Below are 57,465 nucleotides of genomic sequence, written 5' to 3'. Positions count from 1 at the left end.
GTAGCGCTGCGCGGTGAAATGCGCCTCGCCCTCGCGGGCCTTGATGGTCACGGGCCGCTCCTCCTGGCCGTCGATCAGCGCCCGGTCCACGCTCGCGAGGAAGTCCTGCGTCTTCGCGATGCGCGCCACCAGGTCGTCCCAGGTATTTTCCTCATCGGGAAAGCTCGGCGCGGTGATGCCCGTGATACGGGCCGTACCCAGCTTCGACGCGTCGCTCGCGCGCTGGATCTGGCCGGCCAGCGTGAGCATGTCGGGCGCGAGGCGCGCCTCGACCAGCGTGGCCGGATCGATGCCGTTGGCCTTGGCATGCACCAGGCTCTTGTCGAGAAAATGGGTGAGTTGTCCGAGTCCGCGGATGAAGACGGGCACGGACAGATCGTACATCGAGAGCGCCATGGTGTTCGAGGCCTTGTGGTTGGAATCGGCGGCGATTGTCACGCCGCCCGAGCCTCAGGATCCGGCCGCGCGAATAAACCCTTCGATCAGCTCCAGTTGTTCCGGCACGTTGAGCGCGGGCGCGTGGCCGCACCCCTGGATTTCGACGACCTTCAGCAACCCGGCGGCGCCCGGCCCTCGCTGCTGCATCTGCTGCGTCACCTCGGGCAGTACGAGGTCCGACTCCGCGCCACGCAGGCACAGCACCGGCACCTCGATGGTGTCGTAGTGCGGCCAGATCAGGTAGTCGTTGTCGTGCGCACTGAACTGGCGGACCATGGCCGGGTCGTAGTGCGGCGTGACGCGGCCGTCGGCCAGCCGGCGCGTGGAGCTTTCGGTCAGGCGCCTCCATTGCGCATCGCTGAGCCAGCCGTAGGGCTTGTAGACCGTGCGGAAGAAGGCCTCCAGCTCGGCCACCGTATCGAACGACGGCGGCTCGCCCGCATAGGCGCGGATGCGCTCGATGGCCGGCTGCGCCAGTTCGGGCGCGTTGTCGTTGAGCACCAGGCTCGCGATGCGTGCCTTCATGCGCGGCTCGAACAGGCCCGACGCGCAGACCGTACCGATGGCGCCGCCCATCGAGGTGCCGACCCAATGCACACGCCCGAGCTGCAGTTCGTCGCACAGCGCATTGGCGATGCGCGCATAGAACGAGAGTTTGTACTCCTCGTCGGGCAGTGGGCTCCACTGGCTCAGGCCGCGGCCGATGGTGTCAGGACAGATCACACGGAAGCCGCGCGAGGCGAAGTGCTGCGCCAGTTCGTCCATGTCGCGGCAGGTGCGCGCCAGGCCGTGCCATGCGATGACCACCGGCGCCTCTGGCGCGCCCCAGTCGAGCCAGTGGATTTCGCGGCCCGCGAGCTGCGCGTAGCGGGAAAGTGGCAAGTTCATTTCTGTGAGTCCCTTTCAGGCGTGCCGCGGAACCGGCTTTGCCGGGCCGCTGGCACGGCCCCCTGCAAGGGGGTGGGAGTAGCGACACGAAGTAGTGCACGAAGCCTGGGGGTGAGCTTCATTTGGCCGCCCTCGCACGCAGTTTTCCGACGATGCCGGTGGGGAAGTAATAGACGGACAGCACGAACAGCACGCCCAGCCACAGAAGCCAGCGGTCGGGCGACAGCAGCGCGGCCAGCCAGGGCAAGCCACTCGCCGCCTCGCTGCCCATGCGCAGCAGGTCCTGCAGGTAGCTCTGCGCCACCACGAACAGCACCGCGCCGATGGCCGCGCCGTAGATGGTGCCCATGCCGCCGATCACCACGATCAGCAGCACGTCGATCATGATTTCAAAACTCAGCGAGGTGTCGGGCCCGTTGTAGCGCAGCCAGACCGCGAGCATCGCGCCAGCCAGCGTGGCGAACAACGCCGACAGCACGGCGGCCGTGGTGCGGTACACCACCACGCGGTAGCCGATGGCCTCTGCGCGGAACTCGTTCTCGCGGATGGCCTGCAGCACGCGGCCGAAGGGCGAGTTGACGATGCGCAGCAGCGCGAGTACCAGCACCACCGCGGCCACGAACAACAGGTAGTAGCACAGCAGCCGGCCGTCGAGCGAGACGCCGAGGAAGGGCTCTTCCGAGAACTCGAAGCTCGGCGAGATCAGCTCGGGCAGCTTGAAGGTCAGGCCGTCCTCGCCGCCGGTGAAGTCCGAGAGCTGCGAAGCCAGCGTCTGGAAGGCCGAGGCCACGGCCAGCGTGATCATCGCGAAGAAGATCGCGCGCACCCGCAGCGAGAACAGGCCGATGGCGAACGAGAGCACCAGCGAGATCGCGAGCGATGCACCCAGCCCCACCAGCACCGCACCCCAGTTGGGCCCGAGCCGCGTCGCCGAGATCGCGATGCCGTACGCCCCGATGCCGAAGAACATCGTGTGCGCGAAGCTCACGATGCCGGTGTAGCCCAGCAGCAGGTCGAAGCTCGCGACCAGCACCACGAACACCAGGATCTTGGCCGCGACGCTGAGCGCCTTCACGCCCGGAAAGATGAACGGCGCGAACGCGAGCGCGATGAACAACGCGACCAGCAGCAGCGCGAGCAAGCGGCTGCGCGGCATGTCGTTGGAGAGAAGTCGTTTCAGGAACATGACGTCTTCTTCCTCAGCGGTTTGCCACGGGATACACGCCCTGCGGACGCCACAGCAGCACCGCGACCATCAGGAAGATGCTCGCGAACTGCGTGAGCGTGGGCAACAGGAAGCCGATGTAGTTGGTCATGAGCCCCACCAGCAGCGCGCCGATCAGCGCACCGCCGGTCGAGCCGAGCCCGCCGATGATGATCACGATGAAGATCAGCACGTTGACCTGCGCGCCCATCTGCGGCACGAGGTTCTGCTGGAACAGGCCCCACATCACACCGCCCAGCCCGGCCAGCGCACTGCCCACCACGAACACGCCGACGAAGAGGCGCCCGATGCGATAGCCGAGCGACTCGACCATCTCGCGGTCCTGCACGCCGGCACGGATCAGCAGGCCGATCTTGGTGCGGCCCAGCGTCCACGCGAGCAGGCCGAACACGACCACGCCCACGGCCACCGCAAGCAGCCGGTACTTGCTGATGGCCGCGTCGCCGACCAGCAGCGAGCCGCGCAGCGCGTCGGGCAAGGGCAGCGGCACCTGCCCCGGCCCCCAGATCACCTTGATGAGCTCTTCGCCGATGATCATGCCGCCCATGGTGATGAGGATCTGCTTCAGGTGCTGGCCGTACACCGGCCGCACGATGAAGCGCTCGAAGGCAAGGCCCACCGCGCCGGCAACAGCCATCGCGACCAGCATCGCGGGGAACACGGCCACGAGGTTTCGCCACAGCTCGCCCGAGCCGGTCCAGTCGCCCATCAGGCCGAGCACGCTGCTGGCCACGAAGGCGCCCAGCGCGATGAACACGCCGTGGCCGAAGTTCAGCACATCCATCAGGCCGAACACGAGCGTGAGGCCCGAGGCGATGATGAAGACGATCATGCCCATCGCCAGACCCGCGACGGTGAGCGTGAGCCAGGTGGAGAAGGAGCCGGTGAGGGGCAGCGCAGCCAGCGCGAGGACCGGCGCGAGCAGCAGAGGTTTCCAGTCGAAGTCGATCTTCGTCATGCGCGCGCTCCTTCTTTCTCCTTCCCCCTCTGGGGGAAGGCTGGGATGGGGGCTGGCGGCGCTTGCAAGGCGGCGCTGTATCGAAGGCCGCGAGCCCCCACCCCACCCCTCCCCCAGAGGGGGAGGGAGAAATACATCGAATACTTCATAGAGCCAGTCCAAGCAGCGATTGCTGCAGTTGTGCGTCCTCGGAGAACGCCGCCATCGAGCCGCTATGCACCACGCGGCCGTTGTCCATCACCGCAACGGTGTCGCCCAGGCGCTGGGCGAAGTTGATGTTCTGCTCCACCAGCAGGATGGTCACGCCGCTGCGCTTCAGCTCGTCGAAGGCATCGATCAAGTTGTTGATCATCACGGGCGCAAGACCCTTGCTGGGCTCGTCGATGATGAGCAGCTCGCGCGGCTCCACGATGGCACGCGACACGGCCAGCATCTGCTTCTGCCCGCCCGACAGCTTGCCCGCCGGGTGGTTCCAGAACTTCTCGACCGCGGGGAAGAGCTTGAAGATCCACTTCAGCCGCGTGTCGTCGATCTGCTGCGCGTTCTTGGCGCCGCGCGCGGCCAGCAGCATGTTCTCCTTCACCGTGAGGTCGGAGAAGATGCCCATGTTCTCGGGCACGTAGGCAATACCCAGGCCGGCGATCTGCGGCGTGTGCTGCGCGGTGATCTCCTTGTCCCCGAAGCGCACCCTGCCCTGCGACGCGTGCCACAGGCCCATGATGGTCCGCAGCGTGGTCGTCTTGCCCGCGCCGTTGCGGCCCAGCAGCATCGTGAGCTGGCCCTTCGGCACGGCGAGATCGACGCCGTGCAGGATGTGGTACGCCCCGATGTGCGTGTGCACGCCTTCGAGGGTCAGCAGGTTCTGGGTCATCGGTCTTGCTCCTTCCCCTTCCGGGGGAAGGCTGGGATGGGGGCAAGCGGCGCTGGCGAGGCCGCGGTGATGTGAAGGCCGCGAGCCCCCACCCCTGCCCTCCCCCAGCGGGGGAGGGAGAAATTCATCAACGCCTTCATGCAGCAGCCTCCTTCGCGATGCCCAGGTACGCCTCCTGCACCACCGGCGAGGCGATCACCTCCGCCGGTTCGCCGTCGGCCACCAGCGTGCCGTTGTGCAGCACGATGATGCGGTCCGCGAGTTCGCGCACCACGTCCATCTTGTGTTCGACCAGCAGGATGGTCTTGCTCTTGTCCTGCTTGAGCTTGCGGATCAGGTCGAGGATGACCGGCGCCTCGGCCGCGTTCATGCCTGCGGTCGGCTCGTCGAACATGAAGACTTTCGGCTCCAGCGCCATCAGCAACGCCACTTCGAGCTTGCGCTGGTCGCCGTGCGGCAGGCTCGCCACGGTCGCATGCTCGCGCGATTTCAACGCCACGTCCGCGAGGATCTGGTCCGCGCGCTCGGTCAGCGCCTTGTGGTCGCTCCAGATGCTCCACAGGTTGAGCCCGCGCCGGTGCGCGCCCTCGCGCGTGGCCTGCACCGCGAGGCGCACGTTCTCCAGCACCGTGAGGTTCGGGAACAGGTTGGTCAGCTGGAAGGCCCGCCCCAGCCCCGCATGCGTGCGCGCCGACGGCGACAGGCCCGACAGCGAGTGCCCGTCGAGCGAGACCGTGCCGGCGCTCGCCTTGAGCTGGCCCGAGATCAGGTTGAAGTAAGTGGTCTTGCCCGCCCCATTGGGGCCGACGATGGCCGTCAGCGTGCCCGGCGCGAAGGCGCAGCTCACACCGTTGACGGCCACGTGCCCACCGAAGCGGATGGTCAGGTCCCGGGTCTCAAGCATCGTTGGTCATTGCGAATTGAAAAGAGAAATGAAGACGGACCTCAACAGGTGCCGATCACGTAGTAGTTGGGGCCGGTCTGCTTCAGCGTGGTGGTGACGTAGATGTTCCACAGACCCATCGACTGCCCCGAGCCGTAGGCATAGGTGAGGCCCCACAGTGCATAGGCTCGCCCGGCCACGGTGTGCGTGTAGTTGCTCGCGGTGAAGCACGTTTCGCCGCCGCCGGAGCCCGCGGTGGTGGCGCCCGTGGCTGCGGCCGACATGGCACCTTCCACGTTGCTCGCGTCCAGCGCGGCCACGGTCCAGCTGTACGTGGTCGATGCGGCCAGACCGGTGTCGGTGTAGCTGGTGGCGGCGACGGGAGAGGCGTTGACCTTGCTGCCGCCGCGGTACACGTTGTAGCCGCTGGCGCCCGTGACGCCAGCCCAGCCGATCACCATGCTGCTGCTGGTCGCGCCCGAGGTGCCCACGCCGGTGGGCGCCGGCAGTCCGCTGCCGCCCGCCGAGCCGGTGACGCGGTCGATCATGGCCTTCATCGCCGCCATCTGCGGTCCGGATTTCTTGGAATAGTTGACGCTGTCGTAGCCCCACCAGTCCCAGCAGCTGTTGGTGGCGGCCGTGCTGGTCTGCGGGTAGATCAGCACGATGTTGTTGGTGTCGGCCCAGCGGTTGTAGCCGGTCTTGCGTACGTACTGGTCGCCTACGTCGGTGTAGTTCTGCTTGCAGCCGTGCAGCACCAGGTGCACGCGGCACGAGGTGGTGGTGCAGGCCTGCGGCACGTAGATCCAGCCGGTGGCGGCCATGCCGTGGCCGGTGATGAACTCCGACTGGTTGAACTCGGTGAAGGTGCCGCCCAGCGTGCCGTTGTTGCGTGGGTTCAGCGGCCCGTAGAGCTGCGAGAGGATCTCGCCCGCGAGGTCGAAGCCGCAGTTGTTGATGTAGGGTGCGGCGGTGGTGCTGCAGGCGCCGCCGTAATCGTCGGTGACCATCGCGTGGCCCGCGCCGATGTTGTTCTTGTAGACCGTGTTGGCGGTGGGCACGAAGCTCTGGTAGTAGGTCTTCAGGTCGTCCATCACCGCCTGCTTGACGGTGTTGTCCGAGGTGCCCGAGAACAGGTACACCTTGGAGCCGCTGAGGTTCGACACCGGGTCGATCGCGCCGCTGGCGGACCAGCTGTTGGTGGTGCTCACGAGCGACGACACCGGAATGCTGGTGCTGTGCGTCATGCAGCGCCCGGTGGCGTTGGTCACCGAGCCTTCGGCGCAATAGAACGGCCCGCCCGCCACCACGCCGGCGCCGCGCTTGAAGGTGGCCGAGTAGGCCACGTGCAGTTGCACCGACATGAAGCCGCCCGCCGACAGGCCGGACACGCTCACTTCCACCGGGTTGGCGCCGAGCGCCGGCAGCGGCACCGCCGCCGTGGCGGCATGCGCCGCCACCGCCAATGCCGCGGCCGCGGCGAATCCCTTCCAGTTCATCGATCGCATCGCTGTCTCCTTGTGTTGTCGGTATCGAACGCTTGCTTGCTGACGAATCGGCCGTGGATCACGCTGGCTGCGCAGACGCAGGCTGGCGCTTCGCCCGGCGGCCATCCGGGGCGAAATAGAGAACATTCGAAGAACACCGCGAAACCGGCTTTGCCGGGCCGCGGGTGTTGCCCCCGGTAGGGGGAAGGCGTAGCGACACGAAGTGCGCGCAGCCTGGGGGCGAGCCCTTACCTCTTGTTCTTGATCGGGATGTCCATCTCTTCAGGCTTGATCTCGTGCACCAGCTCCGGCACACCCCAGGCAAACGCCGGGTCGACCTTGATCTTGAAGTGGTACATCGACTGCATCGCCTGGTGGTCTTCCTTGCGGAAGGTCATCTTGCCCTTGGGCGTGTCGAAGCTCATGCCCTCCATGGTGCTGATGAGCTTGTTGGTGTTGGTGTCGCCGTTGGTCTTCTTCAGCGCCGTGACCACCGCCATCGCGGCCGAGAAGCCGCCGGCCGTGAAGAAGTCCGGCGGCGTCTTGAACTGCTTGTAGTGCGCCGACACCATCGCCTCGTTCACCGGGTTCTTCGGAATGCCGAAGTAGTAGTACGCCGCGCCTTCCATGCCCGGCAGGTTCTTGTAGGCCGCCATCGCGGGCAGGATGTTGCCGCCGGTGGCGATCTCGATGCCGTAGCGCTTCAAGTCGAGGTCGACGATCTTGAACGGGTTGCCCGCGCCGGCCCAGACGATCCAGATGACCTTGCGGCCCGGCTGGTCCTTGAGCTTGTCGATCAGGCGCTGCGCGCCGGCCGTGAAGTCGGTGGTGGTGGGCGGCAGGTACTCCTCATGGACCAGCTTGGCCTTCTTGAGCGCTGCGCCGAAGGCCTTCACGCCGTCGCGGCCGAAGGCGTTGTCCTGCGCCAGCGTGGCGACGGTGACGCCCGGCTTGTCGACGGCCACCGCGTTGGAGATGGCGTCCTGGCTCGAATTGCGGCCGGTGCGGAAGATGTACTTGTTCCACTTGTCGCCGGTGATCGAGTCGGCGACCGCCGGCTCCACGATCAGGATCTTCTTGTACTCCTCGGCCACCGGCAGCATCGCCAGCGCCACGCCCGAAGCGGTCGGGCCGACGGCCAGCGCGGCCTTGTCGTCGGAGTACGCAGCCGCCAGCAGCGACTTGCCGAGATCGGGCTTGCCCTGGTCGTCCTTCTCGATGACCACGAGCTTCTTGCCGTTGACCGTCATCGTGCCGCCGGTGGCGTAGTCCAGGCCCATCATGAAACCGGTCTGGGTCTGCTTGCCGTAGGCTTCCAGCGCGCCCGTCTTGCTGTAGATGTGGGCGATGCGGATTTCGTTGGACTGGGCCCAGGCGGGTGCGGCGGCTGCGCAGGTGGCGAGCGCGGCCAGGGCGACGAGGTGGCGACGGTTCATTCTTTGTCTCCTGATGATGGTGACTGAATATTGCACAGTTCGTGCCATTCTCTAAGCCGTTGATAACAAACGCTTCTTTATTCGAGCAGAGCGCCGTTCGGCTGAATTCAGAACACTGTCGATGTCTTTTTTTTAGACATTTGTCTTTTTATTGTTCAGGGTTTTCGCGGAGGCCTGGCGCTGCGCGATCCATGCCTTGAACTGGCGCTCGGCCTGCATGCGGAATTCGTTGCGCGCGTGGTTGCAGGCCGCGTGCGCGAGCCGCCGGTGCTTGGGCAAACGCATGCCGCCGAAGGTCGAGTCGACGAGGTGCTCGATGGTGGCGGACTCTGGCCGCCCCGCGGGCTCCTCGAAATCCATAGGCAGCCCGCACCAATGGCAGTTGGGCCCGAAGGTGGAGCGCAGTGCCTTGATGCTCACAGGTTCGCGTACTCCAGGATCTCCTGGCCCATCAGCGTGCAGTCGTTGCCGGACACGAAATAGATAAGCCGCATGCGGTACTCGCCCTTGTAGATGCTGCCCCAGACTTCGAGCACCTTGAACTGCTGCTTCTTGTTGGCAGGGTTGCGGATCGGCGGCAGCTCCTTCACGTCGGGGCTGATGCGGATGCGGTCGTCCTCGCCGAAGTGGAAGGTCAGCAGCTTCTTGGCACGGGCGACGGCCTCGCCGGAACACTGAGGCGCGGCGTTTGCCAGGCTGGCGGCGGCGCAGAGGGCAAGGCAGGCAGCGGAGCGGGCAAGAGCCTTCTTCATCGGATGTGGCGTCGGAGTTGTGGGCTGGAGCGGGAGTATCGCTCTCGGCAACCCTGCAGACAGCGGATTCACGTTGGCTGTTCGTGACTCGTCATCCGCTCATACAAGGTCGCCCGCGAAATCCCGAGCAGCCGCGAGGTCGCCAGCTTGTTCCCGCCCGTCGACGCCAGCGCCGCCGCGATCGCCTTGCGCTCCAGCTCGGCCACCTGCTGCGCCAGCGGCCGCAGCAACGCCGCTTCTTCATCCGCATCGTGCGCGCTCTGCAAGGTGGCAGGCAACTCGATCTGCTCCAGCCCCGCCTCGCGCAGGATGCGTTCGAGCTGCGCGGAATCGATGCGCTGCGAGTCGCTGCGCATGGTCACCTGCTCCAGCACGTTGCGCAGTTCGCGGATGTTGCCGCGCCAGTGCTGGCCCGCGAGCAGCGCGAGCGCATCGGGCGTGAGTTCGGGTGGCGCCTCGCCGCTGCGCAGCGCCATGTCTTCCCCCAGCGCCTCGACCAGCGCGGGAATGTCCGAGCGCCGCTCGCGCAGCGGCGGCACGCGCAGCGGCAGCACGTTGAGGCGGTAGTAGAGGTCTTCGCGGAACAGCCCGCGCCGCACCAGCTCAGGCAGGTCGCGCGAGGTGGCTGCGATCACGCGGGCGTCGAAGGGCACGAGCTTGTTGGAGCCCAGCGGCTCGATCTCGCCCTCCTGCAGCGCGCGCAGCAGCTTGGCCTGCAGGCCGAGCGGCATGTCGCCGATCTCGTCGAGGAACAGGCTGCCGCCGTCGGCCAGCTTGAACTTGCCTTCGCGGCCCTTGCGGTCGGCGCCGGTGAAGGCGCCGGGTGCGAAGCCGAAGAACTCGGCTTCGAGCAGCGTGTCCGGCACGGCCGCGATGTTGACACTGACGAACTGGCCCTTCGCCCGCGCCGACGAGGCATGGATCGCGTGCGCCAGCAGTTCCTTGCCCGTACCGGTTTCGCCCAGCAGCAGCACCGGGCTGGCCGACTGGGCCGCGCGGCGCGCATGCCGCTTCACCTCCACCGCCGCCGGGCTGCTTCCGATGAAGCTCGCGAAGGTGTACTTGGAGCGGCGCTGGCCATCGGGCGCATGCTGGTAGAGCGGGTTGTTGCGCTGGCTCGCGAGTTCGCGCCGCGCGTCGTCGAGGTCGCGCTGCAGCAGCGCGAACTTGCTGATGAGCGGCTGCAGAGTGGTCTCGGGCTGGTCGAACAGCACGATGCCAATGGCGCCGATCACCTCGCCCGCCCCGCCCTCGCGCTCCTGGCGCAACGGGAGGCGGCTGACCACGAAGGTGCCGGCCTTGTTGGTCAGCAGGTCGACCAGTATCGGCTCGCCGGTCTCGAGCACGCGCCGCATCTGGGTGTTGGGAATCACGTCTTCCACCATGTGCCCCAGGAACTGGTCGATGGACGAAAAGCCCAGCGCCGGCAGGAAGCGCCGGTAGCCCTCGTTCACCCACACGATGCGCCCGCTGCTGTCCACCAGGAACATGCCCTGGCTGATGCTTGAAAACAAATGAAACATCGAGCGCGCGGCCAGCGCGAGGATGCCCTCGGCGTCGAGGGGCAGTGTGGGCGGTGCGGTGGGAGCGACAGGCATGGCGGGATCGTAGCGCGCATCAATCGGCAACAAATCCGGCATCAAAGGCCGCGGGGAAATGCCCAGAATCGAAGTTGCAGACGAAAGCCTTCAGCAGCCCTTAAGTAAATCAATCGTTTGATTTCATGCATGGTTTAATGCGGGGCATGAATGCGAGAGACCCGATCACCCAGGCCCCGCGCCGCGCACCGCGCAGCGACGGCGCCGAGGCACGCCACCGGCTGCTCCACACCGCGCTGCGGCTGTTCGCGCAGAAGGGGTTCTCCAAGACCTCCACGCGCGAGATCGCCCGCGAGGCCGGGGTCAACATCTCGGCCATCAGCTACTACTTCGGCGACAAGGAGGGGCTGTACGCGGCCACCTTCAGCGAACCGATGGGCGGCGACTCCAGCGACCTCGTCGCCGCCTGCAACGTGCCCGGCCAGTCGCTCGAGGACACGCTGCGCATCTGCATGGTGTCGATGGTCGATCCGCTCAAGCAGGGCGAGATCGTGCGGCAGTGCATCCAGCTGCACATGCGCGAGATGCTGGAGCCGACGAGCCGCTGGGCCGAGGAGCTGGAGCGCGACATCAAGGGTCCGCACCGCGCCATCGCCGACCTGCTGTGCCGCCACCTGGAGGTGGAGCGCGCCGACGACGACATCCACCGCCTGACCTTCGCGATCACCGGGCTGTCGATGCAGCTCTACGTGAGCCAGGATTTCATCGAGGCCATCCGTCCTTCGCTGCTGCGCACACCGCGCGCCATCGACACCTGGGCCGACCGCCTCACGGGCTATGCGCTGGCGCTGGTCGAGGCCGAAGCGGTCCGCCGGAATGCCGAGAGGAAGCTGAAGAAATGAGAAGACTCCAACTGAAACTGATGACGGCCCTCTGCCTGGGCATCGGCCTGGCGGGCTGTTCGCTGACGCGCCCGCCCGCGCAGGTCGAGGCGCCGTTCCCTGCGCAATGGCACGCCCCGCTGCCCCACGGCGGCTCGCTGGCTTCGCTGGCCGACTGGTGGCGCCAGCTCGACGATCCGCTGCTGGTCGAGCTGATCGCTGCTGCCGAAGCGGCGAGCCCGAACATTGCCAGCGCGGCGGCGCGCGTGGCCGAGGCGCGCTCCACGCGCGTGCAGGCCGGCGCCGCGCTGCTGCCGAGCCTGGATGGCACGGCTTCGGCCAGCCGCGGCACCTCGGGCTTTGCTTCCAGCGGCGGCGGCAGCAACAGCAGCAGCAACCTCTCCGCCAGCACGCCGATCACCACGCTGCAGGCGGGCCTGCAGTCGAAATGGGAAATCGACCTGTTCGGCCGCCTGCGCGCCGACCGCGATGCGGCCGAGGCCAAGCAGAACAGCGCCAACGCCAAGTGGCACGATGCCCGCGTGGCAGTGGCGGCCGAGACGGCCAACGCCTATTTCGCCGAGCGCGCCTGCCAGCAGCAGCTGCGGGTATCCGAATCGGACGCGCGTTCGCGCTCGGAGACGGCGCGGCTCAACGACCTCTCCGCGAAGGCCGGCTTCACCGCACCGGCCGATGCCGCACTGGCCCGCGCCAGCGCCTCCGACGCCTCGGGCCGTCTCACCCAGCAGCGCGCCCAGTGCGCGGTGCAGCGCAAGGCGCTGGTGGCGCTCAGCGGCATCGACGAAACCACGCTCGAACAGAAGCTCGCCGCCGCGCCAGCACAGCGTGCACTGCCAGCCGTGGGCAGCATCGCCAGCGTGCCGGCCGAGGCGATCTCGCAGCGGCCCGACGTGTACGCGGCCGAGCTCGGCGTAGCCTCGGCCAGCGCCGACGTAGGCTCGGCCGAAGCCGAGCGCTACCCCAAGCTCACGCTGTCGGGTTCGATCGGACGCACGCAATACCGCGTCAGCGGCGTGCACCAGTCGCTCGAGACCTGGACCGTGGGTCCGCTGTCGCTGACCGTGCCGCTGCTCGACGGCGGCGCGCGCAGGGCCAACACCGACGCCGCCAAGGCGCGCTACGCCGAAGCCGTGTCGCTCTACCGCGCCAACGTGCGGCAGGCCGTGCGCGAGGTCGAGGAGGCGCTGGTCAACCTCGACGCCACCGACGCCCGCACCACCGACGCCGACGCCGCGGTGAAGAACTACCAGGCCTCCTTCGACGCCACGCAGGCCCGCTACAGCAGCGGCCTCGCGAGCCTGTTCGAGCTGGAGGATTCGCGCCGCACGCTGTTCTCCGCGCAGACAGCGCGCGTCTCGCTGCAGCGCGAGCGCACCGAGGCATGGGTTGCGCTGTACCGCTCGATGGGCGGCGGCTGGAGCCGCTCCGCGCCCTCTTCCGAATCGTCCTCAATGACCACCACCCCGGCCACCCAGGTCGCGACGTCGCCATGAAAACAATGAAGCGTTCCACTCTCGTCATCGCGCTGCTCGCGCTGGTCGTCGTCATCGCGGCGATCTTCTTCGTGGCGCGCGGCAAGCCCTCGGACAAGGCAGCCGAGTCCGCCGCCGCCAAGGCAAAGGACGGCGCCTCCGCGCCCAGGCCCGCGCTGACCGTCACCGTCGCCAGGCCGGAGGCCACCGAGCTGATGCTCACGCTCGCGGCCAACGGCAACGTGGCCGCCTGGCAGGAGGCCGTGGTCGGCTCCGAATCCAACGGCCTGAAGCTGGCCGAGGTGCGCGTGAACGTGGGCGACGTCGTCAGGAAGGGCCAGGTGCTGGCCGTGTTCTCGCCCGAGACGGTGCAGGCCGACATCGCGCAGTCGCGAGCCTCGCTGGCCGAGGCCCGCGCCACCGCGGCCGACGCTGCCGGCAATGCCGCGCGCGCCCGCACGCTGCAGGCCACCGGCGCGCTGAGCCAGCAGCAGATCAACCAGTACCAGACGACCGAGCAGACCGCCAAGGCGCGCGTGGAGGCGGCCGAGGCGGTGCTGGCCGCACAGCAGGTGCGCGGGCGCAACACACAGGTTCTGGCACCCGACGACGGCGTGATCTCGGCGCGCACCGCCACCGTCGGCAGCGTGGTCTCGGCCGGCACCGAGCTGTTCCGCCTGATCCGCCAGGGCCGGCTCGAATGGCGCGCCGAGGTCACCTCGGCGGAGCTGAGCCGCATCGCGGTCGGCACCACCGCCTTCGTGGTCAGCGCCAGCGGCGCGCAAGTGCGGGGCAAAGTACGCAGCATCGCGCCCACGGTCGATCCGCAGACGCGCGCGGCGCTGGTGTACGTCGACCTGCCCAACGTGCAGCAGAACACCGGCATCAAGGCGGGCATGTTCGCGCGCGGTGACTTCGAGCTGGGCCGCAGCTCGGCGCCGACGGTGCCGCAAAGCGCCATCGTGCCGCGCGACGGCTTCAACAACGTCTTCCTGCTGAAGCCCGACAACAAGGTGGCGCAGATGAAGGTGCAGATCGGCCGGCGCCTGAACGACCGCATCGAAATCACCAGCGCGCTGCCCGACGGCGCCCAGGTGGTGGTGCAGGGTGCGGGCTTCCTGAACGACGGCGACCTGGTGCGCGTGGTGGATGCGCCCGCGCCCTCCGCGCAGCCGGCCAGGTCGGCGGCCTCCGCCGCCGCGGCCAAGTAAGCAATTCAAAGGACACGCCCATGAACGTTTCCGCCTGGTCCATACGCAACCCGATTCCGGCGGTGATGCTGTTCGTGCTGCTCACCTTCGGGGGGCTGCTGTCGTTCAACGCGATGAAGGTGCAGAACTTTCCGGACATCGACCTGCCGACCGTGACGGTCTCGGCGTCGCTGCCCGGCGCCGCGCCCTCGCAGCTGGAGACCGACGTCGCGCGCAAGCTCGAGAACTCCATCGCCACGGTGCAGGGCCTGAAGCACATCACCACCAAGGTGCAGGACGGCGCCGCCACGCTGATCGTCGAGTTCCGCCTCGAGAAGCCGGTGCAGGAAGCCGTGGACGACGTGCGCTCCGCGGTGCAGCGCGTGCGCGCCGACCTGCCGGCCGACGTGCGCGACCCGGTCGTCACCAAGCTCGACTTCGCGGCCCAGCCGGTGCTGGCCTTCACCATCGCCTCGTCGGCCATGGACGACGAAGCGCTGAGCTGGTTCGTCGACAACGACATCACCAAGAAGCTGCTCGCGCTGCCCGGCGTGGGCGCGGTGAACCGCGTGGGCGGCGTCACGCGCCAGGTGCACGTCGACCTCGACCCGGGCAAGCTGCAGGCGCTGGGCGCCTCGGCGGCTGACATCTCGCGCCAGTTGCGCCAGGTGCAGACCGAGAGCGCGGGCGGCCGCTTCGACCTGGGCGGCAGCGAGCAGCCCGTTCGCACCATGGCCACGGTGCAGTCGGCCGACCAGCTGGCCGACATGCAGATCGTGCTGACCGACGGACGGCGCATCCGCCTCGACCAGGTGGCGCGCATCAGCGACACCATCGCCGAGCCGCGCGCGGCCGCGCTGCTCAACGGCAAGCCGGTGGTGGGCTTCGAAGTGGCCCGCAGCCGCGGCGCCAGCGAGGTGGAAGTGGGCCACGCCGTGCAGAAGGCGCTGGCCGACCTGCGCGCGAAGCGGTCCGACATCGAGCTGACCGAGGCATTCAACTTCGTCGATCCGGTGGACGAGGAATACAACGGCTCGCTGCACCTGCTCTACGAGGGCGCCATCCTGGCCGTGGTGGTGGTGTGGCTGTTCCTGCGCGACTGGCGCGCCACGTTCGTGTCGGCCATCGCGCTGCCGATGTCGGTGATCCCGGCGTTCATCGGCATGTACCTGCTGGGCTTCTCGGTCAACGTGATCTCGCTGCTGGCGCTGTCGCTGGTGGTCGGCATATTGGTGGACGACGCCATCGTGGAGGTCGAGAACATCGTGCGCCACCTGCGCATGGGCAAGACACCTTACCAGGCGGCCATGGAGGCGGCCGACGAGATCGGGCTGGCCGTGATCGCCACCACCTTCACGCTGATCGCGGTGTTCCTGCCCACGGCTTTCATGAGCGGCGTGGCCGGCAAGTTCTTCAAGCAGTTCGGCTGGACGGCCTCGCTCGCGGTGTTCGCGTCACTGGTGGTGGCGCGCGTGCTCACGCCCATGATGGCGGCCTACATCCTCAAGCCGATCGTCGGCGCGGAGAAGGAGCCGGGCTGGCTGCGCTGGTACATGCGCGCGGTGGAATGGAGCACGCACAACCGCTTCAAGACGATGGTGCTGGCCACCCTCTTCTTCTTCGGTTCGCTGGCGATGATCCCGCTGCTCAAGACCGGCTTCATTCCGGCGGACGACAACTCGCAGACGCAGATCTATCTCTCGCTCGCACCCGGCTCCACGCTGGCGCAGACCACGGCCGCCGCCGAGGAAACCCGCAACCGCGTGATGAAGATCGACCACGTGAAGAGCGTCTACACCACGGTGGCGGGCGGCAGCGCGGGCGGCGACCCGTTCGCGAACTTCGGCACGCCCGAAACGCGCAAGGCGACGCTCACCATCAAGCTCGATCCGCGCGGCGACCGCCCGCGCAAGCAGGTGATCGAGAACCGGATCCGCGCCGCGCTCGAAACGCTGCCCGGCGTGCGCAGCACCGTGGGCCTGGGCGGCTCGGGCGAGAAGTACATCCTGGCGCTCACGGGCGAAGACCCGGCGGCGCTGGCCAGCGCCGCCAGCGCAGTCGAGAAAGACCTGCGCACCATTCCCGGCCTGGGCAACATCACCTCCACCGCGAGCCTGATCCGCCCCGAGATCGCCGTGCGGCCCGACTTCGCGCGCGCCGCCGACCTGGGCGTGACCAGCTCGGCCATCGCCGAGACGCTGCGCGTGGCCACCCTGGGCGACTACGACCAGGCGCTGGCCAAGCTCAACCTCGCGCAGCGGCAGGTGCCGATCGTGGTGAAGCTGGAAGACTCGGCACGCAAGGACATCGACCTGCTCGGGCGCCTCTCGGTGCCCGGCGCGCGCGGGCCCGTGATGCTGAACCAGGTGGCCTCGCTCACCATGGAAGGCGGCCCGGCCGTGATCGACCGCTACGACCGCTCGCGCAACGTGAACTTCGAGATCGAGCTTTCGGGCGTGGGCCTGGGCGACGCCAAGGCCGCGGTGGAGAAGCTGCCTTCGATCCAGAAGCTGCCGGCCGGCGTGCGCGTGACCGAAGTGGGCGACGCCGAGGTGATGACCGAGCTGTTCGCCAGCTTCGGCCTCGCCATGCTCACGGGCATGCTGTGCATCTACATCGTGCTGGTGCTGCTGTTCAAGGACTTCCTGCATCCGGTGACGATCCTGTGCGCGCTGCCGCTCGCCTTGGGCGGCGCGTTCGTGGGGCTGCTGATCGGGCAGAAGGCGCTGTCGATGCCCTCGCTGATCGGCCTCATCATGCTGATGGGCATTGCCACCAAGAACTCCATCCTGCTGGTGGAGTACGCCATCGTGGCGCGCCGCGACCACGGCATGAGCCGCTGGGACGCGCTGCGCGACGCCTGCCACAAGCGCGCGCGGCCCATCATCATGACCACGCTGGCCATGGGCGCGGGCATGCTGCCCATCGCGGTGGGCTTCGGCGCGGCCGATTCGAGCTTTCGTTCGCCGATGGCAATGGCGGTGATCGGCGGGCTGATCACCTCGACCGTGCTGAGCCTGCTGGTGGTGCCGGCCGTGTTCACCTACGTGGACGACATCGAGCACTGGATCCGGCGCACCATGCGCAAGCTGCGCGGGCAGCCGGCCGATCCGCACATCGACGACGACCTGGTCGAGACGCCTGCGGCGGGGCAGTAAGCCTCCCGGCAGAACAAAAAAAGCTGCGGCACTGCCGCAGCTTTTTTTTGCCCGGGCTCGGAGCCCCGAGGAGTGTCAGGCGTCCAGCTGTGCCAGCCGCTTCAGCTTGCGTTCACTCATGCGCTTGGCAAGGCGCGGCAGCACCAGCACGGCCACCACGATGACGACCAGCGCGATCGACATCGGACGCTGGAAGAACACCACCGCGCTGCCCTCGCCGATCGACATGGCGTTGCGCAGCTGCGCTTCGGCCAGCGGGCCCAGGATCATGCCGACCACCACGGGAGCCGTCGGGAAATCGAAGCGGCGCATCACCACGCCCAGCAGGCCGATGGCGTACAGCAGGAACAGGTCGAACGCGCTCTGGCGCATGCCGTAGGCGCCCACCGTCGCGAAGATCAGGATGCCGGCGTAGAGCTGGGGTTTCGGAATCTTCAGCAGCTTGACCCACAGGCCGACCATCGGCAGGTTCAGCACCAGCAGCATCACGTTGCCGATGTACAGCGATGCAATCAGCGCCCACACCAACGCGGCCGAGGTGGTGAACAGCTGCGGACCCGGCTGGATGCCGTAGTTCTGGAACGCGCCCAGCAGGATGGCGGTGGTGTTCGAGGTCGGAATGCCCAGGGTGAGCAGCGGGATCAGCGCGGCTGTCACCGTAGCGTTGTTGGCGGCCTCGGGTCCGGCCACGCCTTCGATGGCGCCGGTGGTGCCGAACTCGGCCTTGGCGTCCTTGTCCTTGGCGAGCTTCTTCTCGGTCGCGTAGCTCAGGAAGGTCGGGATCTCCGTGCCGCCGGCCGGGATGCAGCCGAACGGCGTGCCGATGGCGGTGCCGCGCAGCCAGGCGGGAATGGAGCGCTTCCAGTCGCGCTTGCTCATGTGCACGCGGCTGAGCTTGTTCTGGCCTTCGACCACGCGGCCTTCGTACAGCACGGCGTACAGCACCTCGGCCACGGCGAACAGGCCCACGGCCACCAGCACGATCTCGATGCCGTCGAGCAGTTCGGGCACGCCACCGGTATAGCGGCCCTGGCCCGAGATCTGGTCGAGGCCGACGCAACCCGCGGCGAGGCCGACGAACAGCGCCGTCATGCCGCGCAGCGTGCTCTTGCCGAGCACCGCGCTCACCGTGGTGAAGGCCAGCAGCATCAGCATGAAGTACTCGGGCGGGCCGAGCTTGACCGCGAAGTCGGCCACGAAGGGCGCGAACAGCGTGACGATGACGGTGGCGATGGTGCCGGCCACGAACGAGCCGATGGCAGCCGTGGCGAGCGCTGCGCCCGCACGGCCGCTCTTGGCCATCTTGTTGCCCTCCATCGCCGTCACCATGCTGGCGGTTTCGCCGGGCGTGTTCAGCAGGATGGAGGTGGTCGAGCCGCCGTACATGGCGCCGTAGTAGATGCCCGAGAAGAAGATCATCGAGGCCGTGATGTCGACCTTGCCGGTGATGGGCAGCAGCATGGCCACGGCCACGGCCGGGCCGATGCCGGGCAGCACGCCCACGGCCGTGCCCAGGGCGCAGCCGACCAGGCACCACAGCAGGTTGACGGGGGTGATGGCGGCGGCGAAGCCCGCCATGAGTGCGTTGAAGATATCCATGTCAGATCCACCCGGTGTTGGTGAGGCCAGGCAGGTTGATGGCCAGGAATTGCGTGAACATCCAGAACACCGGGGCCGAGATCAGCGCGCCGGTGACGAAGTCGATGAGCCAGGTGCGCGGCGAGTTGACGCCGCCCTGCCCGCTCGCGCGGCGCAGGCCCTGCACCGCGAGCACGTAGCACATCGTGCAGCTCAGGATGAAGCCGAGCGTGGTGATGAGCGCTGCGTTGAGCAGCAGCCCCGCCGACACCCAGACGAAGCCGGGCCAGTAGGCATGCTCGGCGCCAGTAGGCGCGTCGAGCTCGCGGAAGCCGCCGGTGCGCGCCTCCCACAGGATCCAGGCGCCGCACAGCACGAGCACCACGGACACCAGCCACGGCAGGAAGTTGGGGCCGACGCCGCCATAGCCGGCTTCGGAAGAAATGCCGATCGCGCCGAAGGCCAGCGCGAGGCCGGTCAGCAGCACGCCGGCGCCGACCAGGGTTTGTGGCCATGTGGCCGAGGGTTGCGGCGAGGCCGAGGAGTCTGGAGTTGTCATTTTTTGCTCCCGCAGTCGGGGGGAAGAGAACCCCTTCGGGGAACACCGAGGAACCGGCTTTGCCGGGCCTCAGGTGTTGCCCCCGGCAGGGGGAAGGCGAAGCGACACGAAGTGCGCGCAGCCTGGGGGCGAGCCCGATTCAGACCATGCCGGACTTCGCCATGATGGCCCGGAGGCTGGCGAAGTCGTCATCGACGAACTTGGCGAAGGCGTCGCCCGAGAGCACCGCCGGCGTCCAGTCGTTCTTCTTGAGCGACTCGGCCCACGACGGGCTCTTCATCGCGGCCAGCACCATGTCGGTCAGCGCCTTGCGCTGCTCGGCCGAGATGCCGGGCGCGCCGTACACGCCGCGCCAGTTGCCGATCTCGACGTCGATGCCCTGCTCCTTCAGCGTGGGCACGTTGATGCCCGGCAGGCGCTGCGCGGAGGTGACGGCAATGGCCTTCATCTTGCCGGCGGCGATGTATTCGGCGAATTCGCTGTAGCCGCTGCCGCCGACGGTGACGTTGCCGCCCAGGACAGCGGCAGTGGCTTCACCGCCTCCGCGGAAGGCCACGTAGTTGATCTTGGACGGATCGGCGCCCACCTTCTGCGCGATCATGGCCGCGGCGATGTGCTCGGTGGAGCCGCGCGAACCGCCGCCCCACTTGACGCTGCCCGGGTCCTTCTTGAGCTGGTCGACCACGTCCTTCATGCTCTTGAGCGGCGAGTTGGCCGGCAGCACGAACACGTTGTACTCGGTCGTCAGGCGGGCGATGGGCGTGGCCTGCGACAGGTTGACCGGCGGCTTGCCGGTGATGATGCCGCCCAGCATGACCGAGCCCATGACCATCAGCGCGTTGGCATCGCCCTTGGAGCCGTTCACGAACTGGGCCAGGCCCAGCGCGCCGGCGGCGCCGCCCTTGTTGTCGTAGGTGACGGTGTCGGCCACCTTGGCTTCGGTCATGGCCTTGCCCAGTGCGCGGCCGGTGGTGTCCCAGCCGCCGCCGGGGTTGGCGGGAATCATCATCTTGACGTTGGCGGCCGCCAGGGCTGACAGTGGCAGGGCACCGGTGGCGGCCAGCGCGGCCAATGACTTCAGAAAGGTGTCGCGACGCATGCGTGTCTCCTGGAATTGGAAGGAACTTGAAAGGAAGCTGACTTTTAGCTGAGCGCTATCATGCGCCGCCCCGCTGTCAGTTGGCTGTCCGCCAGACTGGGGAAAACACCAAAGTACCCACCCCTGCCGCCACCGTATGAAGCTGCTGCTGGTCGAAGACGATCCCTCGATGCAAATCACCCTGCAGCGCACCCTCGGGCGCCGCCGGATCGACGTGCGCGTCTGCGGCGACGGGGCCGAAGCTGTGGCCCAGTGGCGCGCCATCGAGCCCGACGTGGTCGCCCTCGACCTGAGCCTGCCCAACCTCGACGGCCTGCAGGTGCTGGCCCAGGCCCGGGCCGAAGGCTTGCGCACGCCGGTGCTGCTGCTGACCGCCCGCGGCACGGTCGGCGACCGCATCGTGGGCCTCAACGCCGGCGCCGACGATTACCTGCCCAAGCCCTTCGACCTCGACGAGCTGGAAGCCCGCATCCGCGCGCTGCGCCGGCGCAGCCACGGCGTCGCGGGGCAGGACGCCGGACTCAACCCGCAGGAGATCGGCGGGCTGCGCTTCGAGCCCGACAACGGCGCCATCTACAACCGCGCCGAACTGCTCGAACTCACGCCGCGCGAGCTGGCGCTGCTGAAGGCGCTGATGATGAAGCCCGGCCACGCCATGACCAAGGAGCGCCTGTTCGAGCTGGTGTTTCCAGGCGAGGCCGACGTGCAGTACGAAGCCATCGAGGTGGTGGTTTACCGCCTGCGCAAGAAGCTCGTGGGCACGGGCGCCGTGCTGATGACCATGCGCGGGCTGGGCTACCTGCTGCGCCCCGAGACATGATTCACCCCCAGGCTGCGCGCACTTCGTGTCGCTTCGCCAACCCCCTTGCAGGGGGCAACGCCTGCGGCCCGGCAAAGCCGGTTCCGCGGCGTTCCCCGAGCTGCAAGCCCATTCGATGACCCGCGCGATCTCGTTGCGCGCACGGCTGCTGCTCGGCATCCTCGCGCCGATTGCGGTATTCATCGTGATCAACAGCGTGAGCCTGTACCGCCAGAGCCTCGCGGCCGCGACCACGGCCTACGACCGCACATTGCTCGCGTCGGCCAAGACCATCGGCGAACAGCTCGACGTGGAGGGCTACGACGACATGGCGCGGCTGCGGGCCATCGTGCCCTACTCCGCACTGGAGGCCTTCGAGGCCGACAACCGCAGCCGGTTGTTCTATCGGGTCTCGGCGCTCGACGGCAAGCTGATCTCGGGCTTTGCCGAGCTTCCCTTCTGGCGCGGCCGCATTCCGGACCGCGGCGCGTATGCGGCGCTGGTCGACTTCTACGACGCGCAATTCCGCAACCAGCCGGTGCGGGTCGCCGTCCTGCTGCAGCCGGTGGCGAGCGCCACCGGCCGCGGTATGGCCGTGGTGCAGGTGGCCGAGACGCTGGAGCTGCGCGAAACCCTGGTGCGCAAGCTGCTGCTCGACATGCTGTGGCGCCAGCTGCTGCTGATGGGCGTGATCGCGCTGGTCACCGTGTTCGTGGTGCAGCGCGCCACGCGGCCGGTGCGCGAGCTGGGCGAAGCCATCGAGAAGCGCCCGGCCGACGACCTCTCGCCCATCGACGCGCCCGATGCGCCGCGCGAGCTGCGCCCGCTGATCGACGCCACCACGCAGGTGATGGGCCGGCTGCAGCGGCTGCTCGACCACCAGAAGCGCTTCGTGCGCGACAGCGCCCACCAGCTGCGCACGCCGCTGGCCGTGCTGAAGGCCCAGGTGCAGTCGGCGCGGCGCGGCGACGTCGCTCCCGAGCAGGCGTTCGGCGAGATCAGCCACACGGTGGAGCGCGCCACCACGCTGGCCAACCAGATGCTGTCGCTCGCCAAGGTGGAGCAGCTGCGCCAGCAGCCGGAGTCGGTGACGCTCGACTTCGGCGAGGTGGCGCGGCAGATCGCGCTCGACCTGTCGCCGCTGGTGGCCGACAAGGCGCTCGACTTCGAGCTCGCCATCGACGAGCCCGTGCCGGTGCGCGCCCATCATTGGATGCTGCAGGAGCTCACGCGCAACCTGCTGCACAACGCGATCAAGCAGAGCCCCATGGGCGCTGCGCTGTCGGTCTCGGTGCGCGCCGAGGGCGATGACGCGGTGCTCACCGTGCGCGACTGCGGCCCCGGCATCTCGCCCGAGCTGCGGCAGCGCCTGTTCGCGCCCTTCTCCGCCGGCAGCGCGTCGAGCGGTTCCGGGCTGGGACTGGCGATCTGCCGCGAGATCGTGCTGGCGCTCGGCGGGCGCATCAGCCTCGACAACCGCTGCGAGCCGGACGCGCACAACGGGGCCGAACAGGTGATCGGGCTGGACGCGGTCGTGCATCTGCCGCTGTCGGGGCACAATTCCTGACACCCACTCTTCGACATCCATGGACCGTCTGCGCATCGACAAATGGCTCTGGGCCGCCCGCTTCTTCAAGACGCGCTCGCTGGCCGCGGAGGAAATCGGCAAGAACCGCGTGCAGGTGAATGGCGACGTCGCCAAGGCATCGCGCGAGGTCAAGCCCGGCGACACCGTGGCCATGCGCATGGGCCCGCTGACGCGGACCGTGACGGTGCGCGGTCTCAGCGGCCAGCGCGGGCCGGCGCCGGTGGCGCAGCAGCTCTACGAGGAAACCGCCGAGAGCCTCGCGGCGCAGGCCGCCTTCCGGGAGCAGCGCCGCGCGGGCACCGAACCGGCCCTGGCCATCGAACAGGGCCGCCCCACCAAGCGCGACCGGCGCGAGCTCGACGGCGCCGCGCGCCGGTATGCCGAATGGGACGACCGCTGGAGCGCCTCGCTGCCCCCCGAAGACGACGAGCGCTGATCGATCGCGTACGCTGTCGGCTCTTTTTCTTCACGGAGTCCCGCTTCATGGCCAGCTTCAAGAAATACCGCGCCGGCGGCAAGTTCAAGCTCTCGCACATCGACCCCGACGACACGTCGTTCTGCCATGGCGACGAGGCCTTGCAGCGCGCCGAACTCGACGCCCTGGCCGTCGAGCTCGACGAGTTGCAGGACGTGCTGCACGCCGAGGGGCGGCGCAAGCTGCTGCTGGTGCTGCAGGGCATGGACACCAGCGGCAAGGACGGCACCGTGCGCTGGGTGTTCTCGCGCACCTCGCCGCTGGGCGTGCGCGTGACGGCCTTCAAGGCGCCGAACGACGAGGAACGCGCACACGACTACCTCTGGCGCTGCCATGCCGCCGTGCCGCGCACCGGCGAGATCATGGTGTGGAACCGCAGCCACTACGAAGACGTGCTCGTTCCCGTGGTCGAGGGCTGGATCGACAAGGCCGAGGCGAAACGCCGCTACGCCCAGATCAACGACTTCGAGCGGCTGCTCACCGAAACCGGCACGGTGATCGTCAAGTGCATGCTGCACATCGACAAGGACGAGCAGCGGGAGCGCCTGCAGGCCCGGATCGATACGCTCGGCAAGCAATGGAAGTTCAGCATGGACGACCTCGCGGTGCGCACCAAGTGGAGCGCCTACCAGCAGGCCTACGAGACCGCGCTGGGCGCCACATCGACCGATCACGCGCCTTGGTACGTGGTGCCCGCCAACAGCAAGCGGCATCGCAACGTGATGATCGCGCAGCTGCTGGTGAAGACGATGCGGCAGATGAAGCTCAAGCCGCCGCCGCCGGACCCGGCGCTCAAGGGAATGATCGTCAAGTGAGCTTGCCGGCCCCGCGCGGGGCCGTCGAAGCTCAGGAGCGGCGGGTTGGTGCCTGCGCCAGCACGCGGCACTGGCCGAACTCGCAACGCACGGCCCAGGTTCCGCCGTTGTCGCAGGGCACGTTGTAGTTCTCGTAGCCGGGGCCCTTGGCCGTGAGCTCGGCGCGCGGCTGCAGGTTGCAGCGGCCGGCCTTGGCGAGCGTCTCGACGTTGTAGGTGTCGACGCCGGTACGGCGGGGCTTCGCAATGACGCCCGGGGTGAAGGTGTTGCCGTAGAACGATTCGCGCACGTTGGGGTCGAGGTTGCGATAGCCGCGCTTGGCCATGCAATGCACGATCGCGATCTGCTGGTGCTCGGCGATCAGTTCCGGATCAGGGCGGCCGTTCCAGTCGATGACGGCGGCGGTGATGCCGGTGTAAGAGGCTGCAGCGACGATACCCTGCCCGTACACCGTGATCAGCCCGACGCCCAGCGCGCCCCACATGGCGTCGCCGGTTTCGCTGCGGGCCGTGATGCGGGTCGATGCCGTGCGGCATGCCGCCACGTCGTTGTCGTAGCGCGCCTTGTCCACGCCCTCCATGGCGACCATGGGCACATAGGAAGTGCCTGTGCCCGTTCCGGGTTCGGTGGGTGTCGGCGGTGCGCTGGCGCAACCGGCCAGGCCCACGGCGGCGAACACAATGCTCAGCAGCAGCTTCATGCAATCCCTCGTCTTCTTCGCGATAGTTGCGGGATTTAACCATACATATAGTTACTCCTGAATCACCTTGTCGTGAATGCACGACGGCGCACGTCTCGAAGTTGGATTACAAAATGAGAAAATAGGTTACATCTCGTTCGCGTCGGTTCTGAACGCTGCCCATCCGAACTTCCCTTGACCTACCGTCCCGCGCCCTTCTTCGCCAACGTGGTGCTCGTCGTTTCGATGGCATTGCTGGGCGTCATCGGTGTCTTGCTGGTCGGAGCGGTCGGCTCGCAGCAGTCCGATGCGCTGTTGCACCTCACGCGGGCCGACTGGCAGGTCGACGACGCGCCTGGCTTCAGCAATCCAGCGCCTCTTCAGGACAGCAGCACCCTGCCGAACACCTGGAAGCAGGTCGAACTGCCCCTCGCCCTTCCCATTGCGCTGCTGCGACAGGCAGAGGCCACTTCCACAAGGACGACGCGCACGACCTGGATCAGGCTGTCCGTGCGCGGCCTGCCGCCCAACCCCGGGCCGCTTGCGCTGTATGGCATCCGGATCAAGACCGACGGCACCATCGCGGTCTACGCCGATGGCCATCTGGTCCACCGGGCGCAGCAGTCGGGTCCGCTATGGAACAGCACCCGCACTCCGCTGTGGGTCCAGCTGGACGACGGCGCCGGCAGCAAGCCGCCCAGCGAGATCCTCCTGCGCCTGGAGCACACCCGGGGTGCCCAGGTGGCGCTGTCGTCGCTGTGGATCGGCCCCATCGACGCGCTGAGAGGCCGCTACGGCATGCGCCAGTGGCTGCAGCAGGAGCTGCCGGCACTGCTCAGTGCGGCCTTCATGACCGTGGGCGTGTTCGCCCTGTTCGTGTGGTTCAGGCGCCGCGACGAAACGGCCTACCTGCTGTTCTTCAACCTCTCAGCCACCTCTTTCATGCGGGGGCTGCATTTCTACGTGAGCCTGCCGATAGCGAACGACTGGTTCGCCTGGCTGACCGTCAACTCGCTTTTCTGGCTGGTGATGATCGTGCACTTCTTCCTGCGCCAATTGCACGGCCGGCAGCTCAAAGCGCTGACTTGCGGCGTGGTCGTGGCAACCACCGCCATCGGCATCGTCACGATGCCCGGCCTGTCCATCGTGCAGAACACCCCCCGGGTCACGCCGCTGATCTACGCGGTCGCGGCACTGCTGGGCGCGGCGGTCTGCCTGGTGGGCGGCGTCAGCGCATGGCGCCGCTCAAACGAAGGCCGGCTGGTGGCGGTAGGGATCGGCATCTGCGTGCTGCTGGGCCTTACCGACTGGCTTCTGCAGAACAACTTCATCAGCCCCGAGGGTTGGTACATGGGGGCGTACACCAACGCCGTCACTTTCAGCGTATTCGGCGTGCTGATGTACCGCCGCTACATGCACGCCATCGGCGAGGTCGAGCAGCTCAACGCGAGCCTTGCGCAGCGCCTGCAGAAACGCGAGGCCGAACTCGAGCTGAGCCACCAGCGGCTGCGCGAGGTCGAGCGCCTGCAGACCATCAGCGACGAGCGCCAGCGCCTGATGCAGGACATGCACGACGGGCTCGGCTCTTCGCTGATCAGCGCGATCCGCTCGGTCGAGAGCGGCGGCATGAGCGACGACAAGGTCTCGCAGATCCTCAAGAGCTGCCTGGACGACCTGAGGCTCGCGCTCGACTCCCTGGAGCCGGTCGAGGCCGACCTGCTGCTGCTGCTGGCCACGCTGCGCTACCGGCTGGAGCCGCGGCTCGAAGGCACTGGTGTTTCGCTGCGATGGGAAGTGCAGGAGTTGCCGGCCCTGGGCTGGCTCGATCCCTCCAGCGCGCTGCACATCCTGCGCATCGTGCAGGAAAGCATCTCGAACATCTTGCGGCACACGCGCGCTACGGAGATACGCGTTGGCACCTCGCTGGAGGGCGCGGGTGTGCAGGTGACGATCGAGGACAACGGCCAGGGCTTCGACGTCCAGAAGGTGATGGGCAATCCGTCCGCATCCGGACGGGGCCTGCAGAACCAGCGGCGGCGGGCGCAGGCGATCAAGGCTGTGGTCCGTTGGGAATCGAAACCGACGGGAACGCGGTTCGTGCTGTGGCTGCCGCTGCAGCGGGAGCCACACGCGGCATGACGTTCCAGGCAACGGGGTCCGCTGACCACATTCCTACTTCGCCGCGTTCACCAGCTGCGGCCGACTCTGGTACTGGGAAGGAATGGCATCCCTGTAATAGGCCTTGCCAGTGAGATTCTGATTGGCGGAATGGGCTTCCTTGACTGCTTCGGCATTGACGACATCCCGGGACTTTGAAGACCCGAGCGGTGCGATGACTCCGCTCGATGCCGATTCCCTGTAAAGATCTTCCTTCTGCGCGACGGTTGCGGCCTCTGCGTCGACGTCTGCCCGGGAGCGAACGCTGGAACCTTGAAGCACGCCGTCGTAGGTTTCCGCCTGAGCGGCCGAAGCGAAAAGAAGCGCAAGAATGGCGCCTTGAACAATTTGAATTTTCTTCATGTCTGTCCTTGAGAGTTGAGTGTCGATCCTTGCTCGGCTCAAACTTTCACTGCTCTGAAATTTGTTGCCTGCGTGTGCGATTTTCTGGCGCCTTCCCGCCATCTTGGTACGCGCATGCAGCAACGTCGTGTCTTCAAGGCGGAAACTTCGCTTTCTCGCCTTGGCTCAAGTTCTGCGTGGAGACCGCAGAGGACTGATCCGGTCCTCGAGAAAGCTCAGAAAGGCGCGCTGGACCGCGGTACTGTGTCGCCGCTGCAGATAGACCGCAGAGAGCCACATGTCGCTGCGAACGAACTCCGTCAATGCCGGGACGAGGCGGCCGCTCTCGATGTACGGCCTCAGCATCACCGACGGCAGGTACAGGACGCCCGCGCCCCGCAACGCGGCCTGGATCAACGGCCCGGCTTCTGTCGCGTCCAGTCGGCCGCGCACCGCAACCTCCAATGGTTCTCCGTCGACTTGAAATCGCCACTTCGATAGGGGGTTCAGATGGACGCTTACCAGCGCATCGTGATTTGCAAGATCGCCGGGGTGCGCTGGAACTCCTCGGTTTTTCCAGTACATCGGAGACGCGCACACCGTCAGATCCATCAGAAGCAACTTGCGGACGATGAGGTTCTCGTTCGCAGTCGGCCCGAAACGCAGGGCTATGTCGATCCCCTCTGCCGCCAGATCGACCTGGCGATTGGTCAGAACAAGGCTTACGCTGACTTCCGGATAGTGGCCCAAGAAAGTATTGACCAGCGCCGGAAGCTCCGTCTGATCGATGCCATGCGGTGCGGAGATACGCAGGCGCCCACTGGGCGTCAGCGCTCGTTCCTGGAGTTCCGCGCGCGTTATGTCGGCCAGCTCCAACATGGGCTTGCTTCTTTCGAGCAGCAACACGCCGGCATCTGTAAGACTGACAGCGTGGCTGTTCCTGTTCAGCAGCCGGACACCGAAACGCCCCTCGAGCGTCGCGATGTATTTGCTCACGGTTCCTCTCGACATCTCCAGATGCTCGGCGGCGCGCGAGAAGCTGCCTGAAACTGCAACCTCGCTGAAGGTTCGCAAAAGATCCAAGCTGTCCAAAGCATCTCCTTCCTTGCAAGACTTTGCGTGGGATCGGCCGATGGCCGATCCGCCTTTCGATGTTTCAGGCGAGTCCGAGTTTCTTTCTCAAGCTTGCATCGACAGGACCAGCCGGCATGAAGCGACGCAATTTGCTTAGCAAAGATGCCTGGCCCGGTGGAGTCCAACGCATGCGCCACGCGCCAATCGCCGCTTCGACGATCGTGTTTGCCACGCCATCGGGTTCGGGTGCACCGTTGACGCTGCTGGCGATGGAGCGCGCTACGACGTCGCGTTCGCGGTCATAGGCCGCGATCTTTGACTTTGCATGCGGCGAATTGATATCCAGGTTGGTCTTGGTGTAAGACGGCTCGACGAGCGTGACGCGCACGCCGAACTGGCGAACCTCATGGTCCAGCGTTTCGGACAGCCCCTCCACGGCATGCTTGGACGCCGAGTAGAGGCCCATGTACGGAGCCGGAAGAAAGCCGAGCACCGAACTGATGTTGACGATCCTTCCGCGATGCTGTGCCCGCATGTGCGGGAGCACAGCCTGGGTCGTGCGCAGGATACCGAGCACGTTGGTGTCGAGCAGCGCCGCGGCCTCGGCCGTCGCGGTCTCCTCCACCGCGCCGATCATCGTCGTTCCTGCGCTGTTGACGAGCACGTCGATGCGCGCGGTCCGGTCGATGATGGATCGAACTCCAGCCTGGACGGAAGCTTCGTCGCGGACATCCATCTCGACAAGCTCGACGCCGCGCAATTCTGGCGTTTTCGCAAGGTTGCGTACGGTGCCGAATACCTGGCAACCCCGCTCGGCAAACTTCTGTGCGGCGGCGCGTCCGATGCCCGACGACACGCCGGTGACCACGACCACTGTTGAATTCGACATTGCAGTTCCTCGATACAGGTGAATGGGGTGAAGAGCGGATCAGTGCGCAGGCTGGCTGCCGTGGGCGGGTCTGATCCTGAACCAGATGGAGTACATGGCCGGCAGGAACACCAGCGTCAACACCGTTCCCGCCAAAGTGCCACCGATCAGTGTGTAGGCGAGCGCTCCCCAGAACACCGAATGGGTCAGGGGGATGAAGGCCAGGATCGCGGCGAGCGCCGTCAGGACCACCGGCCGCGCACGCTGCACGGTGGCTTCGACGACCGAGCGGAACGGATCGAGCCCCTCTTGCTGGTTGTGGTGGATCTGCCCGATCAGGATCAGCGTGTTGCGCATCAGGATGCCCGACAGCGCCACCAGGCCGACCAGCGCATTGATGCCGAAAGGCTCCCGAAAAAGAATCAGCGTCGGCACCACGCCGATCAAGCCCAGCGGACTGGTCAGGAAGACCATGACCATCGCGGAGAGGGACCGCACCTGCAGGATGATGATGAGCAGCGTGATCGCCAGCATGATCGGGAACAGCGGCAGCATGGCCTTGGTCGCCTTGCCCGATTCCTCGATGGAGCCGGCCTCCTCGATGCGGTAGCCGGCCGGCAGCTTGTCCATGATGGACTGCAGTTGCCTGGTGATGGCCGTCGACACGTCCGGCGGCTGCAAGCCATCGGCGATGTCGCCATGCACGGTGATCGTGGGCATGCGGTCGCGCCGTCGCATGACCGGCTCTTCCATGCGCACGTCGACTTCGCCCACTTGCGACAGCGGGATGCGTTGCCCGTTGGCGCCGGACAGCGTGAAGTCCGCGATCCTCGCCGGATCGAGCCGGGTGGCACCGGCCGAGCGGGCCACGACCTGCACCGTGCGGATGTCCTCGCGCACCGCGGTGACGGGCACGCCGCTCAGGAAGAACTGCAGCTGCTGCGCCACCGCGCTGGAGCTCAGCCCCACGGCCTGCAGCCGGTCCTGGTGCAAGGTGAAGTGCAGCGTGGGCGTGCGCGTTCCCCAGTCGGTGTTGACCGTGCGCATCGTCGGACTGGCATCCATGACCTGCTGCACCTCGGCCGCGATCTGGCGCAGCTTGTCCGGGTCCGGCCCCATGACCCGGTAGGCGACAGGGAACGGCGAATAGGGACCGAACACGAGCTGGGTGACACGCAGGCGCGCTTCGGGGGCCAGGCCATCGGCGATCGCCTGGCGAAGCCGGTGCTTCAGCGCGTCGCGCTCTTCCTGGCTGCCCGTTCGCACCACGATCTTGGCGAACGACGGATCGGGCAGCTCCGGACCCATCGCGAAGTAGAAACGCGGCGCGCCCTGCCCGATGTAGGCTGTGACGATTTGCGCTTCTTTCTGCGTGGCCAGCCATGCCTCCACCTTCGCCGCGGCGTCGCTGGTCTGCGTGATCGAAGTGCCATAAGGCATCTGCACCTCGACCAGGACTTCGGGCCGGTCGGAGATCGGGAAGAACTGCTTCTTGACCAGTCCCATGCCCAGGATGGCCGCGACGAAGAGGCCCACCACCGCGCCGGCGACCAGCCACTTGCGCGCAATGACGCGCCCGAGCACCGCGCGCAGGCGGTTGTAGCGCGGCGTGTCGTAAATGGCGGCATGGCCGCCCTCGACCTTCTTGAAATCAGGCAGCAGCTTGACGCCCAGGTAGGGGGTGAAAACCACGGCGACGACCCAGGACGCGATCAGTGCGATACCGACGATCCAGAACATGTTGCTGGTGTATTCGCCCGCGGTCGATGGCGCGAAGCCGTTGGGCATGAAGCCGACGGCCGTGACCAGCGTGCCCGAGAGCATCGGCGCCGCGGTATGGCTCCAGGCATAGGCGGAGGCAGCGACGCGGCTGTAGCCCTCTTCCATCTTCACCACCATCATCTCGATGGCGATGATGGCGTCGTCCACCAGGAGGCCCAGCGCGAGGATCAGCGACCCGAGCGTGATGCGGTCGAAGTTTTTGCCGGTCGCGGCCATCACCACGAAGACGATCGCCAATGTCAGCGGCACGGCCGCGGCCACCACCAGGCCCGCGCGCCAGCCCATGCTCACGAAACTCACCAGCATGACCACCAGCAGCGCAGCAAAGAACTTGACCATGAACTCGTCGACCGCGGCGCTGATGTTGACGGCCTGGTCCGTGACCTTGGCCAGGCTCATACCCAACGGCAGCCCGGCGTTGATCGCACCCACCTCCCCATCCAGCGCCTTGCCCAGGTCGAGCCCGTTCCAGCCGTCCCGCATGACGACGCCCAGCAGCAGGGCAGGCTCGCCGCCGTTGCGGATCATGAAGGTCGCCGGGTCTTCGTAGCCGCGCTTGACGGTGGCAATGTCCGACAGCTTCAGGGTGCGCCCCTGTGCCACGACCGGCGTGTCGCGGATCTTCTGCAGTTCATCGAAAGAGCCGTCCAGGCGGATGAACACCTGGGGTCCCTTGGTTTCGACGGAGCCCGCCGGCGTCAAGGCATTCTGGCCATTGAGCGCGGCGAACACGTCCTGCGGGCCGATGCCCAGGGTTGCCAGGCGCTCGTGCGAGAACTCGACATAGATTCGCTCGGACTGCTCGCCGGCGATGTTGACCTTCTTCACGCCCGGCACATGCAGGAGGCGCTGGCGCAGCGCCTCCGCGTCGCGCACCAGCAGGCGCTGCGCCTCGCCTTTCGCCTTCAGTGCGTACAGCGCGAAGGTGACGTCCGCGTATTCGTCATTGACCATCGGTCCGATCACGCCGGACGGAAGGTTGCCCGCCTCGTCGCCGACTTTCTTGCGAGCCTGGTAGAACTGCTCCTGCACCTGCGAAGGCGGCGTGCTGTCGAGCAGGGTCAGGGTCGTGAAGGCCAGGCCTGGCCGGGTGTAGGTCTCGGAGCGGTCGTACCAGCGCAGCTCCTGCAGGCGCTTCTCGATCTTCTCGGCCACCTGGTCCTGCATTTCCTGCGCCGTGGCGCCGGGCCAAGCGGTGATGATGGTCATCACCTTCACCGTGAAGGCGGGGTCTTCCGCCCGACCCAACTTGAAGAACGAGACAAGACCCGCGAGCGAGATCAGGAAGATCAGGAACAGGGTGACCGAGCGCTCGCGCACTGCGAGCGCCGACAGGTTGAAGCGGCCTTCGCTCACGGACGGACTCCCTCCGCCGCAGCGGCCTGACCCGCCACACGCACTTGCTCGCCTTCGCGCAGCAGGTGCGCGCCGAGCGCGACGATCCGGTCGCCTTGCTTGAGCGAGCCGGCAACGCGCGCGCCATCGTCATCGAGGTGCTCGACCATGACGGGCCGCCAGTTGACCTTCGCCGGTTCGCCGCTGACGACCCACACGCCCGGCCCCTTGCCCGCGTCGAACAGGGCGCCGATCGGCACCTGCAGGCCGCCTTGCGCGGCGGGAAGCCCGTCCGGAATCCGGATGGTGACCGTGGCCCCCAGCGGGGCATTGGCGAGCTCGCCCTTGAGCACATAACGCGCCTCGAAGGTGCGGGTCAGCCGGTCCGCGGCGTCCGAGAGTTGCCGCAGCGTGGCCGGCACCGCCACGCCCTCCTTGCCGAAGAGCGTGGCCTGCCCGGCGGAACCGACCGCCGGCCGCAGGGTTTCGGGCAACTGGACCACGGCTTCGCGCGCTCCGACGCGGGCCACGCGCACCACGACCTGTCCGCTGGCGACGACCTGACCGGGCTCGACCAGCGTCTCCATGACGACGCCATCGCCGTCCGCCACCAGTTCCGCATAGCGGCTCGCATTGCGGGCCACGTCGGCCTGGGCCTCGGCGGCGCTGAGCTGGGCCTTGGCGGCGTCCGCGGCCGCCAAGGCCTGGTCGTAGGCCGAGGCCGAGATCGCACCGGTACCCCGCAGGTCGCGGTAGCGGGCTTCGTCCTCCGCCGTCTGCCGCGAGCGCGCCCGAGCAGCGGCAACCGCCTCCTGTTGGGCATGGGCCGCGAGCTTCAGGTCGGCGGGGTCGATGCGCATGAGCAACTGGCCGCGCTTGACGGCCTGCCCCGCATCCACCAGGCGCTCCAGCACCTTGCCGGGGACGCGAAAACCCAGGTCGCTCTGGACCCGGGCGGCTACGGTGCCGGTGAAGGCGCGCGATGCGGCGCCGGCCCCCTGGACGGAGGTGACACGCACCTGCGGCGCCTGCGTGCGTGGATCGGAGGGCGTTGCTTCGCCGCAAGCGACCAACGCCAACGGCAATGCGCAGATGACTGCAGAAGTGGCAAGGCGGCGCCAGAGCATGAGAGTCCCAGTGACGAAGTGATCGGGACCGTCATTTTGATACTAGTGACTAATTCAGTCAATAGTCACATCCATCTTTTCCTCAAGGCGACAGGCTGCGCAGCACCAGGCCCGACAGTTGTGCCGGCGCTTCGGCCGTGTGGTCGAAGCTGTGCTGCAGAAGCAGCGGATTGATGTAGGGGTGCATGACGAGATAGATGGCCCCCGCTGCCTCGTCCAGCGGCGTCTTGCGCTCGAACTCCCCCATTTCACGGCCTTCACGCAAGATGTCGTGGAGCAACTGCCGAATGCACTCTTCATGCGTGAGCGCCGACTGCCAGCGCTCGGTCGCCGCAGAAATCGCGATCTCGTAGAGCTTGCGATCCTCGGAGAACAGGCGAAGGCTGGCCTCGACCACCGCCTTGAACATACGGCGCAGCTTCTCGGGAGGGCGATCGGCGCCTTCGACGGCCGCCCGGATCTCGGCCTCGATCTCGCGCAGGCAGTTCGCACAGATCATCTCGCCGATGGCCTGCTTGGACTCGAAGAACTTGTAGATGTAGGCCTTGGAGAAACCGATGGCCTTGGCGAGGTCGGAAACAGTGGTCTTCTCGTAGCCATACCGACTGAAGTGCTCCGTGGCCGCGAGAACGATCTGGTCCCGCACGTCGTGGTCGGCCGGGCCGCGCGCCGAAACGGAAGGAAGGGTGGCTTTGCTCATGCCTGAAGCTTAGCGCCTCCCCTGAAAATCAACAACAAGTGACCATATTGAATTATAGTCACTCAATTGATCACGTTTTTCTTTCCCATCTTCCGGAAGAAGCCATGCTCCAACGCACCCTTGCCACGCTCTTCGTTGCCAGCCTCGCTGCAGGCTGCACAGTCGGCCCCGACTATGCCCGGCCCGAGGCGCCCTTGCCCGAACGCTACATGGGCCAAGCCGCCGTCGATCGACGCCCCGCCACCTCCAATGCCGATCTCACCGCATGGTGGATGGGTTTCGGCGACCCGCAACTGGCCCGGTTCGTCACGCTGGCGCTGGAGCAGAACCTCGACCTCGCGCAGGCGTCCGCGCGCGTGGCCCAGGCGCGTGCAGGACTCGGGGCGGCGAATGCCGCCCTGCTGCCTTCCGGAAATGTCAGCGGCCAGGCGGCCAGGGCCTACCAGTCGGTTGAAACGCCCCTGGGACAGGTGTTGAACTCGAGGCCCGGTTTCGATCGTTACGGCAGCGCCTACGAGGCCAATCTCGGCGCGAGCTGGGAACTGGACGTGTTCGGCGGCCTGCGCCGTGGACGCGAGGCGGCGCAGGCGGATTACCGGGCTTCGGAAGCAGGCGCGGCCGCCACCCGGTTGGCGGTGGCGGCACAGACCGCCGATATCTACATCAGCATCCGGGGGCTGCAGACCCGGCTCGACGTGGCGCGCCGGCAGGTGCGCACGCAGCGGGACCTGCTCTCCACAGTCAATCTTCTCTATGGCAAAGGGCTGACGGCTGAACTTCAGGTGCGGCAGGCCGAAGGTGCGCTTGCCCAGGTCGGCGCCTCCGTCCCGGTCCTGGAGGCAGGCCTGGACGCGGCCATGAACGCGCTGGATGTGATGCTGGGCTCGCCGCCGGGCACGCATCGGGCGGAACTGGCCGAGGCCGGTGCCATTCCGGTCGCCCCGCAGATCAGGGACTCGGGATCGCCGGGCGAGTTGCTCAGGCGACGGCCCGACCTGATCGCGGCCGAGCGCCGCCTCGCCGCAGCGAACGCCCGGATCGGGGTCGCCATCGCGGAGTACTACCCCAAGTTCTCGCTGAGCGGGCTGATCGGCAGTGCGACGTCGGTGTCCGGCGGCCACCTGTTCACCGGCGGTGCCAACCAGGCCGCCGGGGTGCTGGGCCTGCGCTGGCGCCTGTTCGACTTTGGCCGCATCGACGCGCAGATCGACCTCGCCAAGGGACAGGATGCGGAGATGCTCGCCGCGTATCGGCTGGCCGTGCTGCGCGCCACCGAGGACGTGGAAAACGCCTTCTCGGCGCTGGTCAAGCGCGAGGAGCAGGCCAGCACGCTCGCGCAGGGCGTGGATTCGCTCGGCCGCGCGCGAGGCGCTTCATTCGCGGCCTACCAGAAAGGCGTGGTCAGCTTGATCGAAGTGCTGCAGGCAGACGAGAACCTGCTGCGCGCCTCCGATGCACGGGCCCAGGCGCAAACCGAATCGGCACGCGCCGCGGTGACTGCCTTCAAGGCACTGGGCGGGGGTTGGCAACCCGTCAGCAAGTCCGAGGTGGCGGCCATCGAATAGCCCAAGGCCCTTACTCCGCGTGTTCGCGCGCATACAGCCGCAGGCCGTCGACATCCAGCACGTCGATGCTGCCGTAGCGGATGTGAAGCAGGCCCGCGTCCTCGAGTTCGTGCAGCGCGCGGTGGGCGATCTGGCGCGAGATGCCGGCCAGCCGACCGATCTCTTCCTGCGATATGTGCAGCACAGGATTGGTCTGGGGATTGAGCTGGGGGTTGAAGAGTTCGGCTAGGCAGTGCGCCACTCGCGAATTGATGTCATGCATCCGATAGCCTTCAGCGAGGGCGATGAACTGGCCAAGCCTTGCGTTGAGCTGGTCGATCATGAAATGGCAGAAGGTCAGGCTGTTGGCGACCAGGTAGTGGAAGGTCGAGCTCGGCATCAATGCGATGCGGCTGTCTCGTAGCGCCGCAACGCCGTAGGGACGCGACTCTCCCTTCAGCACGGATCCTTCCCCGAGCCAACCTCCATCGGATACCCCGGTCAAAGTGGTGCTTCTGCCATCCGCCGAAAGAACATCCACCTTGACCATGCCTTCGACGACCCCGATCCAATGCGTGGCCGGGCTCGATTTCTGACAGACGATTTCGCCGGCCGAATAGAAACGATCCTGCGTTTCCTGCTCGACGCGCTGAAGCTGTTCTTGCGACAAGCCGCGAGCCCAGGCAGCCGCTCGCAGCATGGCAATGGTCTGCACGTGCTTTGTCATTGGAAAGACTTTCTTCCTCGACCGTAGTGCCTAGCATGCGCTGCGCAGGCGATGGTCCGGGCCGCCTGAGTTTATGTGGCAGTACGAACAGGAGACAAATCATGAAAAACCCTCTCTCGATGGCGCGCTGCACTCTTGCGTGCATCCCCATCATGCTGGCGGCTTGCGGTGGTGGCGGTGGCGGGAGCAACCTGCCGGTGTTGTTCCCCACGCCTGCGCCGACATCGACCCCGCCGCCGGCGCCCGCGCCAGCCCCGGTCGCGTCAGCGCAGGAGAAGTGCACGGCCTTCGCCGGCGCCTCGCTCGCCGGTGCGTCGCTGAAAGACGCCAAGCTCCTCGCCGCAACAGCAGACTCCGCGGAGTACTGCAAGGTCACGGGCACTCTTCATGGCACGCTCAACTTCGAGGTGCACCTCCCCACCGCGTGGAACAACAAGCTCCTGTATTCCGGCGGTGGCGGCTGGGACGGCAGCATCAACATCACGCCCATCTCGCCCAGCGGGTCCACCGCAGGCTACGTGCTCGTGGCCTCGGACGGAGGGCGTCAGGGAGACGCCTTGGACGCCTCGGTTTTCCTGAACAATTCCACGGCACAGGCGGACTTCGGCTATCTCTCGATCCACTCGGTCAATGAGGTCACCAAGGAGATCGTTCGCCAGCGCTATGGCTCGGATGCCGCGTTCAGCTACTTCGAAGGTTGCTCCAACGGCGGCAGAGAGGCGCTGATCCAGGCCACGCGCTTCCCGAACGACTTCGACGGCATCGTCGTGCGTGCACCGGCCTACTCTTTCACCGAACTGTTCCAGGCCTTCGTTGCGAACGGAAAGGCTCTCGCGGCACCCGGTGGGCAGCTCAGCGATGCAAAGGCCTCGCTCATCGGCAACACCGTCACCGCGCAGTGCGATGCGCTTGACGGCATTGCGGACGGCATCGTGAGCAATCAGGCCGCCTGCACCTTCGACCCGGCGGTGTTGCGCTGCACGGCAGGGGATGCGGAAACCTGCCTGACCGACCAGCAGATAGCGACGGCCAAGACGATCTATTCCGAACTCAAGCGTGCGGACAGCACGAGCGTCTATCCCGGCTGGGGGCCCGGCGGCGAGAACCTGGGCTGGCCCCTGTGGGTGACCGGCTCCGCCATCGGCGGCACCGGCCTCCAGTTCATGTTCGGCAGCGGCCTGGTGAAGTACTGGGTCACGGGCGAGCCGGCTTTCAACGTGCTGGGTTTCGATCCGGAGCTCTACTCTCCGGGACTGCGCCTCGCGGCCACCACGCTCGATGCGACGCCCGACCTCCGCTCCTTCTTCGGACAGGGCGGCAAGATGATCCTTGCTCACGGAACGAATGACTGGGCGATCAGCTACAAGGGCTCGATCAAGTACTTCAACGATGTCGCGACCGCGGTTGGTGGCGCATCCACGCGGGATGCCTCGATGGAGTTCTTTCTCCAGCCGGGCGTCCAGCATTGCTCTGGCGGGGTCGGCCCTGACACCGTCGATCTTGTGGACGCTGTCGTGAAATGGCGAGAAGGTGGCGCCAAGCCTTCCGCGCAGAGCATCGTGGCGAAGAAGCTCGATCCGGCGACCAAGGCCGCCACGCTGGCGCGGCCCTTGTGCCGGTACCCGACCTTCCCGAAATACAAGGGCAGCGGCGACGTAAATTCGGCGGACAGCTACAGCTGCCAAGGTTCTTGAGGACTGAGCTTTCCGGAGCATGAAAAAAGCCCCGCCGATCAAACGATCAACGGGGCCTTATCAGCTTGGCGGAACCGGAGGGATTCGAACCCTCGATGAGGCTCTACACCCCATACTCCCTTAGCAGGGGAGCACCTTCGGCCACTCGGTCACAGTTCCTGAAAGAAGCCGAGATTATGCCATCTTTAGGCGCTCGGCTGATCCAGATCGAAGGCTTTGTGCAGTGCACGCACTGCCAATTCCATGTATTTTTCGTCGATCACGACCGAAGTCTTGATTTCGCTGGTCGAGATCATCTGGATGTTGATGCCCTCCTCGCTCAGCACGCGGAACATCTTGCTCGCCACGCCCACGTGGCTGCGCATGCCGATGCCCACGATGCTGACCTTGCAGATCTTGGTGTCGCCGACGATCTCGGTCGCGCCCAGCGAAGGCATGACCTTCGACTGCAGCAGGTCGACCGTCTTCGCGTATTCGTTGCGATGCACGGTGAAGCTGAAATCGGTCTTGCCGTCCTTGCTGAGGTTCTGGATGATCACATCGACTTCGATGTTGGCGTCCGCCACGGCACCGAGGATGTGATACGCGATGCCGGGCTTGTCGGGCACGCCGAGCACCGAGATCTTGGCTTCGTCGCGGTTGAATGCGATGCCGGATACGACGGCTTGTTCCATGTTTTCGTCTTCCTCGAATGTGATCAGCGTGCCGGACTTGGCCTCTTCATTGATGTCGATGTCCCACGGCGTGAAGCTCGAAAGCACACGCAGCGGCACCTTGTACTTGCCGGCGAATTCCACCGAGCGAATCTGCAGCACCTTGGAGCCCAGGCTCGCCATCTCGAGCATCTCTTCGAAGCTCACGGTGGTCAGGCGGCGCGCATCGGGCTCGACGCGCGGGTCGGTCGTGTAGACACCGTCGACGTCGGTATAGATCAGGCATTCGTGCGCCTTCATGGCCGCGGCAATGGCCACGGCCGAGGTGTCGCTGCCGCCACGGCCCAGCGTGGTGATGTTGCCGTCGTCGTCCACGCCCTGGAAGCCGGTGATGACCACCACCTTGCCGGCGTTCAGGTCGGCCATGACGCGCTCGTCGTCGATGCTCTCGATGCGGGCCTTGGTGTACGAGTTATCGGTGCGCACCGAAACCTGCCAGCCCGCGTAGCTCACGGATTCGACGCCCTCGGCCTGCAGCGCGATGGCCAGCAGCGCCGACGACGCCTGCTCGCCGGTCGAGGCCAGCATGTCGAGCTCGCGGCTGTGGGCCACGCCGGGTTTGCTGGGCGCCAGTTCCTTGGCCAGGCCGAGCAGGCGGTTGGTCTCGCCGCTCATGGCACTCGGAACCACGATCATCTGGTGGCCTGCGCGGGCCCATTTGGCGACGCGCTTGGCGACATTCTTGATGCGCTCGGTCGAGCCCATCGACGTACCGCCGTATTTGTGAACGATCAATGCCATGGGTGAAATCAGAGAAAGGGAAAGGGCCGCTTGAAAGGCGGCGCCCTGCAAGCTGTCAGAGCAAAGTCTTCGGCGAGGGCGAAACATTGTACCAATGCAGGAAATCGCCCTGCCGCTCGACGAAACCGGCGGCCACCTTGAGGTGGATGCGGTGGCCGCGCGTCGTGCAGGCGCGGACCTGGTCGAGCAGCTGGTCGAGCTGCGCGGCGCTGGGCGCGCAGCCGTGCGACTGCATCAGCCAGTGGCGCAGCACGTTGGCCTGGCGGGCGCGCGACAGCGTCTGCAGCGTCGCAATGCGCGGCGGGCTGCCCACGGTTTCCAGGTCTTGCGCCGCCAGTTCGGCCAACAGCTGCTGCGCCTGTGCGGCATGGCCAATGCTGCGCGCGAACGTCGTACGGAACTGCGGAAAGGCCTGCTCCAGCGCCGGCATCAGCACTGAGCGAATCCGGTTGCGGGTATAGCGTGCGTCGCCGTTGGTCGGGTCTTCGATCCATGGCAGGCCGCGGCCGGCCAGCCATTCGCGAATGTCGGCGCCAGCAACGGCAAGCAGCGGCCGACGGATGTCGAGCCCGTTGCGTCGCGCCTGCGCTGGCATGGCAGCAAGCCCCGGGAGGCCCGCGCCGCGCGACAACGCCAGCAGCAGGGTTTCGACCTGGTCGTCGGCGTGATGCCCCAGCGCCACGCATTTGACAGCCGCCCTCGCCCCATCCGCGCGTGCCATCTCGGCGAACGCCGCGTAGCGGGCACGGCGGGCGGCGTCTTCCGGACTGTCGCCGGGCGCATGCCGCGCATCGACGCGATGGACGACCAGCGGCACGCCCAGGCGCTCGCATACCGCCCGGCAATGCCGCTCGAAATCGTCAGCCGCGGCCTGCAGCCCGTGATGCACATGAAAGGCGACCACCTGCCCCGGCCAGCGCGATGCGCAGGCGGCCAGCAAGGCGGTTGAATCCGCGCCGCCGCTGAACCCCACCGCCAGCGGCCAATGCGCCGGCTCGAACGCGGCGATGGCGCGTTCGAAAGCGGAGTTCATGACAGCGCCCGCGCGTTATCTGACGCTGTCGGCCTTGGTGTCGTTGAAGCGGCCGTAGCTCTGCAGGCGCTCGTAGCGGCGATCCAGCAGTTCCTTGGTCTTCAGGTCGCTGACCTGGCGGAACGCGTCGTTGAGCGCGCGCTTCAGGAAAGCCGCCATCTGCCGATGGTCGCGATGCGCGCCGCCGACGGGCTCGTTCACGATCTTGTCGACCAGGCCCAGCGCCTTGAGGCGGTGCGCGGTGATGCCCAGTGCATCGGCCGCCTCCTGCGCCTTGTCGCTGGTCTTCCACAGGATGGAAGCGCAGCCCTCGGGGCTGATCACCGAATAGATCGAATACTGCAGCATCACCAACTGGTCGCCGACCGAGATGGCCAGCGCGCCGCCGGAGCCGCCTTCGCCGATGATGGTGACGATGATCGGCACCTCGAGCTGCGCCATCTCGAAGATGTTGCGGCCGATGGCTTCCGACTGGCCGCGTTCCTCGGCGTCGATGCCGGGGTACGCGCCGGGCGTGTCCACGAAGGTGAACACCGGCAGCTTGAACTTCTCGGCCATCTTCATCAGGCGCAAGGCCTTGCGGTAGCCCTCGGGCTTGCTCATGCCGAAGTTGCGCGCTGTGCGCTCCTTCGTGTCGCGGCCCTTCTGGTGGCCGAGCACCATGCAGGGCACGCCGTTGAAGCGCGCAAGGCCGCCCACGATCGACAGGTCGTCGGAAAAGTGCCGGTCGCCGTGCAGTTCGACGAAGTCCGTGAAGATCTCGTTGACGTAGTCGAGCGTGTACGGGCGCTCCGGATGCCGGGCGATCTTGGTGATCTGCCAGGGCGTCAGGTCGCTGTAGATGTCCTTGGTGAGCTGCTGGCTTTTCTTGCCGAGCTGATCGATCTCTTCAGAGATGTCGACCGCGGATTCGGTCTGCACATAGCGCAATTCTTCGATCTTGGTTTCGAGTTCAGCAATGGGCTGCTCGAAGTCGAGGAAGGTTCGTTTCGCCAACGTCTTCTCCTGTTGTTCAATACGCGACTGGAACCGGGTCCAGTGATCGCCAAATATACCAAGTCGCCACGCTGCAATATGGCGCCCAGGCCACGGCGACGTCGCGGGCATCGCTGCGGCTCACGGGATCGCCGGAAAAATAATTGACGCTGATGCCGTTGAGCAGCCCCAGGTCGTCCACGGGCAGCACGTTCGGGCGCATCAGGTGAAAGATCAGGAACATCTCGGCCGTCCAGCGGCCGATGCCGCGGATGGCCACCAGCTCCTCGATGATGAGCTCGTCCGACATGTCCTTCCACGCATCGACGTGGACCATGCCGGAGTCGAAATGCAGGGCCAGGTCGACGAGGTACTCGATCTTGCGCGCCGAGAGCCCTGCTCCGCGCATGTCGTCGACCTTGAGCTTGAGCACGTTGGCCGGGGTGAGCTTGCGCGGCAGCGCGGCGAACTTGTCCCAGACCGACTGCGCGGCCTTCACCGAGATCTGCTGGCCGACCACGCTGCGCGCGAGCGTGGTGAACGCGTCGCCGCGCGACTCGAGACACGCATCGCCAAACTTCGGAATGAGCCGCTTCATGACGCGGTCTTTCCGGGAGAGGTGCTTGCATGCCTCTTCCCAATAGTCCGGCGTATAGATCTGAACGCTGGTCTTCTTGGTGGCGGGCATGGGGTTCGTTGTTCCGTTCACTGCGCAGCCGCCCAGGTCGTGCCTGTGGGCGAATCCTTGAGCACGATGCCCTGCTCGAGGAGTTCCTGGCGGATGCGATCGGCTTCGGCGAAATTCTTCGCGGCCTTGGCGGCGGCGCGCGCGTCGATCCTGCCCTGGATGGTGGCCTCGTCGAGCGTGGCGCCCGCGCGCAGGAAGGCCTTCGGGTCGTCCTGCAGGATCTGCACGCAGCCACCCAATGCCTTCAGCAATCCAGCCTGGGCGGCCGATTGCGTGCGGTTCACTTCGCCCGCCAGGTCGAACAGCACCGCCACGGCTTCGGGCGTTGCGAAGTCTTCGTCCATCGCGGCCTTGAAGCGCGCGGCGTACGGGTCGGTCCAGTCGATCTTCACGTCGGCCGGCGCCACAAGATCGAGCGCCGTGTACAGCCGCTTGAGCGAGGCGCGCGCATCGTCGAGGTGCACGTCGCTGTAGTTGAGCGGGCGCCGGTAGTGCGCGCGCAGCACGAAGAAGCGGATGGTCTCCGCGTCGTACTTCTTGAGCACATCGCGGATCAGGAAGAAGTTGCCCAGGCTCTTGGACATCTTCTCGTTGTCGGTCACGATGAAACCGTTGTGCATCCAGAAGTTGGCCAGCGGCTTGCCGTTGGCACCCTCGCTCTGCGCGATTTCGTTCTCGTGGTGCGGAAACTGCAGGTCTTCGCCGCCGCCGTGGATGTCGAGCGTCTCGCCGAGCAGTTCGCAGGCCATGGCCGAGCACTCGATGTGCCAGCCCGGACGGCCGGCGCCGAATTCGCTGGCCCACTTCACCTCGTCGGGTTCGGTGGCCTTAGCGCTCTTCCAGAGCACCGGGTCGAGCGGATCGTCCTTGCCGTCGAGCACGGCCACGCGCTCGCCCGCATGCAACTCGTCGATCGACTTGCCGCTGAGCTTGCCGTAGCCCGGAAACTTGCGCACCGCGTAGTTCACGTCACCGTTCTCGGCGCGATAGGCCAGGCCCTTCTGCTCGAGCGTGCCGATCATCGACAGCATCTGCGGGATGTAGTCGGTGGCGCGGGGTTCGTGGGTGGGGCGTTCGATGCCCAGCGCGTCGGCGTCCTCGTGCAGCGCGTCGATCATGCGGTCGGTCAGCGCGCGGATGCTCTCGCCGTTTTCCACGGCGCGGCGGATGATCTTGTCGTCGATGTCGGTGATGTTGCGCACATAGGTCACATCGAAGCCGCTCACCTTGAGCCAGCGCTGCACCACGTCGAAGGCGATCATCGAGCGGGCGTGGCCGAGGTGGCAGTAGTCGTAGACCGTCATGCCGCAAACGTACATGCGCACCTGTCCCGGTTGCAATGGGGAGAATTCCTCCAATTCACGCGACAGCGTGTTGTAGATGCGCAGACTCATGAGGCTCGGAAAGCGTCGTTTCGCGCACGTGCGGCACGGGCGAAAGACGGTGTTTTTTCAGGGGTGACGGGGGCTGTGTCGCGAGGGGTTGGACATGGCCCCTCGGCTACAATCCGACCTAGTATAAACGTCTGCCGTCGAGCGGCGTGCGGGTGTTCCCCAAGCCCGCCGAGCCCGCATCTCCCCCATTTCCGCCGAGGCTACATGAAGCACGCCGCATTCTCCAGACTCTTCATTGCCTTCGCGCTGCTCTTCAGCCTGTGGGGCTCCGCAGCGCACGCCAACGAATACGACGACGTGAACCTGATGCTGCGCCAGGGCAAGTCGAACGAGGCGCTCGCCAAGGCCGACACCTACATCGCCGGCAAGCCGCGCGATCCGCAGATGCGCTTCCTGCGCGGCGTGATCCTCACCGAGCAGAACAAGCAGGCCGAGGCCATCGCCGCCTTCACGCAACTCACGCAGGACTTCCCCGAGTTGTCCGAGCCCTACAACAACCTGGCCGCGCTGTACGCGTCACAAAGCAAGTTCGACCAGGCGCGCGCCGCGCTGGAGCAAGCCATCAAGCTCAACCCGAACTACGCCACGGCGCACGAGAACCTCGGCGACGTGTACGCCCGTCTCGCTGCCCAGGAATACGTGCGTGCGCAACAGTTCGCCAGCACCAACGTGAGCGTTGCGCCCAAGCTCGTGCTGATACGCCAGATCTTCACGCCGAAGGCCGAAGCCGAGGCGGCCCCCCTGCCCGCACCGCCGGCGGTCATCCGCAAACCGGTCGGCCGCACCAGCAAGTAATCGCCACCGCCGGCATGGGCGCCGCAACGGTGCCTGCCGCGCGGCCCCGTTTCCTCATCCGCACACGGAGCCTCATTTGACGATCCAGTCCCTCTCCCGCTTCAGCCGCCGCAGCGCACTCACGCTGGCCGCCGCCCTCGCGTTCGCAGCCACGGTCCATGCGCAAACTGCCGCGGCGCCGCACGTCAAGCTGGCCACCTCGGCCGGCGACATCGTGGTCGAACTCGATGCGGCCAAGGCACCCAAGTCGGTCGAGAATTTCCTGCAGTACGTCAAGGACAAGCACTACGACGGCACGGTTTTCCACCGCGTGATCGATGGGTTCATGATCCAGGGCGGCGGCTTCACGGCCGACATGCAGCAAAAGCCCACGCGAGCGCCCATTCCGCTGGAAGCGAGCAACGGCCTGAAGAACGACAAATACACGATCGCCATGGCCCGCACCGGCAATCCGAATTCCGCGACCTCGCAGTTCTTCATCAACGTGAAGAACAACGACTCGCTCAACGCGCCCAACCCCGACGGCTACGGCTACACCGTGTTCGGCAAGGTCGTCGCCGGCACCGACGTGGTCGACAAGATCCGTGCGGTGGCCACCGGCAACAAGGGCGGCATGCAGAACGTGCCGCTCGAGGCCGTCACCATCAAGTCCGCCACGCTGGTGGCGAAGTAATTCATTTCCCAAGCAGGAGTCCCCTCATGAGCAATCCCCAAGTCGAACTGCACATCAAGAACTACGGCGTGATCACGCTCGAACTCGACGCCGCCAAGGCGCCGAAGTCGGTCGAGAACTTCCTCTCGTACGTGAAGAAGGGCCACTACGACAACACGGTGTTCCACCGCGTGATCCCCGGCTTCATGGTGCAAGGCGGCGGCTTCGAGCCTGGCATGCAGCAAAAGCCCACCGGCGCCGAGATCGAGAACGAGGCCAACAACGGCCTGAAGAACGCCAACTACACCGTGGCGATGGCCCGCACCAGCGCGCCCCACTCGGCCACCGCGCAGTTCTTCATCAACGTGGCCGACAACGGCTTCCTGAACCACACCGCACCTTCGGCCCAGGGCTGGGGCTATGCCGTGTTCGGCAAGGTCATCAACGGCACCGACGTGGTCGACAAGATCAAGGCCGTGAAGACGGGCCGCAAGGGCTTCCACGACGACGTGCCGCTCGAAGACGTGGTGATCGAGAAGGCCGTCGTCATCGCCGAGTGACTGTGAGCCCGGCGGCGGTCGCAACGACAGTGTTCAAGGAACTGGTGGCGCCGCCTGCGTGGCGTACGGTCGACCTGATTTCCGACCTGCACCTGCAGGCCGGCGAGCCCGCCACCTTCGAAGCCTGGCAGGGTTACCTGCAGACCACACCCGCCGACGCGCTGATCATCCTCGGCGACCTGTTCGAAGTATGGGTCGGCGACGACTCGCTCGACTCCGCTGGTTTCGAGGCACAGTGCGCCGAGCTGCTGCGCCGCGCCGCGCAGCGGCTGCCGGTGTTCTTCGTGCACGGCAACCGCGACTTCCTCGTCGGCCCCGCGTTCGCGGCGCGATGCGGCTTCACGCTGCTCGACGATCCCACGGTGCTCGTGCTGCACGGCCAACGATGGCTGCTGAGCCACGGCGACATCCTCTGCCTCGAGGACACCGAGTACCTCAGGTTTCGCGCGCAGGTTCGCACGCCCGAGTGGCAGGCCGCATTCCTGGCCAGGCCGCTGGAAGAGCGCCGTGCGCTCGCACGTTCCATGCGCGTGCAGAGCGAAGACCGCAAGCGCAACCCCTCGACCATCTGGGCCGACGTCGACACCGCCGCCGCGCGCAACTGGCTGCAGCAGGCGAACGCCCACACGCTGGTGCACGGCCACACGCACCGCCCTGCCGATCACGACTTGGGCGACGGCCTGCGCCGCGTCGTGCTGAGCGACTGGGATGCGGCAGCGCATCCGCCGCGCGCGCAGCTGCTGTGCCTGTCCACCGTCGGCGCGCAGCGCGTCGATCTGCGCTAGCCGCGCCGCCGCCGCCAATGTTCAAGTGGCTGCGCCGCCTGCGCGCCCTGCCCCCGATTCCCGAAGCCGCCTGGCAGTCCGCGCTCAGGCGCTACGCCTTTCTCGGCGCCCTGCCCGCCGCCGACCAGCAACGCCTGCGCACGCTGACGGCCGAGTTCCTGCGCGACAAGGAATTCCACGGCGCCAAGGGCTTCACCATCACCAATGAAGTTGCGCTGGCCATCGCAGCGCAGGCCGTGCTGCCGGTGCTGCATCTCAAGGGCGGGCTGAACTGGTACGACGACTTCGTGGGGATCGTCGTGCACCGCTCAGAGGTGGTGGCGCGCCGCAAGGTTGTCGACGAAGCCCAGGTGGTCCACGAGTACGGCGAAGTCGTGGCCGGCGAAGCCATGGACCGCGGCCCCGTCATGCTGAGCTGGGACGATGTGCTGGCAAGCAGCATCACCAGCGAGCGCGGCTACAACGTCGTGATCCACGAGTTCGCCCACAAGATCGACATGCGCAGCGGCGACGCCAACGGCTGCCCGCCGCTGCCCGCCGGCTTTGCGGGCCAGCGTAGCGCACGTGCGGCTCGCGCGGCATGGCTTGCGGTGCTGCAGCCCGCCTACGAGGATTTTCGCGAGCGGACCATCAAGGCAGAGCGCTTCGGCGCCGCGCCGCCGTGGCTCGACGCCTACGGCGCCACCTCGATCAGCGAGTTCTTCGCGGTGGCGTGCGAGGCCTATTTCGTGAACCGCCCGAACTTCGCCCGGGACTTCCCGGGCGTGCTCGCGCTTTTCGATGAATTCTTTCTACCTAAAAGTCCCTGAACGCTCGCCCACTCTTGTTGGCATGCTATTCATTCAATAGCAACTCCATCGCTACCATAGACGGGTTAACAACTCGTTTAAAAAGGTAAACAACATGAGGGATTGGCTCTATCAGCTCACGGGCAAGGCGTGGCTTGCACTGGTTTTCGGCATCGGCATCCTGGGTTGGGCAGGTTATGCGCAGTTCAAGGCTGGTTCCGACACGCACGGCGCCGCCGTGGAAGACCTCGTTGCCAGGAGCGGCAAGATCGTCAGCGGCAGCGAAGTCACCGAAACCACCAAGCGCCGTCGCGGCGGCAGTACCACGCGCCACTATTTCGTGCTCGACGCCAAGGTTGCCGACGGCAGCACCGAAAAATGGCGCGTCGACTACGCAATCGGCCGCAGCAAGCTCGAGCCGCTGATCGACGAATCCGTCGAAGTACGCATCGATCCCTCGGACAACAACCTTGTCTACGAAGTGAAGCTCAAGGGTCAGCCCGTGGTGAAGCTGGCCGACGTGCAGAAGATCATGGAAAGCAAGGACCAGGCTGCGGCATCGAGTGCCACGGACAAGGGCACGCTGATCGCCGGCGCCGTCGCCCTGCTGCTGGGCATCGGCGGGCTGTTGATCCGGCGCAGGATCGGCGACGGCTACCAGGCCGAGCAGGCTGCCGCCGTGCAGACGCCCGTCATCGGCGAGAAGGTTTGAACGGATCGACATTCGATTCAACCCCCAAAGAAAAAGGCGCCCCCGCGGGGGCGCCTTTTTCGTGGCCCTGACTTTCGGCCGGCCGCTTACTTGCGCAGCAGCGCCTTCAGTGCGTTCTGCAAACGTCGCGCGCTGGAGGCATCGTGCGCCGCGGCCAGAACCTTGCCGGCATCCTGGCCCCAGGTCTGGTCGGGCGCCGGGTCGCCACGCTTCGTGAGCAGCTTGAGCTGCAACGCGCGGCGCGCGTCGAGCTGCTCGGCCGGCGTCGGCACTTCGGCTGCCATTTCGAGGCGCAGCAATGCTTCGGCGGCGTCGGGTGCGGCGGCCGTCGGCGCGGAGCCGATGGCTTGCGACCAGCCACTGCGCACGGCGGGCGTGACTGCGCGGCCCAGCTCCTGAATGCTCGGCAGGCGGCTGGCGTCGCGCTGTTCCCATGCGCCCAGCACCTGGGTCAGCGCTTCGCCATGCGCCTGCGCGGCGAGCTTGCGCAGTGCCATGTCGGCGCGTTCGAGTGCTTCGCGCTGCGCGCGGAAGGCTGCATCGCCCAGGCGCGGGCCCCGGTCTTCGAAACGCGGCGGACGGTCACCGAAACGGCCGGCAGGTGCGCCCCGATCGCCGCGTGCATCGGAGCGCGGAGCACCGCGATCGCTCGAGCGGCCCGGACCGCCAGCGCCTGGCCTGCCGCCTTCGCGCCGATCGCCGAACCGGCCACCTGCACCACGGGCCGCGGGCGCTGCTTCGGCCTTCTTGCTGCTGGGGCGGTCGTCGCCGCGCATCGCCACGACGGGCTTGGGCGCGGGCTTCGGTGCCGCAGCAGGCGCTTCGACAGCGGCAGCTTCGCCAGCGTCATGCGCCGGGCCATCGGCGCGTGCCGAGGCATCGGCACCGTCGGCGGGCGCCACGAGGTCGACCGAAGCGGCAAGCGCCTGGCTTGCGTGCGTACCGGGCGAGGCTTCCGCATCGCTCGGGCTCGGCGCCTGCTCCGCGCTTTCGCCGAATTCAGCGGCGGCCTGACCCGGAGCCTCGATCTCGGTCGCGCCAACCGACGGACCGTCGCTCGCGACAGCGGCCTGCTCGGCCTTCGGTGCGGGCGGCGGTGCTTCACCGCGCATCGCTGCTTCCAGCCGGGCAATGGCGGCGCGGATCTTCTGCACGTCGCCGCCGGCATTGGCTGCGTCGAGTGCCTTGGACGCGTCGAGCACATGGCGGTCGTGCTCGCTCATTGCGGACGACGCCTTTTCGCGCTCGGCCGTCTTGCGGTTGAAGGCTTCGTCGATGGGCGCGCGGAATGCGTCCCACATTTTCTGTTCGTGGCGGCGGTCGAGCGGCACGCTCTGCGCTTCGGCCTGCCAGCGCTGCTGCAGCGCCTTGACGGCATCGATGCGCAGCATCGGCTGGGCACCGAGTTCGATCGCCTCGGCGATCATCGCCTGGCGGCGTTCGACGCTGGCCTTCTGCGCGGCCTCGAACGGTGCGCGGGCTGCGCCAAAGGCTTCGTTCCACTGCGACTGCAGCTCGGCGAACACCTTCTCGCCCACGTGGCCGCCGTCCCGCCAGCGGTCGGCGAACTGGTGCAGCGCGCGGTTGTGCGCCTTCAGGTCGGTGGCGCCGGCATGTTCGGCGGCCCAGGCCTTGACTTCTTCGATCAGCGCGACGCGGTGCGCGCGGTGCTCGGCCGCATCGGCGCGGACCTTCTCGAGCCAGGCCTCGACCACCTTGTGGGCTTCGTTGCAGGCTTCGTCGAAGCGCTTCCAGAGCGCGTGGTTGGGCACGCCGCCCTGGTCGGCCTGCTTCCACTGGTCGCGCAGGGCACGCAGGGTTTCCTGCATCTTGCGACCGCCGAGGGCCTGGCCTTCGGGACGCTTGAGCAGGCCTTCGGCCTTGGCGACGAGGTCTTCGCGCACCTTGTCGGCACTCCAGCGCTGCCACCCTTCGAGTTCGCCGGCTGCCACCAGCGCGGCATGCACGCGGGCTTCGAGCGGCGCCTCGACCAGCTTGCCGTGCTCCTTGAGCACGGCACGCAGCGCAGCGGCCGCACCGGCGCTGGCCTTGCCATGGCCTTCGGCGGTTTCCTGTTCGAGCTTGGCGAGCGCGGCCTGCACCGCGTCCTGCGCGGCGGCGCGCACGGCCGGGTCGACCTTGGGCGCAGCGGGGCGAGCGGGAGCGGCGGGCTTTGGCGCCACGACCTCGCCGCGCGCAGCGCGCAATTCATCGGCCCACACGGGCACGGGCGGCAGCGGTGCGGCAGCATCGGCCGCGGCCGCGACGGCCTGGGCCAGCGCGCTATGGAACGCATCGGACACCACCAGCAGTTGCGACTTCGACGATTCGAGCTGCGGCGCGAACTTGGCGTCGAGGCTGGTCCAGTTGGCATCGGCCGTGATCTCGCCCGCCTGCTGCTGCCAGTGGGTCACGTCGGCGCGCAGCGATTCCTCGGCGGCCTGGGCGTCCTGCCAGCCCTTGGTGGACAGCACCTCGAAGCGCTGCGCCAGCAGCACGGCGGCTTCGCGGTGCACCTGGGCACGGTGCTGCAGGTCTTCGATGCCCTTGACGCGTTCGGCCAGCTTGGCCTTCAAGCCGGCCAGCGGCTCGCGCGACAGCGGCGCGCCGGCCTTGGCGGCGTCGCGCTGCCAGGCCAGTGCATCGGCGATGTTGAGCTTGGACTGGCCCAGCAGCGCCTCGGCCTTTTGCGCCCATTCGGCGGCAATGGCCTCCTGGCCCTTGGCGCGCTTGAGTTCGTCGAGCTTTTCGCGCAGCAGGCGCGCGGCGCCCTTGTCGCGACCGCTCAGCTCCTTGAAGACCTCCTGCATCAGCTCGGGCGCGGGGTTGCCCGCGAGCCAGTCGCGGATGCGCGCGGCGCGCTCTCCGGAGGTCGGCGCGGTGAAGGCGCCGCCGGTGAGCGTGTCGAGGGCCTGAAGGTCGTGTGGCTTGGAAGAAGTAGAGGTCACTGCGCGAAATCGTTGTCTTGGTAGAGAAAGCGAAGGCGCCGGCAAAGGCCGGCGCACATCGATATTTTCACCCACTTGCGGTTGGCCGCTGAATTCCGTCCTGAAACGGTGGCGAACACGGGTCGTGGGCGGGAGGTGAACGAACTACATATATAGCAAGCTGAAGAAAAAAACCAAGTCCCGCGGACGGATCGCCGCGCCTCACCTCATGGTCAGGCTGAGCTCGGCGCCCGGCTTCCAGTCGCCGCCGCTGGCGCTGGTGCGCACGGCGCCCAGGAACAGGCGCTCGCTCGGCAGCTTCTTCGCGAGCAGGTAGTCGCGCACGGCTGCGCCACGTTCGACCGCGAGCTGGCGCATCGACTCTTCGTCGACCGGCACGCTGGCGAACAGCAGCTTTTCCATGTCCGGAACCGGGAGGTCTTTCGCCAGGCCGACGAGGTTGCGCGGCTTGGTGATGTCGGCGCGCTTGTACACGGCGGTCAGCAGCGCGGGGTATTCGGCATCGGTGACAGGCGGCACCTCGGTGCCGGTCTCCCCGCCGCGCACGGCGACCCGGCGCTTCTCGGCGTAGGCGAGCTGGCGCACGCGCTGGCGCTGGTAGGCGTCGCGCTCCTTCTCGAGGCTGGAGGTGCCGACCACTGTCATCTGCAGCGTGGGCCGGTCGGTCAGCGCCTTGGCGACCTTGTCGAGGCCCTCCTTGGCGGTGGCGCCGAGTTCCGAACTGCCGGGCTCGAAAGTAATGGCGCTCGATTCGTCGCTGCCGCCGCCGAGGCCGCCTGTAAGCAGGCGGAACGGCGCCGTCGCGGCCTTGGCGATCAGGTTGACCACGGCCTTCCAGATCAACGGACCGACGCTGAACTGCGGATCGTTGAGCGACCCGCTGAGCGGCAGGTCGACGTCGATCACGCCGTTGCGGTCGGCCAGCAGCGCCACGGCCAGCTTGACCGGCAAGCTGCTGGTGGAGCCTGCAACTTCGTCGCCGAACTGCAGCTGGTTGAGCACCAGCTTGTTGGTGGCCGTCAGCTGCCCGTCCGGCGCGACCTTGTAGTTGACGTCCATGCTCATCTTGCCGCGCTCGATGCCGTGGCCGGCATAGCGCACCGAGTACGGCGACAGCGGAGCGAGGTCGAGGTCGCGCATCTTGGCGGTGATGTCGAGTTCGAGCGGCTTGGCCAGCGGATTGAGCTTGCCGGTGATTTCCAGCGCCGCGGTCTGCTGCGCCTTGCCGCGCAGTTCGAGGTCGGCCAGCGCGGGGCGCCCGCCCTCGCCCTTGGGCGGGTTCGACGAGAACGAACTGAGCTTGCCTGTCAGCTCGCTGAGGTCGGCCGAGTAGTTGGGCTTGACGAACAGGTCGGTGAAGTCGATCTTGCCGTTGACCAGGCTCATCGGGCCGAAGTTGATGATGGGTGCGGGGCCCGCGTCGGCCGCCGGAGCGGGCGCCGCTGCGGTCGCCACCGGCTTGGCGGATGGAGGTGCGCCGCCGACCATCTCCTCGGCCGACACCGGCGCGCCCCCCGTGGGTTTCTGCACGGGTGCCCGGGCCGTGGTGGTGGAGGTTCCGCCCAGGCCCTTGCGGGTGCTGGCCTCGCCGGCCGCCGCCGCAGCCGCGTTCGCCTCGGCCTCGCCCTTCTTGGTCAGGCTCGACAGGTTGAGCCGGCCGGTCGGGTCGACGATCACGCGGGCGAAGAAGTCGGTCAGCGTGGTTTCGCGCACGTCCACGTTCGGCGGGGCGTTGGGCACCATGCTGACCTGCAGGCCGCGCAGGCTCAGGGTCTTCCAGCTCAGCAACTGGTTGGTGTTGCGGTCGAAACCGGGCGACTGCGTGAGGGACACGCTGTTGGCGCGGAAGTCGTCGAGCGCGGTGTCGCCCGCCAGCTTCAGGCTCATGCCCGCCGGCGACGTGGCATAGCGCACCGTGCCACGGTAGCTTGCGAAGGCGCGCCGGATGTCGACGTTGAGCGCGTCCGCGTAGTAGGCCTTGAAGGTATGCGCGGGGAACGACGCCACCTCGAGCCGGCCCTCGGCCGCGAGCGGCTTGAGCACCACGTTGCCCTTGTAGTCGAAACGGCCCGGCTCGGAGCGACCGGAGCCGATGCGGCCCGAGACTTCCAGCGGCGACGCCGTGCTGGTTTCGGGCGCGATCTTCTGGGCCTGGAGCTTGAAGGCGGTGACTTCCACTGCGACTGGGGTGGCGCCGGCCTTGTCCGCATAGGAAAGCGCACCGTTGTCGATCGCCAGCGTGCCGATGGTCAGCGCCCAGGGCTTGGTGTTGGCGCCGGGCTTCGGCGTCTCGGCGCCCGCGGGCTTGGGCGCGGCGACCTTGGCTTCGGCCTCCTTGTCGCCACCGCCGGCCGGCGTCTTGAGCCAGCGCTCGAACATCCAGCGCTTCTCGCTGTCGCGCTCGACGCGCACCTTGGGGTTGGTCGCGGTGAACGAGGCCACGTTCAATGTGTGCTTCGTCATGTCGGCCTCGGCATCGACCAGCTCGAAGCGGCCGACGCTCGCCAGCGCGGTCTTGGCCTGGGTCAGCGCGAGCCCTTCGGCGGACAGGCGGCGCGCCTTGAACTTCAGGTCGGGCTGAGCCCAGGCGACGTCGATCTGTCCGCTGAGCTTGCCGTCCAGCGTGGGCTCCAGGCTTTGTGCCAGATAAGGTGCGGCCAGCGACAGCGGCAGCGCGTCGACCTCGGTCTGCACGTCGGCCACCTTGTCGGTGGCGGTGCCCTTGAACTTGAGCGAGGCGCCGGCGATGGCCGTGCTGCCGTTGAATGCGGCCGGCTTTTCCATCGGCCAGGTGACGCCCGTGACGCCGATGCCCAGGTCGATCAGGTCGACGGCCGCGGCCGGATTGGTCGTTTCATCGCGCCAGCCGATGCGCCCGCCATCCAGCGCCAGCTTGTCGACCTGCACTTTCAAGGCCGGTTTTGGCACCGCCTTGCCGGCCGGAGCGCTCGCCGCAGCAGCCGGCAGCGGCGCCGCCTTCTCGGCCGCGCCAGTGGATGGATCGGTGGCCAGCAGATTGAGCTTGCCGGCCGCATCGCGCGCCACCGCCAGCTGCGGTTTGACCAGCGCGACTTCGCTCAGGTGGAACACCGATTCCAGCGGGCGCACGTCGGCCAGCGCCAGCTTGAGCGAATCGAAGGCCAGCAGGTCGCGGCCGCGCGCATCGGCCACCTTGGCGGTGTGCGCCTCGACCGTGCCGGTGATCCTCAGGCCGGTGGTCTCCGCTTGTTCGAAGCCGATCTTCAGGTCGGCGTCGAGGCTGCCCGCCTGCAGGCGCACCGGCAGGCCGCCGGGGATGTAGCCAAGGTACGGCACCAGGTCGAGCCCCTTGAACTGCACGTGGGCGTCGGTCTTGCGGTTGTTGGCGAAGGGCGTGGTGAAGGCGGCAGAGTCGAACTTGCTGCCGTTGAGCGCGAAGGCCAGCTTGGGCTCGGTGTTGATGTCGCGCTTGGAATCGAGGTTGCTCAGGAACGGCACCTTGAGCACGAAATCGCGCAGTTCGTGCTTGCGCTTGACTGTCTGGTCGTCGAAATCGACCGAGCCGCCATTGATCGCGATGTTGTAGATGGCAAAGCGCGCGGGCTTGGCGTTCGGATCGGGCGGCGGGCCGGCCGAGAGCTTGGCCAGGATGTCGTCGATGTCGTATTTGCCGTCGGTCAGGTGCGTGAGCAGGACGGCGGGGCCGTCGATCGTGACTGCATCGATCACCGGCGCAAGGCGCAGGAGCGACTGCAATTCGGCATCGGCGTAGATGCGGTTGATGGCCACCTGCGGCTTGCTGCCGTCGGCGGTGGCGATGCGCAGATCGCTCAGCGTGAGTTCGAGCGTCCAGGGTTTGAAATCGATCTTTCCTACTGTTACCTGGCGCCCGAGCTTCTCGCTCGCGATCTTCTGGAGCTGGCTTTTGGCAATCGGCGGCACTGCCAGCCAGGCGACGGCCCAGAAGGCCAGCAGACCCAGCACCGCGACGACCCCACGCCGCACCCATTTGTTTTGTTTGATCGAAGCAAAGTCCATCAAGGGAGTGTGCCGCAAACGGATGGCCCATCCAGAAGCAAGAAAGCCCGGCAACGCGACGGAATTGCCTTGTTGCCGGGCTTGATGGCGGGCCCAAAACCCATGCCATCGATTCGCGCGACCGGAAGTCAATGGTTCCTGCCGTGCTGGCAGCAAGAGATTGCCACCATGGATCCTCGGCCGCTGAGCCCTTGACTTGCACCTCGGGCTGCCGGACCTCGGAAAACACCTGAAATCTCAGGCCCGTCCAGATTAGGCGTCGCACCCTCGGATTGCAAACGCATTTTGCCAAGGGGTTTCCCGTAAACCTAAACACCTCTTGCCAGTCGCTTTTTTAACCATTTATTAGCATAAGGAAACAATTTCTTATGCTTGACCGGGTATTTAGCCACGCTAGAATCCGCCCTGCTCCGACTGCCCGATGCAGCAGAGCCTCCCTGAATCCGCTGCCGAATTCCCCCGGCTTGATCAGGTCGCCGCGCCCTCAACCCCCTTCACTCCATGCGCGGAGCCTGATTCGTACCAATCCAAGCGCTGTTGCCTTTCATCCATCGCCTTTCCAGGCGCTGCGAGCAGGTGCCGCACAGAAAGGAAGAGCGATGAACAAGGCGTTCCATGCCACAGCCCGCGGGCTACGGACCTTCGTGTCCGACGTGACAGACGGCTTTTTTGAAATCACCCACAACGGGTTTGCGCTGGTCGGACTGGCCATCGTGTTCGCGGCCCTCGCCCTCGTGGCGCGGCCCGACCTGCGCCAGACCGGCGAGGAGCAACTGATGGGCTGGCTGCAGTCGCGCAAGCCCGCGCCTGAAGCCACCGACCTGGAGCCGACCGCCATCGAGCGCACCACGGCCGCGAGCCCCGCCGACCTGCCCAAGCAGCAGGCCGCCGTGGCTTACTGGCTGAGCAAGAAGTACCGCGTGGCCGCCGAGCCGTTGAGCGTGCTCGTGGCCGAGGCCTACGGCATCGGCAAGCGCACCAAGATCGATCCGACCCTGATCCTCGCGATCATGGCCGTCGAGTCCAGCTTCAATCCGTTCGCCCAGAGCCAGGTCGGCGCGCAAGGCCTGATGCAGGTCATGACCCGCGTGCACGGCGACAAGTACGAAAGCGCGGGCGGCACGCTCACCGCCTTCGATCCGGTGACCAACATGCGTGTCGGCGTGAAGGTGCTGCAGGAATGCATCACCCGCGCCGGTTCGCTCGAAGGCGGCCTGCGCTACTACGTGGGCGCGGCCAATCTCGAGGACGACGGCGGCTACGCCAGCAAGGTGATGGCCGAGCACGAGCGCCTGCGGCAGGTGGCCAACGGCCGCGCGCCGTCGACCGTCACGCCGCCGAGCGTGCGCGCGCAGCCGATCCCCGTGGCAGTGCCCCCCAAGCCCGAGGAACGCAGCACCGAACCGGCCAAGGTCGCCCTGCTCTCCTCTGTTTCCTGAGCTTCGCGGGCCGGGTGTGAGCTACACTCGGCCGGTACGCGACTGGCGATAGGCGCAGCATCCGAACAAGGTGCCACGCGCTGACGTGGAACACCACTGGGAAGCGTACCGCCTGGCACCACAGGCGTTCAGCCGTTCGCCTGGGCAGCCCTTGTTTTGGTTGAAGAACAAGGACCTCGTCTTCAAAGGACTGCCATGTACCAACGCAATATCCTGGTCGAACAGACCGATCCCGAAATCTGGGCCGCGATCCAAGCCGAAAACGCGCGCCAGGAACACCACATCGAGCTGATCGCCAGCGAGAACTACGCCTCGCCGGCCGTCATGGCCGCCCAGGGCTCGCAGCTCACCAACAAGTACGCCGAAGGCTACCCGGGCAAGCGCTACTACGGCGGCTGCGAGCATGTCGACGTGGCCGAGCAGCTGGCCATCGACCGCATCAAGCAGATCTTCGGCGCCGACGCCGCCAACGTGCAGCCGCATTGCGGCGCCTCGGCCAACGAAGCAGTGATGCTGGCCTTCCTGAAGCCCGGCGACACCATCATGGGCATGAGCCTGGCCGAAGGCGGCCACCTGACGCACGGCATGCCGCTGAACATGAGCGGCAAGTGGTTCAACGTGGTGAGCTACGGCCTGGACGCCAACGAAGCCATCGACTACGACGCGATGGAACGCAAGGCGCACGAGCACATGCCCAAGCTGATCATCGCGGGCGCCTCGGCCTATTCGCTGCGCATCGATTTCGAGCGCTTCGCCAAGGTGGCCAAGGACGTGGGCGCGATCTTCATGGTCGACATCGCCCACTACGCCGGCCTCGTGGCCGCGGGCGTGTACCCCAACCCGGTGCCGCACGCCGACGTCGTCACCTCGACCACCCACAAGAGCCTGCGCGGCCCGCGCGGCGGCATCATCCTGATGAAGTCGCAGCACGAAAAAGCTATCAACAGTGCGATCTTCCCGGGCCTGCAAGGCGGCCCGCTGATGCACGTGATCGCCGCCAAGGCCGTCGCGTTCAAGGAAGCCATGGCGCCCGAGTTCAAGGCCTACCAGCAACAGGTGGTCAAGAACGCCCAGATCGTGGCCGA

48 protein-coding genes, 1 tRNA gene and 1 riboswitch (2 of these 50 running past the window's edge) are annotated in these 57,465 nt (G+C 66.8%); of the genes, 19 read left to right on the top strand and 30 right to left on the bottom strand.

Features of this window, described 5'->3' with window-relative positions:
* From ASD05_RS12365 to ASD05_RS12315, 11 genes are all read right to left on the bottom strand, one after another.
* On the bottom strand, positions 1 to 396 hold the 5' portion of the coding sequence (locus ASD05_RS12365) for a DUF1993 family protein (RefSeq protein ID WP_056594325.1). 111 nt of this gene lie to the left of the window's left edge; only the first 396 of its 507 coding nucleotides appear in the window; its start codon is at positions 394 to 396; the stop codon falls past the left edge of the window.
* 54 nt (positions 397 to 450) lie between these two features.
* Positions 451 to 1,326, bottom strand: a complete 876-nt coding sequence (locus ASD05_RS12360; protein WP_056592386.1) for an alpha/beta fold hydrolase — start codon at positions 1,324 to 1,326, stop codon at positions 451 to 453.
* A gap of 118 nt (positions 1,327 to 1,444) precedes the next feature.
* Positions 1,445 to 2,512 (bottom strand): branched-chain amino acid ABC transporter permease, encoded by a 1,068-nt coding sequence (locus tag ASD05_RS12355; protein WP_056592383.1) that lies wholly within the window; start codon positions 2,510 to 2,512, stop codon positions 1,445 to 1,447.
* Positions 2,513 to 2,525: 13 nt separating this feature from the next.
* Positions 2,526 to 3,509: a branched-chain amino acid ABC transporter permease gene (locus tag ASD05_RS12350; protein ID WP_056592380.1), complete on the bottom strand. Its 984-nt coding sequence runs from the start codon at positions 3,507 to 3,509 to the stop codon at positions 2,526 to 2,528.
* 145 nt (positions 3,510 to 3,654) lie between these two features.
* The gene (locus ASD05_RS12345) at positions 3,655 to 4,380 is read right to left on the bottom strand and encodes an ABC transporter ATP-binding protein (RefSeq protein ID WP_056592378.1); all 726 of its coding nucleotides are present in this window, start codon (positions 4,378 to 4,380) and stop codon (positions 3,655 to 3,657) included.
* Between the two features lie 136 nt (positions 4,381 to 4,516).
* Entirely contained in the window at positions 4,517 to 5,284 is a 768-nt protein-coding gene (locus tag ASD05_RS12340; RefSeq protein ID WP_056592375.1) for an ABC transporter ATP-binding protein, read from the bottom strand.
* Between the two features lie 41 nt (positions 5,285 to 5,325).
* A complete protein-coding gene (locus ASD05_RS12335) occupies positions 5,326 to 6,771 on the bottom strand; it encodes a PHB depolymerase family esterase (protein ID WP_056592372.1) in 1,446 nt (481 codons plus the stop codon).
* Positions 6,772 to 6,998: 227 nt separating this feature from the next.
* Positions 6,999 to 8,186 (bottom strand): substrate-binding domain-containing protein, encoded by a 1,188-nt coding sequence (locus tag ASD05_RS12330; protein ID WP_056592369.1) that lies wholly within the window; start codon positions 8,184 to 8,186, stop codon positions 6,999 to 7,001.
* Positions 8,187 to 8,318: 132 nt separating this feature from the next.
* Positions 8,319 to 8,606: a hypothetical protein gene (locus tag ASD05_RS12325; protein WP_056592367.1), complete on the bottom strand. Its 288-nt coding sequence runs from the start codon at positions 8,604 to 8,606 to the stop codon at positions 8,319 to 8,321.
* Positions 8,603 to 8,938: a hypothetical protein gene (locus tag ASD05_RS12320; protein ID WP_007838001.1), complete on the bottom strand. Its 336-nt coding sequence runs from the start codon at positions 8,936 to 8,938 to the stop codon at positions 8,603 to 8,605. The genes ASD05_RS12325 and ASD05_RS12320 overlap by 4 nt, the downstream gene beginning before the upstream one ends.
* A 68-nt stretch (positions 8,939 to 9,006) precedes the next feature.
* Positions 9,007 to 10,536 (bottom strand): sigma-54 interaction domain-containing protein, encoded by a 1,530-nt coding sequence (locus tag ASD05_RS12315; RefSeq protein WP_056594323.1) that lies wholly within the window; start codon positions 10,534 to 10,536, stop codon positions 9,007 to 9,009.
* 137 nt (positions 10,537 to 10,673) lie between these two features.
* On the opposite strand from ASD05_RS12315, the gene ASD05_RS12310 reads away from it, so the two are divergent.
* From ASD05_RS12310 to ASD05_RS12295, 4 genes are read left to right on the top strand one after another with little or no spacing between them, the layout of a single operon-like run.
* Positions 10,674 to 11,378 carry a CerR family C-terminal domain-containing protein gene (locus ASD05_RS12310; RefSeq protein WP_157610088.1) on the top strand — a complete coding sequence of 235 codons (705 nt, stop codon included), beginning with the start codon at positions 10,674 to 10,676 and terminating at the stop codon, positions 11,376 to 11,378.
* Positions 11,375 to 12,871, top strand: a complete 1,497-nt coding sequence (locus ASD05_RS12305; protein ID WP_056592362.1) for an efflux transporter outer membrane subunit — start codon at positions 11,375 to 11,377, stop codon at positions 12,869 to 12,871. The genes ASD05_RS12310 and ASD05_RS12305 overlap by 4 nt, the downstream gene beginning before the upstream one ends.
* A complete protein-coding gene (locus ASD05_RS12300; protein WP_056592358.1) occupies positions 12,868 to 14,061 on the top strand; it encodes an efflux RND transporter periplasmic adaptor subunit in 1,194 nt (397 codons plus the stop codon). Before ASD05_RS12305 ends, ASD05_RS12300 begins: the two co-directional genes overlap by 4 nt.
* A gap of 20 nt (positions 14,062 to 14,081) precedes the next feature.
* Positions 14,082 to 17,198 (top strand): efflux RND transporter permease subunit, encoded by a 3,117-nt coding sequence (locus ASD05_RS12295; protein WP_056592354.1) that lies wholly within the window; start codon positions 14,082 to 14,084, stop codon positions 17,196 to 17,198.
* Positions 17,199 to 17,273: 75 nt separating this feature from the next.
* Here ASD05_RS12295 and ASD05_RS12290 read toward each other — a convergent pair whose 3' ends face one another.
* The 3 genes from ASD05_RS12290 to ASD05_RS12280 all read right to left on the bottom strand — a co-directional run bounded on the left by ASD05_RS12290 (position 17,274) and on the right by ASD05_RS12280 (position 20,434).
* A complete protein-coding gene (locus ASD05_RS12290) occupies positions 17,274 to 18,797 on the bottom strand; it encodes a tripartite tricarboxylate transporter permease (RefSeq protein ID WP_056592351.1) in 1,524 nt (507 codons plus the stop codon).
* 1 nt (position 18,798) lies between these two features.
* Positions 18,799 to 19,335 carry a tripartite tricarboxylate transporter TctB family protein gene (locus tag ASD05_RS12285; protein ID WP_056592349.1) on the bottom strand — a complete coding sequence of 179 codons (537 nt, stop codon included), beginning with the start codon at positions 19,333 to 19,335 and terminating at the stop codon, positions 18,799 to 18,801.
* 139 nt (positions 19,336 to 19,474) lie between these two features.
* The gene (locus ASD05_RS12280) at positions 19,475 to 20,434 is read right to left on the bottom strand and encodes a tripartite tricarboxylate transporter substrate binding protein (RefSeq protein ID WP_007836847.1); all 960 of its coding nucleotides are present in this window, start codon (positions 20,432 to 20,434) and stop codon (positions 19,475 to 19,477) included.
* Between the two features lie 136 nt (positions 20,435 to 20,570).
* Here ASD05_RS12280 and ASD05_RS12275 point away from each other — a divergent pair, with 136 nt between their 5' ends.
* The 4 genes from ASD05_RS12275 to ASD05_RS12260 all read left to right on the top strand — a co-directional run bounded on the left by ASD05_RS12275 (position 20,571) and on the right by ASD05_RS12260 (position 24,111).
* The gene (locus ASD05_RS12275; RefSeq protein WP_056592346.1) at positions 20,571 to 21,254 is read left to right on the top strand and encodes a response regulator transcription factor; all 684 of its coding nucleotides are present in this window, start codon (positions 20,571 to 20,573) and stop codon (positions 21,252 to 21,254) included.
* Positions 21,255 to 21,369: 115 nt separating this feature from the next.
* On the top strand, positions 21,370 to 22,800 hold the full coding sequence (locus ASD05_RS12270; RefSeq protein ID WP_056592343.1) for a sensor histidine kinase: 1,431 nt from the start codon (positions 21,370 to 21,372) through the stop codon (positions 22,798 to 22,800).
* Positions 22,801 to 22,819: 19 nt separating this feature from the next.
* On the top strand, positions 22,820 to 23,257 hold the full coding sequence (locus ASD05_RS12265) for an RNA-binding S4 domain-containing protein (protein WP_056592340.1): 438 nt from the start codon (positions 22,820 to 22,822) through the stop codon (positions 23,255 to 23,257).
* Between the two features lie 47 nt (positions 23,258 to 23,304).
* Positions 23,305 to 24,111, top strand: a complete 807-nt coding sequence (locus tag ASD05_RS12260) for a PPK2 family polyphosphate kinase (protein WP_056592339.1) — start codon at positions 23,305 to 23,307, stop codon at positions 24,109 to 24,111.
* A gap of 31 nt (positions 24,112 to 24,142) precedes the next feature.
* On the opposite strand, the gene ASD05_RS12255 is transcribed toward ASD05_RS12260, so the two are convergent.
* Entirely contained in the window at positions 24,143 to 24,811 is a 669-nt protein-coding gene (locus tag ASD05_RS12255) for a hypothetical protein (RefSeq protein WP_056592337.1), read from the bottom strand.
* 174 nt (positions 24,812 to 24,985) lie between these two features.
* Between ASD05_RS12255 and ASD05_RS12250 the strand changes: the two genes are divergently transcribed.
* Entirely contained in the window at positions 24,986 to 26,929 is a 1,944-nt protein-coding gene (locus tag ASD05_RS12250; protein ID WP_056592333.1) for a sensor histidine kinase, read from the top strand.
* 33 nt (positions 26,930 to 26,962) lie between these two features.
* Here ASD05_RS12250 and ASD05_RS12245 read toward each other — a convergent pair whose 3' ends face one another.
* The 6 genes from ASD05_RS12245 to ASD05_RS12220 form a co-directional block, all read right to left on the bottom strand.
* Positions 26,963 to 27,310: a hypothetical protein gene (locus ASD05_RS12245; RefSeq protein ID WP_056592331.1), complete on the bottom strand. Its 348-nt coding sequence runs from the start codon at positions 27,308 to 27,310 to the stop codon at positions 26,963 to 26,965.
* Between the two features lie 165 nt (positions 27,311 to 27,475).
* Positions 27,476 to 28,381 (bottom strand): LysR family transcriptional regulator, encoded by a 906-nt coding sequence (locus tag ASD05_RS12240; RefSeq protein ID WP_056592328.1) that lies wholly within the window; start codon positions 28,379 to 28,381, stop codon positions 27,476 to 27,478.
* A gap of 64 nt (positions 28,382 to 28,445) precedes the next feature.
* Positions 28,446 to 29,252 carry an oxidoreductase gene (locus tag ASD05_RS12235; RefSeq protein ID WP_056592324.1) on the bottom strand — a complete coding sequence of 269 codons (807 nt, stop codon included), beginning with the start codon at positions 29,250 to 29,252 and terminating at the stop codon, positions 28,446 to 28,448.
* A gap of 39 nt (positions 29,253 to 29,291) precedes the next feature.
* Positions 29,292 to 32,369: an efflux RND transporter permease subunit gene (locus tag ASD05_RS12230; protein ID WP_056592321.1), complete on the bottom strand. Its 3,078-nt coding sequence runs from the start codon at positions 32,367 to 32,369 to the stop codon at positions 29,292 to 29,294.
* Entirely contained in the window at positions 32,366 to 33,475 is a 1,110-nt protein-coding gene (locus tag ASD05_RS12225) for an efflux RND transporter periplasmic adaptor subunit (RefSeq protein ID WP_056592318.1), read from the bottom strand. The genes ASD05_RS12230 and ASD05_RS12225 overlap by 4 nt, the downstream gene beginning before the upstream one ends.
* Before the next feature lie 82 nt (positions 33,476 to 33,557).
* Positions 33,558 to 34,175 (bottom strand): TetR/AcrR family transcriptional regulator, encoded by a 618-nt coding sequence (locus ASD05_RS12220; RefSeq protein ID WP_056592317.1) that lies wholly within the window; start codon positions 34,173 to 34,175, stop codon positions 33,558 to 33,560.
* A gap of 104 nt (positions 34,176 to 34,279) precedes the next feature.
* Between ASD05_RS12220 and ASD05_RS12215 the strand changes: the two genes are divergently transcribed.
* Entirely contained in the window at positions 34,280 to 35,740 is a 1,461-nt protein-coding gene (locus tag ASD05_RS12215) for an efflux transporter outer membrane subunit (protein ID WP_056592315.1), read from the top strand.
* A 10-nt stretch (positions 35,741 to 35,750) separates the two neighbouring features.
* Here ASD05_RS12215 and ASD05_RS12210 read toward each other — a convergent pair whose 3' ends face one another.
* Positions 35,751 to 36,446, bottom strand: a complete 696-nt coding sequence (locus ASD05_RS12210) for a Crp/Fnr family transcriptional regulator (protein ID WP_056592312.1) — start codon at positions 36,444 to 36,446, stop codon at positions 35,751 to 35,753.
* Positions 36,447 to 36,565: 119 nt separating this feature from the next.
* On the opposite strand from ASD05_RS12210, the gene ASD05_RS12205 reads away from it, so the two are divergent.
* A complete protein-coding gene (locus ASD05_RS12205) occupies positions 36,566 to 38,140 on the top strand; it encodes a tannase/feruloyl esterase family alpha/beta hydrolase (RefSeq protein WP_056592311.1) in 1,575 nt (524 codons plus the stop codon).
* Positions 38,141 to 38,206: 66 nt separating this feature from the next.
* On the opposite strand, the gene ASD05_RS12200 is transcribed toward ASD05_RS12205, so the two are convergent.
* The 6 genes from ASD05_RS12200 to cysS form a co-directional block, all read right to left on the bottom strand.
* Positions 38,207 to 38,299 (bottom strand) — tRNA-Ser (locus ASD05_RS12200).
* 26 nt (positions 38,300 to 38,325) lie between these two features.
* Positions 38,326 to 39,594 (bottom strand): aspartate kinase, encoded by a 1,269-nt coding sequence (locus ASD05_RS12195; RefSeq protein ID WP_007836888.1) that lies wholly within the window; start codon positions 39,592 to 39,594, stop codon positions 38,326 to 38,328.
* Positions 39,595 to 39,649: 55 nt separating this feature from the next.
* Entirely contained in the window at positions 39,650 to 40,627 is a 978-nt protein-coding gene (gene tilS / locus ASD05_RS12190; RefSeq protein WP_056592309.1) for a tRNA lysidine(34) synthetase TilS, read from the bottom strand.
* Between the two features lie 15 nt (positions 40,628 to 40,642).
* Entirely contained in the window at positions 40,643 to 41,623 is a 981-nt protein-coding gene (locus ASD05_RS12185; RefSeq protein WP_007836892.1) for an acetyl-CoA carboxylase carboxyltransferase subunit alpha, read from the bottom strand.
* Positions 41,624 to 41,639: 16 nt separating this feature from the next.
* The gene (locus tag ASD05_RS12180; protein WP_056519028.1) at positions 41,640 to 42,290 is read right to left on the bottom strand and encodes a DNA-3-methyladenine glycosylase family protein; all 651 of its coding nucleotides are present in this window, start codon (positions 42,288 to 42,290) and stop codon (positions 41,640 to 41,642) included.
* A 17-nt stretch (positions 42,291 to 42,307) separates the two neighbouring features.
* A complete protein-coding gene (cysS, locus tag ASD05_RS12175) occupies positions 42,308 to 43,684 on the bottom strand; it encodes a cysteine--tRNA ligase (protein WP_056592306.1) in 1,377 nt (458 codons plus the stop codon).
* A gap of 204 nt (positions 43,685 to 43,888) precedes the next feature.
* Between cysS and ASD05_RS12170 the strand changes: the two genes are divergently transcribed.
* From ASD05_RS12170 to ASD05_RS12145, 6 genes are all read left to right on the top strand, one after another.
* Complete coding sequence (locus ASD05_RS12170) at positions 43,889 to 44,479, top strand: tetratricopeptide repeat protein (protein WP_056592304.1); 591 nt, start codon at positions 43,889 to 43,891, stop codon at positions 44,477 to 44,479.
* A 76-nt stretch (positions 44,480 to 44,555) separates the two neighbouring features.
* Entirely contained in the window at positions 44,556 to 45,152 is a 597-nt protein-coding gene (locus ASD05_RS12165) for a peptidylprolyl isomerase (RefSeq protein ID WP_056592301.1), read from the top strand.
* A 26-nt stretch (positions 45,153 to 45,178) separates the two neighbouring features.
* Complete coding sequence (locus ASD05_RS12160) at positions 45,179 to 45,691, top strand: peptidylprolyl isomerase (RefSeq protein ID WP_007836899.1); 513 nt, start codon at positions 45,179 to 45,181, stop codon at positions 45,689 to 45,691.
* The gene (locus ASD05_RS12155) at positions 45,688 to 46,476 is read left to right on the top strand and encodes a UDP-2,3-diacylglucosamine diphosphatase (protein WP_082572045.1); all 789 of its coding nucleotides are present in this window, start codon (positions 45,688 to 45,690) and stop codon (positions 46,474 to 46,476) included. The genes ASD05_RS12160 and ASD05_RS12155 overlap by 4 nt, the downstream gene beginning before the upstream one ends.
* Positions 46,477 to 46,493: 17 nt before the next feature.
* Positions 46,494 to 47,285 (top strand): zinc-dependent peptidase, encoded by a 792-nt coding sequence (locus tag ASD05_RS12150; protein ID WP_056592297.1) that lies wholly within the window; start codon positions 46,494 to 46,496, stop codon positions 47,283 to 47,285.
* Between the two features lie 94 nt (positions 47,286 to 47,379).
* Positions 47,380 to 47,976, top strand: a complete 597-nt coding sequence (locus ASD05_RS12145; protein ID WP_056519039.1) for a hypothetical protein — start codon at positions 47,380 to 47,382, stop codon at positions 47,974 to 47,976.
* An 86-nt stretch (positions 47,977 to 48,062) separates the two neighbouring features.
* Here ASD05_RS12145 and ASD05_RS12140 read toward each other — a convergent pair whose 3' ends face one another.
* Positions 48,063 to 50,924, bottom strand: a complete 2,862-nt coding sequence (locus ASD05_RS12140) for a DUF349 domain-containing protein (RefSeq protein ID WP_056592295.1) — start codon at positions 50,922 to 50,924, stop codon at positions 48,063 to 48,065.
* A gap of 201 nt (positions 50,925 to 51,125) precedes the next feature.
* Positions 51,126 to 54,941 carry a DUF748 domain-containing protein gene (locus ASD05_RS12135; RefSeq protein ID WP_056592292.1) on the bottom strand — a complete coding sequence of 1,272 codons (3,816 nt, stop codon included), beginning with the start codon at positions 54,939 to 54,941 and terminating at the stop codon, positions 51,126 to 51,128.
* A 599-nt stretch (positions 54,942 to 55,540) separates the two neighbouring features.
* Here ASD05_RS12135 and ASD05_RS12130 point away from each other — a divergent pair.
* Both ASD05_RS12130 and glyA read left to right on the top strand, forming a co-directional pair.
* The gene (locus ASD05_RS12130) at positions 55,541 to 56,380 is read left to right on the top strand and encodes a lytic transglycosylase domain-containing protein (RefSeq protein ID WP_056592289.1); all 840 of its coding nucleotides are present in this window, start codon (positions 55,541 to 55,543) and stop codon (positions 56,378 to 56,380) included.
* 28 nt (positions 56,381 to 56,408) lie between these two features.
* Positions 56,409 to 56,533, top strand: a riboswitch (ZMP/ZTP riboswitch).
* A 42-nt stretch (positions 56,534 to 56,575) separates the two neighbouring features.
* On the top strand, positions 56,576 to 57,465 hold the 5' portion of the coding sequence (gene glyA, locus ASD05_RS12125) for a serine hydroxymethyltransferase (protein ID WP_056592288.1). 355 nt of this gene lie beyond the right edge of the window; only the first 890 of its 1,245 coding nucleotides appear in the window; the start codon lies at positions 56,576 to 56,578; its stop codon lies beyond the right edge, outside the window.

The organism is Variovorax sp. Root434 (assembly GCF_001426595.1).
GTDB lineage: Bacteria > Pseudomonadota > Gammaproteobacteria > Burkholderiales > Burkholderiaceae_C > Variovorax.
This window is presented reverse-complemented; position numbering and strand designations above follow the sequence as displayed.

Bases quoted from the DNA above. Each gene is read 5' to 3' on its own strand.
- ASD05_RS12360 (WP_056592386.1), bottom strand. From the start codon at position 1,326: ATGAACTTGCCACTTTCCCGCTACGCGCAGCTCGCGGGCCGCGAAATC.
- ASD05_RS12355 (WP_056592383.1), bottom strand. From the start codon at position 2,512: ATGTTCCTGAAACGACTTCTCTCCAACGACATGCCGCGCAGCCGCTTG.
- ASD05_RS12350 (WP_056592380.1), bottom strand. From the start codon at position 3,509: ATGACGAAGATCGACTTCGACTGGAAACCTCTGCTGCTCGCGCCGGTC.
- ASD05_RS12345 (WP_056592378.1), bottom strand. From the start codon at position 4,380: ATGACCCAGAACCTGCTGACCCTCGAAGGCGTGCACACGCACATCGGG.
- ASD05_RS12340 (WP_056592375.1), bottom strand. From the start codon at position 5,284: ATGCTTGAGACCCGGGACCTGACCATCCGCTTCGGTGGGCACGTGGCC.
- ASD05_RS12335 (WP_056592372.1), bottom strand. From the start codon at position 6,771: ATGCGATCGATGAACTGGAAGGGATTCGCCGCGGCCGCGGCATTGGCG.
- ASD05_RS12330 (WP_056592369.1), bottom strand. From the start codon at position 8,186: ATGAACCGTCGCCACCTCGTCGCCCTGGCCGCGCTCGCCACCTGCGCA.
- ASD05_RS12320 (WP_007838001.1), bottom strand. From the start codon at position 8,938: ATGAAGAAGGCTCTTGCCCGCTCCGCTGCCTGCCTTGCCCTCTGCGCC.
- ASD05_RS12315 (WP_056594323.1), bottom strand. From the start codon at position 10,536: ATGCCTGTCGCTCCCACCGCACCGCCCACACTGCCCCTCGACGCCGAG.
- ASD05_RS12310 (WP_157610088.1), top strand. From the start codon at position 10,674: ATGCGGGGCATGAATGCGAGAGACCCGATCACCCAGGCCCCGCGCCGC.
- ASD05_RS12305 (WP_056592362.1), top strand. From the start codon at position 11,375: ATGAGAAGACTCCAACTGAAACTGATGACGGCCCTCTGCCTGGGCATC.
- ASD05_RS12300 (WP_056592358.1), top strand. From the start codon at position 12,868: ATGAAAACAATGAAGCGTTCCACTCTCGTCATCGCGCTGCTCGCGCTG.
- ASD05_RS12295 (WP_056592354.1), top strand. From the start codon at position 14,082: ATGAACGTTTCCGCCTGGTCCATACGCAACCCGATTCCGGCGGTGATG.
- ASD05_RS12290 (WP_056592351.1), bottom strand. From the start codon at position 18,797: ATGGATATCTTCAACGCACTCATGGCGGGCTTCGCCGCCGCCATCACC.
- ASD05_RS12285 (WP_056592349.1), bottom strand. From the start codon at position 19,335: ATGACAACTCCAGACTCCTCGGCCTCGCCGCAACCCTCGGCCACATGG.
- ASD05_RS12280 (WP_007836847.1), bottom strand. From the start codon at position 20,434: ATGCGTCGCGACACCTTTCTGAAGTCATTGGCCGCGCTGGCCGCCACC.
- ASD05_RS12275 (WP_056592346.1), top strand. From the start codon at position 20,571: ATGAAGCTGCTGCTGGTCGAAGACGATCCCTCGATGCAAATCACCCTG.
- ASD05_RS12270 (WP_056592343.1), top strand. From the start codon at position 21,370: ATGACCCGCGCGATCTCGTTGCGCGCACGGCTGCTGCTCGGCATCCTC.
- ASD05_RS12265 (WP_056592340.1), top strand. From the start codon at position 22,820: ATGGACCGTCTGCGCATCGACAAATGGCTCTGGGCCGCCCGCTTCTTC.
- ASD05_RS12260 (WP_056592339.1), top strand. From the start codon at position 23,305: ATGGCCAGCTTCAAGAAATACCGCGCCGGCGGCAAGTTCAAGCTCTCG.
- ASD05_RS12255 (WP_056592337.1), bottom strand. From the start codon at position 24,811: ATGAAGCTGCTGCTGAGCATTGTGTTCGCCGCCGTGGGCCTGGCCGGT.
- ASD05_RS12245 (WP_056592331.1), bottom strand. From the start codon at position 27,310: ATGAAGAAAATTCAAATTGTTCAAGGCGCCATTCTTGCGCTTCTTTTC.
- ASD05_RS12235 (WP_056592324.1), bottom strand. From the start codon at position 29,252: ATGTCGAATTCAACAGTGGTCGTGGTCACCGGCGTGTCGTCGGGCATC.
- ASD05_RS12225 (WP_056592318.1), bottom strand. From the start codon at position 33,475: ATGCTCTGGCGCCGCCTTGCCACTTCTGCAGTCATCTGCGCATTGCCG.
- ASD05_RS12220 (WP_056592317.1), bottom strand. From the start codon at position 34,175: ATGAGCAAAGCCACCCTTCCTTCCGTTTCGGCGCGCGGCCCGGCCGAC.
- ASD05_RS12215 (WP_056592315.1), top strand. From the start codon at position 34,280: ATGCTCCAACGCACCCTTGCCACGCTCTTCGTTGCCAGCCTCGCTGCA.
- ASD05_RS12210 (WP_056592312.1), bottom strand. From the start codon at position 36,446: ATGACAAAGCACGTGCAGACCATTGCCATGCTGCGAGCGGCTGCCTGG.
- ASD05_RS12205 (WP_056592311.1), top strand. From the start codon at position 36,566: ATGGCGCGCTGCACTCTTGCGTGCATCCCCATCATGCTGGCGGCTTGC.
- ASD05_RS12195 (WP_007836888.1), bottom strand. From the start codon at position 39,594: ATGGCATTGATCGTTCACAAATACGGCGGTACGTCGATGGGCTCGACC.
- tilS (WP_056592309.1), bottom strand. From the start codon at position 40,627: ATGAACTCCGCTTTCGAACGCGCCATCGCCGCGTTCGAGCCGGCGCAT.
- ASD05_RS12180 (WP_056519028.1), bottom strand. From the start codon at position 42,290: ATGCCCGCCACCAAGAAGACCAGCGTTCAGATCTATACGCCGGACTAT.
- cysS (WP_056592306.1), bottom strand. From the start codon at position 43,684: ATGAGTCTGCGCATCTACAACACGCTGTCGCGTGAATTGGAGGAATTC.
- ASD05_RS12170 (WP_056592304.1), top strand. From the start codon at position 43,889: ATGAAGCACGCCGCATTCTCCAGACTCTTCATTGCCTTCGCGCTGCTC.
- ASD05_RS12160 (WP_007836899.1), top strand. From the start codon at position 45,179: ATGAGCAATCCCCAAGTCGAACTGCACATCAAGAACTACGGCGTGATC.
- ASD05_RS12150 (WP_056592297.1), top strand. From the start codon at position 46,494: ATGTTCAAGTGGCTGCGCCGCCTGCGCGCCCTGCCCCCGATTCCCGAA.
- ASD05_RS12145 (WP_056519039.1), top strand. From the start codon at position 47,380: ATGAGGGATTGGCTCTATCAGCTCACGGGCAAGGCGTGGCTTGCACTG.
- ASD05_RS12135 (WP_056592292.1), bottom strand. From the start codon at position 54,941: ATGGACTTTGCTTCGATCAAACAAAACAAATGGGTGCGGCGTGGGGTC.
- ASD05_RS12130 (WP_056592289.1), top strand. From the start codon at position 55,541: ATGAACAAGGCGTTCCATGCCACAGCCCGCGGGCTACGGACCTTCGTG.